Below are 57,671 nucleotides of genomic sequence, written 5' to 3' on the forward strand. Positions count from 1 at the left end.
GGAGTGTGCCAAAGCCGAGGGGATCGAGGTGAGCACGCTTCTGGTGGTTCGCCAGCCACTGGATTTTCGCGCGGCAGGGGCCTATTCCATCGAGGATCGTGACATCTGGGTCTGGTATTCCTCAGATATATCCGAGGAGCAGGCCTTGCGTACGCTCCTGCATGAACTGGCCCATGCTCAGTGTCCCCCCAAACTGCCCTATGCGTCCTTCGAAGAGGAATGGGCGGAAGAACGCGCAACCTGGCAACGCGCCATTGCCCTGGCGCACACGTGGGAGATGGCGCATCTCTTCTCGCAGGAGATTATTGCAGAGCTCCTGGAAGAGGTGGAGGCCTGTTTGCAACAGCGCCTCGCCACATCTGCCGTTCTTGGCAGTGCCGATATGGAGCGCACAGAACGCGCACTCAAACAACTCTGGCTCGAAGCCGATGCGCGTGGTTGGACGGGTGCGTTGCTCCATGACGTGCTCACAGGGGCCAACACTGATCCTGGTTTGCTCGGTGAGGTACTTACCTTTGATCGCTGTGTCCTGCATGCCTGCTGGGAAGTGGCGCATGAGCCAGAAGAAGACCCTGACCCGGGCATGCTCTTTGGTCCCCTCTCTCGTCTGGGAGAAGGGTCACTCCTGGTATACGCGGTCGGTCTGCTCCAACGTACCCTGGCCTCTTGTGCCCACCAGGAAAAGGCCCTGCGTACACGTCTCGCCACACAGCCCTGGCAGGTGGTAACGTCGGGAACGATGTCCTATGAGCGAAGCCGCCGGGTAGTACAGGATGAAACCTCGCTACAAGAGGCCATTGTTCTGGTCAACCAGCTTTGCTTTGAGGCCCATGGCTATGCACTGCGGATGAACTGGCAATGCTTTAATGAACTGTTCTCCCGGCAAGATCAGATGGCCTACCCGGCGCGTCTCTACTGTCTCCATCTCTTCTTCACTCCCTGGGCAGAGGTGCTGACTGATATCATCTCCTGGATAGACCCAGAGATGCTCCCTGCCTGCCAGAAACGCCTCCCAAAGGCCGTCTGGTTCCTGTTTCCCAGAGGCGAGGACACCACACTGCTTGAAGCCACGTGGCAACTCTTTCTGCTCTCCTGGACTAGGTGTGCTGAGATCAACTATGAAGGCTCCCTCTTCACTCCAGAGTCGCCACTGCAAAGCACAGGTGCATCTCAACAGGCACTCTCATCAGAAGGTACAGAAGGTGATGTGAACACGATGGGAGGGACAGCGTGATAATGTTAGATCAACGCCAATGTGATGCCCTCTCTACCTAGCTGCAGGAGCCCCAGCAGTGCCATGCCCAACCTAGCAAGAACGGGTGACGCTACAAGTGTAATCACACCTTTCAACATACAGCAGTCTGGCTTACTTACGCGTCAGGGTCTGGAGGTAGAAAGCCATCTGCGCAGCTCAGAGCGCGGGGGATTACCTGCGATTGTGGCAGCCTCTCAACACTCATTGACTGGCCCGCCCTCTAGCTAGCGTTCCTGCTTCATTTCATCTTCCTCTCCGCACGCCCCATGATGGTGTGCTGCTTTTATTCCAGTAAGAGCACACTGCTCCACGGTAAGCGGATCGCTTTCCTGTTGCATCTGAACCACACGTTCACAGGCAGGTAGGAGAGAAGATAGAGGAACAGCATCAAGACGACAAGCACATAGAGAAGACACGTCATCTCTGTGCTCTTGTCATGGAAAAGCATGCCTACTACCCGGCCATGATCACGGCTGGGCAGTAGGTATTGTTGTGCTCAAAAAAAGGAGATAGACATGTCAGAACGACAAGCGAAACGCCAACGTCGCGCCGAGAAAAGAGCGGCAGCTACCCACGAGGCAATAACAGCTCACCCTCCTCTGGATGCATCACCTCACCCTACAAGGCAACCTTCAGTCGCCTCCAGCCACCTTGCCATCGCGTTGAGTGCAGCCGTTCCTCTTCGCGTACTGGCACTTTATGAACGGCAGGGTCCCGATGAGAAGGATCTAGAGGCCGCCTGCAAGGTAGGAGCACTCCTGGCCTCAAAAGGAGATGTCCTCCTCTTTCGAAGCCAGGTAAAAGGAGAAACGGCTGCTGTCTTCAATCAGACAGCACAAGCACTTGCGGTGCTCTCATTTGCGCCAGATGGAGTCACCTGTTTTGGTCACCACTTTGACGCTCAAAATATCCTCTCTGGATTCTTTGGAGTAGAAGCTGCTAAGCGCTACTGTCAGCAGGTGACAGGAACTCCTCTTGCAGCACAGCAAGAGAAAAATACCACTCACGACGGAAATGAGCACTGAGCCAAACGCCACAAGAATTAGTTCGAAAGGCGACAGACGAAGCCCCAGTAAGGCTTCGTCTGTCGCCTTTCGAAAGAAAGAAACAGCGATGAAACGCAAAAAACAGCACCACACGCATGATCTTCTTAGCATCACCTGGACGCCGTTTGTCAGGTGTGAGAAAGATCCACGAGACCCTGAAAGTGAGATCTATCTCAACAGTCGCTATCAGGTCCATCTCAGACGCCTCAAAGCAAACGACGGCGGACCCGATCTGCTCCACCTCTCGTTTCGGCGCTTAGACAGGGAAATCTTTGTGCCGTATAGGGACAAAATGCGTATCAAAGACGAGTTAGTAGGACCGGAATGCGAAGGCGTCGAACTGTTTCCCGCTCGCTCAAGGGAAGTAGACTCATCCAATCAGTTCCACGCGTGGATTATTGATGATCCCACATTCCACTTCCCCTTTGGCTTCACCCAGCGCCTAGTCACCGAGGCAGCCCTTGATGGCGCGCGACAAGAGCCATGGCCCGCCAACGAACGTCCAGCGTATTGCCTTTCCGAAGAGGAAATGAGAGCCCTTCTCCAGCAAGAGAAACGGAAGCGTTCCTAATAATAGGCAATGAAAGACGCCTTCAAGTACTGCATCCTTTAACACGCAGTGCCTGAAGGCGTCTATAAGGTTGTAAAAATGTTCTTTTTTTTTGCACAAGCGATTCTATAAATAATCACATTACCAAAGTTTGGTAATCTTGGGTCTCCCAAGAGCGGAGAGCGTCTTTTCGTGGTTCTCGACCGCATGTACCAATTCTCGTTCTCTAAATTCCCTCTCTCTTCAATCGTTTCGGGACATCTTGCTCTCCTACCTCGCTAAGGCTATCGAAAAAGGATGAGAAAAGATCTGAGGGACATTTGCACACATTATCTCAGCTTCTCTGGATCGCCATACTGCTGGAGTGCCACATCCATCCGCTGTCGTTCCTCTTCAACCTGCTGGCCCAGTTCGTCAATTGAGGATCCAGTTGATGATACGCTATAAGCATAGCATCCTTTCGCTGTCGTATTTGCTCGGCACGACCAGCCACAAGCAGTTCTGGTCCTTCCACCTGCCGTAGAAATGCTAGGCTCGCATAGACTGTCTGCAAATTCGCTATGAGTTGCTCAATATCGTCCATATCCACCTCGTCCTTGTTCTTTGTATTGTCCCTGGCTATACTGGCATTCTACTACTCTTCCATCCCACCTTACCATAAATCCTTCTGGTTCTGTTGAAACAGCCAGCGACAGCAGCACCATATCCTCAGGCCGCAGTGCTTCATGCTACCTTTCGCGCCCATCACTCCCCAGTATTCACGTGTTGTGCCTGAGATTTTTGGGATCAGGTACAGATGCATATTGTTCACACTATGCTCGTTTCATCGTTTGAAGAAGTACGTTATAGTTCTTCCGTACCTCCATGGTGTAAGGATGCTGCTCCCCTAATCGCTGCTCATAGATGGCGAGAGCCCGCCGCATGAAGGCTTCCGCCTGCTCGTACTTGCCCTGATCCTGGTAGAGACGCGCGAGATTGGTTAGACTGGTTGCCGTTCTTGGATGCTGCAACCCCAACTGTTGCTCACGGATCGCGAGCGCTCGCAGATGCAGAGATTCCGCTTGCTCATACTTCCCCTGATCTCGGTAGAGTTCGGCCAGATAGTACAGGCTGATTGCGGTGTCAGGATGTTGCGGCCCCAACTGCTGCTCACGGATAGCAAGGGAGCGCTTGTACAAGGATTCCGCTTGCGCATGTTGTCCCTGGTTTCGATAGAGTCCCGCCAGTGAGCCAAGGGTTATCGCAGTATCGAGATGCTGTGGACCTAATTGCTGCTCGCGGATCGCGAGGGCTTGTTGTAACAAGGGTTCCGCCTGTTCATACATCCCTTGATCTCGATAGATAAGCCCGAGATTATTGAGACTTGTCGCAGTATCGAGATGCTGCGATCCCAATTCCTGCTCACGAATGGTGAGCGCTCGCTCGTACAGAGGTTCAGCCTGCTCATACTTCCCCTGATTCCGATAGAGTCCTGCCAGATAATAAAGACTTGCAGCAGTATGGAGATGCTCTTTCCCACGTATTTGTTCACTGATAGTGAGAGCAGATGTGAGCAGTGGCTCTGCCTCACTGTAACGTGCTCGCTCAGCGAGATACCAGCCCGTTTGTTGAAGCAGATGCGCAGCCTCAGGAAGATGGAGATGGTACGCTCTCACCCATCGTTCGCATACTAGCGCTTGCTCCACAATCTGTTCCCATACCGACCAGAACCTATGCTCGACTGGGGGACAAGCAGCCTCTACAGCGCGAATCACACGCTCTGCCCATACGCGTTGCATAGCGGGATCCATGCTCTCTCTGAGCACCTCCTGTACCAACCGATGCATACGAAGCGTGTGTCTCTGCCCATCGCGAAGAACCAAAGAGTACGCTTGGAGAAGCACCATCACATCATCGAAAATCAAGGGATCACTGAGAACATTGGCAAGTGTCGGTTCCAATACTGCGGCCCCTTTGGCTAGTATCTCTTCTGGGATCGCATCGGGTGCTAGAAATGCACACAGGTGGAGCATTTCTCTGGCCTCTGGCCGCGTATGATCAATCTTTTCGAAGGAGAGGAACCAGGTAGTCGTAACTGAATCAGGATGCTCGCCTGCAATCCCGCCACGTCGCTGCAAAAGCGTGAATTGACGATGCTGATAGAGGGCAAGATAGCGCGCAAGGCCGCAGGAGGTTTCTTCGATATAGGCACCCGCCTGATCGAGAGCGAGAGGGAAACTGCCCATCAAGCGAACTAATTCCTCGGCCTTGACTCGATCTTCGAAAGGAACCTGCTCAAGCGCCATACTTCTGGTGAGGAGTCCTGCCCGTCGCAACAAAAAGGTGATTCCCTCAGAGAGGGGTAACGCGTCTATCCAGAACCCCTGCATTTTCCCCACATGCTGATTCCGCGTGGTGAGTAACACATGACCAGTACTACCAGTAGGCAAGAGAGGCCACACCAGAGGCAGATCATCAGCGTTATCGACGATAAGGAGCCAGCCATCATGGGTGGCTAACCAGTGTCGTACCGCTGCAACAACCTGCGCTTCCTCTTGCTCTACGCGCTGAGGTAACTGTAAATGATGTGCAATAGAGAGAAAGTCAGCAGTCAGTGTTGACGGTGATGCCGCATTGATCCAGAGCACAAAGCGGTAGTCATCCCTGTGCTGGTAAGCATACTCCACGACAATCTGCGTCTTGCCAACACCTCCTAAGCCACTGATCGCCTGCCCCTGCGTGAGTACCGCTGCCCGATCAGTCAAAAAGCTGCTATGTAATTGTTGAAGAATGTGCTCACGACCTGTGAAATGGGGATTGCGGCGATAAGGAATCATCCACACATGCTCAGGCGGCTCAGAGGAAACCGGTGCTTGATGATAATGAACACTGGGATTGCCAAACACTGAGGTGGCATTGAACTCCCCAGAAATCTCTTGCCTCACTGAAGGTTGTTGCTCATCCACCATTACACATCCTTTGGAAGATGAACATTCACGCTGGGATTACCATAGACCGATGTAGCGTTGTAACTGCCACTAATAAACTGTTGGATAGAAGGATTTCCTTGGGCCTGCTCTCCAAGGAGCTTTTGCACACGCTCGGCCAACTGGCACAGTTCTGTATCCTGATCGGCATGCGCTTCAGCGATCTCTTCTACCAGCATTGCCTGCCGCCCCTGAGAGGCTGGCTTGGCTTCCACGGCCTCAATGGCATTCACGATGGAATGTTTGTGTCCAAAGCGCTGGGTAATCCTGGTTTTCAAGGCAGCATATGCATCGAGAAGGGCTGTCTTGCCTACTTCAGTCAGTCCTGTTGTGGCAACAGCTGCGCTGGTTGCAATCAAGGCAGTTGATACTGGGTCCATCTTCCTCACCTGCTTCCATACTGGTTTGGACTCTGTTTTCAAAGAGACATCCACTTGCCTACTATAGGGACGAATAAACCAAATGAATGTTGAGGGTGAGATTGAACCGCCGCAAAGTAGGTTCCGCACACAACAACTCACCTTTATGGAATCACTCCGCCTGGCACTTCAAACTCACATGGTACATGCAGCCGATAAAATGCCTCTGCTCCCCAAACACTTCTACATGTAAAACTTTTACTCAAGAAAATACAAAATTACATTTTGTAAGCCATGTAACACTTTTATTATAAATAACGTCACTAACAACTTATAAATCCCATGGTATACTTTCTAACGGCTTACGGTCTTGCTTTTATATACCATTTTTACATGCATGAGGGAGGCTTGAGGCATGAATCAGCGTATTGGAACGCAAATCGGTAACTACAATATTGTAGACGTTATTGCAAGGGGAGCATATGGAATAGTCTACCGTGCTGAACATATTTACCTTCACAATTCTGCCGCCATTAAATTTTTGCATGAGGACCTCAACACATCCAAGCAGCAAGCTTTCTTCCTTCAAGAAGCCCAAATGTTGGCAGATCTTAAGCATTCGAATATTGTGCGCATTCTCGATTCCGGTATAGACAACGATGTTCCCTATCTTATATCAGAATATGCTTCAGGTGGTTCATTACGCAACTATTTACGCAAGCAACAACCTAAACCTCTTTCTTTGCAAAATGCACTACTTATTCTGGCTCATATAGGTCGCGCCCTGACGTATATTCATTCGCAAGGGATTATTCACAGAGACCTCAAACCAGAGAACATTCTTTTTGGGAAAAATGGGCAAGCCTTGCTAGCAGACTTTGGGATCGCTCAAATGAAGCAAGCCACTGGCGCATCAAAATCACGAAGTTTGGCAGGATTGGGAACACCTGCATATATGGCTCCTGAGCAGTTTAAAGCCAAAGGGAAACCTTTACCAGAAAGCGATCAGTACGCTTTAGGATGCATTGCGTATGAGTTGTTGACCGGGCAATTACCATTCACACCCGAAGATGAACGTGCATATGAGTATCAGCATGTATATGAAATACCTGAGACTCCACGTTCCCTCAATCCAACACTTTCGCCACGCATCGAACAAGCCGTGCTTACAGCTCTCGCCAAAGAGCCAGAGGATCGCCACCCTAGCATAGAATTATTTCTATTAGCTCTTGGTATCCACAAACCTGCTGCAACGCAATTTAGCCTCTTCTCTGATGCAAGAGGGACACTTCTCAACGCTGAAATAGACGGAGCAGATAGTATCACACTGGTGAAACAACTAGAATACGAGGCTCCTCAAGGCGAAACGCTCAAGAGGCAAGGTCAGATGGCAACGGACCAGTTTGCGTCTACGTTCCTACGAGCAACCTCTCCTATAAGAGCAACTCCTCGCCCCGACAAAGCCCAATCTGTTCCATCTTCTTCACGAACAAAAAGGACTACTGAGCGTGCCGCCCCTGCACCACACTCAATGAAGCTATCCTCTCAGCCGAATGCTCTTTCGTTGTGGAGACGCGTACAACTACTGATTACAGAGACTCCTCCTTACACTCTCATCAAATGGGTCTTTCTTTTTGTGGCAACTTTTGACCTATTATTACTGCTCTGTGGTTTCTGGCTTGGCTTCACTCCTCTTGCTCTCACCGCCACAGTTCTCGCCATTGGTCTTTGTGTTTGTGGCATTGCCCTTAACTTCTTCACGGAGCCATGGGTCTGGCTCGTGGTGTTCCTCTTATTGAGTCCACTATCAGGAGCAATATATACGCTTGCAGTACATATTGTTTCTGTGGATGGAGGCATTATTAACTGGCACACATACTGTGCCTATCTTCTGTTCACGCCAGGAGCAGGCTTTTTGTATGGCTTGTTTGGTCCCGATAAACAGCGCAAGACAGCTATTGCGCCTGCCATGGTAAAGACATTGACGCTGACGATCTGGTTTCTAGGCGCGGGACTTTGTATAGTGGGTATCGCCGCACCACAAATCATTTATGTTGGTTTGGCATGGGCACTCGCTAGTGCGATTATTGCCATTGCACAACTTATTAGATGTAAACAAATGGAATGGTTGGGTGCTATGTTGCTTGCAGCTGCAATAACATTTGGCATTCCGATACTTTTTTTAGGCTTTATTTACGGAGCCTTTGGACCCAAAGAAGGAGAGAAACCAGAGAATGTATAGTATAAAAGTGAAGATCTGTCTTTCTCTGCTTTCGCAGCATGATCAAACAAGCAAGACTCATTGCTTGTAGGTAGTATGGCACATATCGGTTAACTATAATAGCTTAGATCCAAGAAGAAATGGATTACATCACCAGCGCTACTCTTGTTTAGAAGGTGGTACTCGGGCAGGGAAATCAAGAGTCATCATACGGAGTCTGTTCTCAACGATCGTATTCTGCTAGTACTTGGCTTAGACTGTACTCCCCAAATTGTAACATCCGATCGATGAGATCAAGACAACGTGTTTGGAGAGCCTTGACTTTCTGTTGGCTGTATACTCTCAGTAGGAGCTTCCCAACGGCATCTGTGTGGATAATTGACTGACCGTATACCCTGAGACCGCGCTCGGCCATCATCTCGAAAAATGTTTCGCATGCCAGGCAGGTGATCTCCGGGAGTTTCGCCGTCGTGTTTTCCAGAGCATGGATCAAATAGTAGGGATTGGTGGCAAAGGTTTGGCTCTGGACAAAGGCTTCGACTAGCCCACTGTACTCGCCAAGTTGCCCACCTTCAAACTCATTGAAGCAGGTCGCCACCTGATCACGCACCTTTTCTGATGGATCATTGAAGAGCTGTACTATTGCCTGCTCACAGAACATGCGGAAACTCGCCAGCCGAAGGTGGAGCGTCAATACCTCAGCCATCCCCATCCTCTGAGCTTCGGCCCCAGAGAGATAGCGTTCGACCAGCGAACGTGCCTGTTCTGTGACGAGCGACGCGACACAGATCAATCGCGCGCCCACTCTGGTCACATTCGGTATGCTGGATTGGAGCATCCGTTGGAGAATGGGTTCGACCGTTGTGAAGTGCGTGTGCAGGGCTTGTGCAATGAACTGTTCGATGGCGCTGGTCTGTAATAGGATGTCTTCCGTCTCGCACAACTGTGAGAACAACGAAAGAGCTGACTCTCGATCATATCTGAGAACCGCTCTCAACGCGAGAGCAACGCAGGAACGCACTGGAATCGAGGGGTCTTGTACCATACGTTCCAGGATCGGTAGGAAGAAGGGGATTCTCCCACCATCATGATAAATGAGATGGGCGATCACCTCCGCCGCATTTCCCCGCACCGACACTCTACCGGCAGCAGTAATGGGGTCGGTACGGCGATCCAGGCTCTCCTCAACTGAGGAGCGCCATTCCTCATACTCTGGTTGCGCTCCCTCCACTGCATACCAGGCGACCATGTCCAGTGCATCCTCTGTAAGAGGGAACTCCGCTTGCTTTGCAAGCACTGTGCAAATCCAGTAGCCGCATGGTTTGTCTGGCAGGATATGACACCGCCTGCAGACTGTGAGCACGGCCTGCACATCGATCTGTGCCTCGGCTATGCCACACAACACGGCATCAAAATATCCAGAGTGGGCATCATTAGGAAATGCTTGTACCAATGCGGCAAAACGACTAGGCTCCTCCTTCACCCTGCGCTCTAGCTGGGATGATACCCTGCTCACACCGCCCACAAGGGCACCATTGTGCTGTATCTGCACAATATCGTGGTGGTGGCGGGAAATAGCCCTCAGCCACTGTTTGTCCGTCATCTTCACCATTGCTGCATCTGGAATGGGAGACCCAACTAAGGAGGCTCCGATTATGCCCTGGTGCGATCGGCGAGGTTCTATTACCTCGTCAGGAAATTTTCGTCGCCATTCTGCGATGCGGCGCGTTATAGCCCTAGTGCGGCGGAAAGGGGCGATACCTTCGAGTAACTCCAGCTGGGCATACCCAAACAGTGTGGGTTGTCCGAAATACACGCGGTGCTTGTAGCTTCTGGCGCTGAGTTCGTATGCTGTGTAGTAGTGCAGGAGGCGCTGCTCTAGCAGCGCGAATGCCCGCTCAGAACAATGCAGAGTGATGGCTTCGATAAGATCCCGTGTAACTCGATGGGCATCACCACCATACCCGATCGCGAGGTCAACTGTACGGTTGCAGAGGTAGTTTGCAGCCGCATCCGCAAAGCGTGTACCATTGGCCGCATACCCACGTAGTAGCAGATAGTGAGCTGTCTCAAAATCGAGATATTGGAGCAGATCGGCAATTGGCTCAAAATCTTCTGGAGAATCTACTGCCAAATGAGAGAGCGCGCGCTCCATTGCACTCAACAGAGCATCATGTGCGCTGTCTCCCCCTCCATAATGGTGCGATATTCTTCCCCAGACAGTGTCCTGCCACGGTGGGCTCCCTTCTTTTTTTACGTTGAGGCCCATAACCATATACATAAAAGGAAATACCTGTCGGTAAAATGCAAGAGGAGCCCCAGTCGCACTCTCCATGAGAGCGTGGTTGCCGTGAAAGGTATAGGGCACAATACTCAAGCTGTGACTAAATGGGTGCGTCTCACCGAGATTCGTGCCCCGCTGTAAGCAGCGATCAAAGTAGCGGCCAATTGCCTCACAGGCCCATTCGGGTCGCTGGGTTGGGAGAGAAGCGAGCAGTGTCCAAAAGAGACTACGATGAGAGGCTAAGGCATCTTTGGTTTCATCTAACCACCCACACTCGATGCACCGCAAGAATAGCTCGAAGAAGTGGCGCCCTGCACCGAGATCAGCCCACTGGAAAATATAGACGAAGCGAGAGTGCCATTCTTCCTCCTCGATGTATGGTCCGACCAGCTCCGCTACACGATCGGGCAACTGCCTCTGAGCATGCGCGAGGAGAAGGATAGTTTGTTCGATGCACTCTTGATTCTGGCTCGCTAACCATCGTTCAATTATACCAAGTGCATCGAGCAAGCAAAACCAAGGGGTGGAGTACTGCAATTTGTGCCAGATCTCTTGTGAAAAGGGATCAGCGGTCTTCTCCAAGAGTGGCGCCAGGGCCATCCATTCTTCTTCCGTCGGATCAGTGAGACCCGCCAGGAGCGCGAGAACAATCTGCTTGAGATGGAAGCGAATAGCGGGAGAAGTGAGCAATGATCGCAGGTCATCAAGATAGTGATCGCGATCGATATCGCGCTCATGTAGGAGTATCTGACGTACTTGAGCACGTCGAAAAAGGTGCTGCTCGCTCTCGCACAAGAAAGGGACCAGCATGCGTCCCTGAGCGGCGAACCGGCGCGCAAAGACGTAATCGAAGAAACTCTCATGGAAGAAGGCGTACTGACCGCTATGCTGAACCAGGACGTGTTCAGAGACCATGGCCTTTATGGCTGGTCGGAACTGGTCTACAGTAGGCTCCGTCACAAACAAGCGCTGCTGCTCACTCATGGTACCGGCCAGAGTATCCATAATTTGTGACCATGGCACTGCATAGCCCAGGCGTTGCGAGACGGCCATTTCCTTGGTGTCCCAGAACTGGTAATACAAATCCTTCGCCGTCTGAAATGAGAAAGTATCTGTGGGAGAGGTTTGCGCACCTCCCGTGAGCAAGCTAAGGTGGAAGGGATTGGAAAGTAATGCGATCTGCTTCTGGGTCAGACGCTCTGTGGTCAACCCAAGTTCCTGTAAGACACGTCTTACCGTCCCTTCATCGAGGGAGCCAAGTGTGAGAGGAATGGCGATGCCATCCTTGCCTGCTAGCATGCGAAGTCGATAATCGTTCTCCAGATCGAACTTCCGACAGGCCAGTACGAGGTGCATACGCGGGTGCGTTTGCGCCTGCTGGATAAGTGTTTCGATACAGTCAAAAAACTGCGGATTGCGGCCAGACGTGGTACTGACAGCATCTATCTGGTCGAGCACTAAGGTACAATCACGTCCCTGGGCAAGTGCCGCCAGTACAGTGACGGGCGAACCTGGTAGTTTAAGCTGTCGACCAATATCCTCGGGGTCTAAGACTGGTTCGAGCCGATCCACCCGGAATGCGAGAACTGGCCACCCTCGCTCGCGAATCGCCTCCACCACCTGCAAAAGAACTCCACTTTTCCCGGCCCCCGCCTCGGCTGACAGTAGAATGCCTTGACGGTCCTTCGGGGAGAAGAGGGTCTGGAGAATCGTGTTCACCTCGCTTCGGGGAATCACTTTGCCAGCAATCAGAGTGGTGCGAAGCTGAGTGCGATAACGCTCAGTGACTCTCCCGGCGCTCGCCACGACACCAAGATCGTTTCCCCAATCGCGCCGACGATATCCTCGGTTTTCCAGGCGAAGCCAGATATCGTGTGCAGTCAACGTGTGATGAATGCTTTCCAGGGCGAATTGCGCCAGAATATCTCTGGCAGTAGCTGCATCACCTTCGCTTCTATAAGCCGGATCTCGCTCTACTAGGAGGTCTAAGTGGCTTTCGACAGTGCGATACAGGCGCTTTTCACTGATCGTTTCCACCTCAATACGCTGAAGCGCTTCGTATGCCTCTTGTTCAGAACACCTGTCCCAGTAGAAGCACAGGTTCTCGAAGTCTTTCGCCCACCCCTCCGCTTGCAAGCATGATTCACGGTATTCCCGCCATGATTTAGATCTTCTTGCCCGATCGGCCAGTTCGTCTAATTGGTAGGCGGCATGCATCGAAACAAATACGCAGGAAGCCGCACTGTCCCCACACAATTTCTTGCGGAAGTGAGGCAATACCATCTTGTTATTTAAGACAGATAATGTCCAGCGTCCGTCCTCGCTATGCTGTCGCTTGACCTGGTGGTACTCGCGGTTTTCATTTCTACGTTGAAGCCAAAACTCGACACCTTCTCCCTCTGGACCAAGGGGCTCAATACAGATGGAAAGTGCCCGTCCACTGATAATCTCAATCATGGAATTGACGGTCCAGAGCCCTTCATAGCTGTTACCAAACTTATCAGCGGGCCCACCAGGCAATGGCATCTTCTACCAGCTCTTCCTCTATTTTTCTTCGGTTCCTACGTATATAATAGTGAGGCGAAAGAGGGAATACCCCTGTTTGATTGCTGAGATGAACAATATCATATTGGAGGATCTTCGTCTTAATCTTCGGTACTATTGAACTTGTCCCACTATTGTTATTATTATTTGCGGATAAGGATAGTTAAGCAGAGGTGGTTCAATTTTTTTTGCATATGCCCGAAATGTCTTCCCAAATCGCATTTCTCTAGAGATAATTTTAGCTTTATCACGTGAAACATATCCTATATGTTTTTCTTCATACAGAATGCGAATCGCGGACGAATCGAATTGGTTCTCGGGTTCCGCTTGTAAAACCAGTTCATCTCCCACTTCGACTCTAAAAGCGACTTCTGCCCGATTCCCGTAAGGAATACCTTGAATAAAGCACTCTAATATGGTTTGTCTCTGCAGGATAAATTGCAACTGAGCATCGTCAGCAACGATCCTACTAATTTTTTGTATAAACCGTTTTTTTTCAGCAATTGATCCTTGAGGTAGATCTTGGAAAATGAATTCAGTTGGAAGATTCACAAGCCATTTGATAAAGCTCATAAAAGGGGCATCATTCGTAGGTTGATAGTGTCTTGCGACCTCCAGAGCTAACTGGCGTGAAGAAATCCCAAAACTACTTACCCAGCAGGCAAAAACGCTATTAACTCCAAACTTCATCATTGAAGGAAGATGCTGCCATGCTAATGGTAACTCATCATAATTTTTTTGAAGCTTGAAAGATAATATTCGCAAGAAACCATTGAACCCCCAAGGAAGCTTGTAAATCACTCTATCTGCAACATATTCTCCAAGCGCATCTTCTTTATCTGTAGCAGACCAATATTTGGAACGTATTTCACTAATGTGCTTGCCTTGCACCCAATCTTTCACAAGCTCTAGCTCATTTTCAGGTTTGTTTGCATTAACACTTTTTGCTAACATCATTTCCGGTATATTTTGACATGCTTGGAATGCAAATTCTAAGAGCCTTTCATCGAGGAAAAAGCTGTTTGCTTCTCCTTCAGATATCTCTTTACCAAGCACGTCAATAAAAGCGTCTACCCCTTTTTCCAGGATCTTACAACTATTTACACGCAAACCAGTTGACGCGAATACACTTCGTAAAGCTTGATCAGGCACATTCTCGTGTATTTTCATCGACGTATGGTTAATAGTAGAGGTTAGAGGTTTGAGGCTTAAATTATTTCTTTGAGCTTGCACTCCTACAAGGCTTGTTTGTAAAAAATTAGTAATCGCACTTTCATCTTGAGTATCTACCACTTCTTCCGCAAGGAGAGCCAATACATGAGGATCCAAATACTCTGCTAATTCTTCTTGAGTAATTCTTTTTTCTATTAAGGCTTCCAGCACTTGGTACAGTGGACTTTCGACAACTTCAATGTTTTGTTCGTTTCGATATTCCTTAAAAAGCTGTAAATCATTATTTGAGTTTGTGACAAAAACAATTTGCCCTTCTGTTTCCTTACCTGCTCTCCCTGCTCTCCCACAAATATTCCAGAAGTCACGTTTCTTTACTTTTTTAGTTTTCCGCTCTTCCTCCTCAACATATGTCCTCTCTAGGCTATAGATAATAGCAGTCTTAACCGGCATATTGACCCCTTGGCCTAGAGTGTTGGTCGAAACAAGAATAGAAATGTTACCGGCTCTAAAATCATCTTCTACAGCCTGACGGACAGGATCAGGTAATGGTCCATAATGTAATCCAACTCCATAGTGCAGTCCTCTTGTCAAAGGATGCTCATCACCTAACCACTCCATTGCAAGATCAAATGATTCAAACGCTGGCTTCGGCACAAACCGCAAATGCTCACTCGGTGATTTTTCGGATGATTCAAGATACTTTAGAGACTTGATAATATTATCCACAACATTTCTTACTTGAGATGGCATGGCACAAAAAACTAATACGGGGCCTGTTTTTGCAAACATAGCTGCAAGCATTGCTGTAGTTTGAACCTTATTAGCTGGATCAGGCCACGTAGTTGTTTGCCTTTTACCTGTTGGTGTGAAATGACCTGTGTAATAGCGTTCTTTTTGAAGAAAATAAGAAACATATGTAGGAGTTATATCGTCATGATAGTATTGAAGTTGGCCATTGTGGCCACTTTTAGTTTTCGACCATCTAAAGGTTGCAATAGTTTGTCGGGAAGGACGTTCTGCCTTATCTATTCTTAATGGCTCTTGTCCCTTCTTTGAAAGCCAGGCGACAAAATCTTGAACGTTGATCTCAGACATAACAGCTGACAGAAATAGGAAGCGGACTTGGGGAATCTTCTTTTTTAAACGTGTAATGAGCATTTCTAACGGAATACCACGTCCTAGAGTGCCACTTTTCTCAAGCTCTTCAGCAAGCCTTTTATCTTCTCCTACGTCTTCTACGGCAGGAATTCCTTCATCAAGCATATGTCCTTCATCAATAACAATGGTGGATATATTCTCAAAGTACTCAGGACGGGTTCTAAAAAGCAAATCTGCTTTTTCAGGGGTTGTTACTAAGACATGAGACTCTACTGCCAGAAAATTTTGAAAGTTATCAAACTCAAATCCTCCATTGAGAGTTGAGACACGATATCCCAGAGCACCAAGCATCTCAGCTAATTTATCTTCTATTTCATTTACTAGGGCACGATAAGGAGCTATATATAAGCAGCGTTTTTGCAGAGAGTTAGTGAGAGTAGCGAGTATAGACAACTCTGCAACAAAGGTTTTTCCAGCGCTTGTTGGCATTTGTATTACAAAACCATCTTCAGATGTTAAAAGCCCGCTACGGAGAGCTTTCAATTGAGATGCCCAAAATTCAACTACTGATTTTTCTAGAGTAAGGTTCCTTAAATAAGTGCTCCATATAGGGTTTTCAATTAGATTCTCTCCATACCATTGAATATTTGACCAAGTACTTCGATCCTCGAAAAGTTTTAAAAGGGTCCTTGATTCAGAAGCAATAACAGCTAATCTTGTGTCCCCTGTTTGTTGGAAGTAAGTATGGGCCTTCTCAATATTTTTCTGCGCTGCAATAAGCCTTTCAGCTCTTCCTTCTATGCAATACTGTGTGAAGTTCAAAAGAGACTTTTGAAAAAAGAGGTGACCATAAAGATTTTCCGTATTTAAAATCACATCATCTTCTTGTGAATCTGAAATAAGCCTCTCCTGGATCGACCTTACAAATGATAGTGCGCTTTGTGTTATACGTTGAAGTTTCACAATATCCCTTCGTAAGAAGGATACAAGAGCTTGACGGAAAAACTGAGTCAAATCAGTATCTAACTCAGTAAAAGCTTTTTGTTTTCCAGTACTCTCAACAAGATAATTTCGCTCTACAACCTTAGCTATACACTGTGCATTTGCATGGTAACCAGCGATATGATAACAAATTGCAGAATTGATTAATAAAATTTCTTTTTCTTCTTTATCCGAGAACTTAGACAAAAATTCAAAAGACTGAGCAGCAGATTTTAAAGAAGCGAGAACTTTTTGTCTTTTTTGCTCATCTTCCTGGATTTGAGCTCCCTCTCTCAACAGAAGCGAACTATTTGAAAAAATAAAATCACATGTTCGCCAGACATCACTAAGGTTGAAGGTGTATCGAATATCTGGCTGAATAGATGAAAGTTCCTCGTGAATCGAGCGTGCTTGTACTTGGGCAAGATTCTTTTGAAACTGCCTATCCTTCATTAGAGTCTCGAGGCTTAGATATGTATTATCAAGATATTGCTGCTTATCCATTGATTTGGTCAAAGCCTTGGTAATCGTCGTAGATCTGTCATAAATCGTATCAATCAAATTTCTTAACTGAGAAATCAAGACAACTTTAGTTGAAAAATCAACTAATCTTTGATCCAAAGGATGGCCTTCTAGACGTTCTAATATTTCGTCAGTCCACTTCTCTTTAGAATGTATGATAAAAAGGTCGTGTCTCTTATCATATTTAATTTTGCCTAACAGAATTTCAGAAATGAAAGCAGCTTCCTCAAATCTGAATGTTTCGTATAATATTGTCGAAATGAAATGCAATATTTCAGGGTCTGATAATGCATCTTTAGCCTCCCCTAAAACCAGACTATCATGACCTTTAATCGCTATATCTTTGTCACAATTACCAGATATAGTTTTGACTTCACCATAACAAACTAAAGGGCTCACATCTTTTAGACGTTTAATTAAACAAAGGTCGGTTAACCGCATTGCCCAATCTTTTTTTTCACGGTAGCGCAGCTTATAAATAGGGAACCAGAAATTTTCGAACTCTATCAGAAAGGTAGATGCTAATACTTCTCCAAAATTACCTACGCGAGTACTTATTCTTTTTGAATGTGGAAAAATGTGTTGTTCTAGATAGTTTTTCAAAATATCTAAGGAATTATCTTCAGCATCTTTTAAAAGAAGATTATACTGATCTCTTATTAAATATGGATTACCATGTGCTAATAACAAAGCAAGTGTAAGGTAGTTTATCACCTCATCATCAGGTAGAACAATCTCGGTTATATCCACAACCGGAAATTTATATGCAGACAGCATCTTTATTTGCTGTTGTAACCATTTATTTAGCATAATGTACTCCCCCAATTTTAAATAGATAAGGTTATGGCCTCTACCGCAAAGTAGACTTATTGCTGATTAGATACATAAAAGACGAGGTGGCTTAGATACTATCAGTAAACGTTACTTATAGTGATATTTTGCCTTCAAGTTAAGCATTACTAAACTATTATCCTTGAGCCTATTTTATGAATGAGTGAGCTCAAGGATGATAGTTACCAAATGTATTCAAAACAAATCAGCTTGAGGTCTTCACGCCGTATCCGCTCAGTTTTCTCCCGATCTTGTTCCTGAGTCGGGCTTTGTTCGCCAATACTGAGCACAGCTGAAAGTAAATTTGTCAGCTGCCCATCGCGTTTGAACGTATCATAGGCCTTACGCAACGTTCTCGTATAGACTCGTGGTTGTGGCACATTCACCCGTTGCAGTCCGGCAATAGCCTCCTGGCGCTGCACTCCAGGATGATTGAGATAACGCTTCAGTACGGCAGCCACCGTTTGCTGAATAGGATCCAGTACCCGCGGTGCTTCCTCACGAGCCACTTGCTCAGCCGAAGACTGCAAGATTGAAGCGATCACTTTCTCCTGTAACTCAAAGATGTTCACCTCTCCACGTACGGGAGCAATACGTGGGGTATCAGGCTGGCACTGAATAAGGTTGGTAATCAGATACCGGTTCTCTTCAATCTCGCCATAGTCAGCACTCCCATCAACCAGGTCAATGTAGCGCCAAAAGTGTTGCTTTTTCCCAGTCGTCGTTACTTGCCCTCGCTCAAAGTTCAGCGCAGCCCCAGACTGGCGACGCTTCTTCTCCTGTGCAGTAAAGTAGAAGAACACGCCTTTGGCCCCGCGGCGTCTCAACCCACTATGAATACCATCGGGCAAATCTGTCAGGCTTTGTAGAAGTCCCTGTCCCAGGAGATCTTTGAGGTGTTGTAACAAGAACTCGCTGCTAACCAGTTCCGCAAATTGTTCCTGCTCTTCAATGACGCTTCCATCCTCCTCAGCAATCCTTTTGAGCGTATTAAAGTTTTGAGGATGCACGACCTCCCCAAGGATGCTTGCATCAAGCAAACCGTTGCGATCAATCTCACTAATCTTGCGCGAGAGGCTCTCCACCAGGTTGAGCAGTTGCTCCAACCCATCATCAGGGAACATATTATGGACCCAGAGCGTCTCAAAGCTCGTCCCCAAGCGATCAATACGACCAGCCCGTTGAATCATACGTGTTGGGTTCCAGTGCAAATCATAGTTGATGAGTACACCGCAATCCTGCAAATTTTGCCCTTCAGAGAGCACATCCGTCGAGATCAAAATATCAATCTCATCGTCCGCCCCCATAATATCAGTCCGCTTATTTGCGATGGGAGCAAACTGTGCCACCAGGCGTGCCCGCTCTTTGGTATCGGCCCCACTGTCCATACGGCGAATATGCGGATTCCCCGCCTCACTGCGCCACTGCTCACTTGCTGCATCACTAGCACACAGCTCTCGATAGAGGTAGCGAGCGGTATCTTTATAGTAAGTAAAAATCAGGACCTTCTGCCCTTTAAGTTCCCCGGCCAGCAACTCCTTGAGGCGCGCTAACTTCGCATCATTCTGTGGGGTAATGAGATTGATACGCTGCCAAATAACACGCAAAGCATCGACATCTTTCCGAATATCCTTGTGCAATCGCTTGAGATCATACTGGGATGCCTCAAGTGTGGGCAGACCCTCCAGGAACTGGCGTGCCTCCACATTGGCATCCAGGTCATCTGCACGTGAGTTGGGCATAGCCGTAGCATCATCTTCCTCATCCTCACGCGAAAGGAACCGCATTGCCTTCTGGAAACTCGCACTATCAAGCACTTTGCCATCAAGGATATAGCTCTCAAAGGTTTCGAGGAACTCCAGCGCACGCCGCACGCTAATGCGGAAGGCCTCGATACTACTCTCAAAGCGCTTCAAATAGCGGCTCTTGAAAATGCCTACCAGAGCCTCTTCACGCCCCTCCTCAAACTGATCGCGCTCGACCCCTTTCTTCTTGTACGTCTCCAGGCGATAGGGCGCTAGGCGCAACGTCTCAATGCCATCTACAATCTGGCCATAGATGCCGCTATAAGCGTGCTCCAGGTGATAACGAATAGTTCGGAGTCGACGTTCCGGCCAGTGAATAGGTTGCCCATTAATCGTCGCATCAGGATACGCTTTCTTGATAAACGGGCGCGTACGACGAATCACCACTTCTTCAAGCAGGTTAAAAAGGGCAATGCTGCTCTCACGTTGGCGACTCATCTGCCGAGCGGCGGCAAAGTAGCGTTGTAGATCACCAATACCCGCTGCGGCAAAATAGCTGCGATCACCACCGGTAAAGAGGTTAATTTGATTATAGAGGTCAAAGACACCATTATTAATGGGGGTAGCAGTAAGCAAAATAATTTTCTTGCGCTCATGACTAATCCCACCGCGACGCTGGTTCGCGGCCAGTAACCGCTCCAGGTTCTCGTAACGCTGAGTAGCATGATTCCGAAAGTTATGACTTTCATCAATCAGGATCACATCCGCATCGGCAACATTGTTTAGGTCAAATTCCTCGCGCCCCAGCGCCTCCTGGGTCACGATCTGCGCGGCAATACTGGCATTGAGGAGCTCATCATGCCACATCTTTTGCAATGCCGCCGGACAAATCACCACCGCTTTATAGCGCAAGTGGTAGGCATAATCTTCAAGCAGTTTCTTCCCAATCCAAGTTTTCCCCAGCCCCACACTATCAGCCACCATCACCCCATCATAGCGTGCAAGAATCTTCCGGGCCTTTTTAACCGCATCCTCCTGAAACTCGCTCAATTCTACGGCAGAACGCGCGACAGGCTTGCCCTCTTGTTCCATCTCCAAGTCATCGCGGAAATACTCATAAATCGCCTTCATGTACACCTGATAGGGACTATATTCCTTCTGCCCAAACTTGGAGGCATTGAGCAGTTCTAAGAGCTCCGATTTAAAATCCTGGGAGACCTCCCAATGTTGCTCATACCATTGGGAGAGTTGGTTCATGGCAAGCAATCCTGGAACGTTACCAGCCAGGACACGCTGATCTTCGTCCATTTGCGTCAATTGCTTCCGCTCAGGTCGCTCCATAATGCCTTTGAGGCGCTCAGGATCTATTTCCCCAGGAAGTAAGGCGGCTCGATGCACCAGGTTCAACTCTTTACTCGCATAGAGACCCGCACGGGTAAAATTGGACGAGCCAACAATGGCCGTATGGGGAGAGAAACGCGCAAAATCGCTATCATTATAGAAGAGATAACATTTGGCATGGAGAAAGGAAGAGGTATATCGACGTACCTGTACAGAATCCTGGCGTAAAAAAGCGACCAGCGTCTCAACAAGACGAAGCATCTGTTCATTGAAGCTCACCTCAGACAGCTCCTGAATGAGCCTTTTCACAGGCCTGGCTCCAATCTCACGCAGACCAATGTCAGCACCAACCTCAGGCTCATCTCCAAGGAGTAGGCGGAAAGAAGCAAGAGCAGTGAGGCGTTCTTGCAGAAGACGCCATCCACCAATGTTGAAATAAGCCGTTGCAATATCGAGAGCGTGCCCCTGGTGATGTTCTAGTAAAGTATTGAGAACATCACTCATCATGTATTGTTGGTTATCGATTACAAAGGGAAGTTCATCGAGCGTTTTGGTTTGCACGCCATCTTCATCGAGTGGCAGGCTCAATTGTTTGTTAACAGGCTCAACAGACTCCACTACTGTACCTCACCTTCAACCACTTGGATCTCTTCGTCATTCAGGTCATAGAGGCGATAGACGACTTGGTCAACAAGGTAGACAGTGCGTTGTAGACGTTTCTTGAGTTGCAGCACTTCAGGCAGATTATTCTGGTAAGCCTTCTCAATATCCGCTAGTACACCTGCAGTCAAGGGCATTAAGTAACGTTTCTTATTGCTGCTCTCTAGAAGGATTCCCTTTAGCTGCTCGAAGGTGAGATGAGGCTCATTCTTTTGATAATCACCAGAGTAGTTAAGCAATTCTGCTTTATATTTCATAGCATCAATACCCACCTTACCATTCTTATCAGGTTGTGGCTGAATCCGAAGAATAGAGGTAAGATAATCAAGGAATTCACGCTGAATAGCATACTTTTCTTTATTGAAGCTTAGCATCACTTGAGCTAGATATGCTAGTAAATCGTGCACAATATCTGAAGCCTCTGGTTCACATTGCAAGCATTGATCAACAAAAGTTAATATTAATGTTGAATCAGCATCCCGAAGGAAACGCTCAAAAAGTTGCTTTACCTGTTTCAAGGCAGCATTTCGTTCCTCTTTAGGAGTTACAAATTGAATCCGACGAATAGGCAATTTTTCCAAGTCAACTAACTTTACCTCGGCAAAGACTCGACCCGCTTCACCAACTTGTGTTTGATGATAAAAAGTGGATAATTTGGCGTTAAGCAAAGAAAGCACATAATGATCATTAAGTTGAGGATGAACAACCTTTATATTATGTAGGTTGTTAAGCGTAATAAATTGCTCCTCATCACGAACCGCAATTATGGAGTCAGCTGTTTGCCTGACAAGAATTTTAGAAGGTTCGAAAAATGGTGCTGAATGACGTGGTTCAGCCAGCCAATCGCCGTAAGCAATCCACCTCTCTACCACCGCAGTTATTGCATATCTATTGATATCACGCCCCATAAGATATCGATGATATGTCTCATTTAATCTAGAAGTGGCATCAAAAACTCGATTTTGAACAGTAGCGGTTGTTTGTTTTGGAGTTCCTTTCCCTACTTGATATGGCTTAATACCTACCGTCATGACACATATCTCAGATAACTTCCAAGCTACTGATTGCAGATGTTTTATAAGTTGAGAGTTTTTAGTGTCTTGTAAAAAGGAAAAGTTATGCTTTTCTGACGCCAATATATCTTTAATATTAAAAATAACTGGAATTTTTGTACGAGACATAAACTCATCAGCTGATTCGTATACAAAAGCCTTGCCAGCAGCAAGTTCATCTTGTATTCCAGTAGCATTTTGTAAAATAATAATCGAAGACTCTACAGTTGCATCTTCAAACACAGAGAATTTTAACTTTATCAGCTCCTTTGGTAGACTATGAGTTAAAATAAAGTAACGAAGCTTTGAAAAGTAATGCATACTTACATATGTAGTTGGAACTATAAATCCCCAAAAACCTTGTTTATGGGCAAGATAGCAGCCCTGTTCCATAAATAAAACATAAGCATCTATTTGGTACTCTGCTGCCTCAAAGAGAGTTTGACAAAATTTCTTTAACAACTCCTGATTAATTAATCCATAAGGAGGATTACCAATTACAACATCAAAGCCTGGATTATCTTTCAAGCTAGCATGCTTTAGATCAATAAAGATCTCTGGGAACTCCAGTTCCCAATGAAAAAAGCGGTATTCTTTATCGTCGCGCTCAGCATTCTCTAGTATCTCAAGCTGCTCTTCATTGAATTGCTGCTGAGTACCATTTTCTACCCAGATCTGCGCTTCATCAGATCGTAAGAAATCGAGAGCCTTATCTTTGTTGACCTTATCACGTTTACTCGCCACAACTGAATTAGTAAACCAACGGCTCAAGTAGACATCTAATAGACGTTTGTAAGGAGCAATTGCAGCTTCAGAGCGCATATATTCGTCTTTGCTCTCATGTGCTTGTCCTGGTGTTACATCCGTAAGTTTACTTACACGAATCATGCCTTCTGTTGAAAGGAGCGCACCAGCCCAGATATTATTGCCAAAGAGTGAGAGTTGCCCCTCCTCAATGGCTTTGCGTACCTCGTTTATCCTTGTACCGATGAGTGAGTTTCCCGTCTTAAGGTGATGATCAAGAAAGGAAAGTGGAGCACCAAGAGTAAAACTATCTAGCCAAACGCTCACTTTTGCCAATTCGACAGCCATAGGATTGACATCTACGCCATAGATACAACGCTTGAGAACTTGTCGTTTGAGCAGATTGATTTCTGTCAACTTCGAGCGATCAATGACAATATGCTGTCGCTCCATCTCCTCAGCAATAGAGAGTTCAATTTTTTTCAGCTCATAGCGCACAGGATTTGTTGGTACCTGATCAAGAAACTTAAGCATGCGGCGCGTGATATAATCAACAGCTTCGACGAGAAAGTGTCCACTTCCCATGGCTGGATCAAGCACCTTTATGTCAAAGAATTCATCCACAAGATGCTGATAGCCTTTGTAAATATCGCTGAGATCTGTTGCGACCATATTGCGTAGCTGTAAAACCCGGCTCTCACGCTGGCGCTGCAAAATCTGTTGTTCAAATGAACGAAATTTTGGCAGCAACTGTGCTTCTTTCATATCCAGAGCTGGGCCAACGGTCTGCTCAATAATGTACTCAACAATATAATCGGGAGTATAATAGCTTCCAGTTACCTTGCGCTCCTGACGATCATTTTCGATATACAGCTCATTCGCCTGAATAACAGTTGTTCTCCCAGCAACATAACTTCCCCCACGAACCGCCTCACTCAAGGGAAGATACTTTTCCTTGATGACAACCATTTCTTCAAGAGCGATACGCAGTTTGAACTCGAGCAACCCTTCGTAGATACTCCCAAGTTGGCGCACCCCAAGACTCTTATAATCAATAGAGACTAATTCATGACGAGCTAGGTCTACCCCACGAGTCAGTTTGTCAAGGCCGAGCGATAGAGAAAGATCAGGCACACGAAAGGTTGCCAGAATGTAGGTCACAACCTCTTCCGGAGTTGATGAATCGATCAACTCCTTCCAACTTGCAGGTGTAACAGGTTGACACGTAATAGCACTTTGGGTCGCAAAAAGACCGCCATTATAGACCGGCACGTTCCAATCCTCACGACCTCGATCAATAGCTTCAAAAAGCGCCTGTAAACGAGTATAGAGGTCATACGTCTTATCACTATAGTGTTGTTGCAATTTCGCACGAACCTGAACTTCATTGCTCTCAGCGAGCCTAGCAATTTCAGCCTTAAGATTTGTCAAACTATAGGGGTAGAAACCACGTCGCTCATGTAGTGGCAACAGATATCGGCTCTCAGCATAGAGCAAAAAGAGTAACCGATAAAGCAAGGTCAGGGTAGCATTAAAGAAAGGCTTCAGTAGGCTATCCCGCTCCTCGAATGTCAATATCCCCATGTTCTCAGGGAGTGCTCCTTGGCGTTGGGCATCATGCACCAGTCCTCCAGCAAAATAGGTAAACACCTCTTCGAAGATATTCTTCTTCAGCGAATCACCAAGGGCCAGCGCATAACGCTCACACTCACGCAATAGCCAATCAAGAAACGAAAGGTCTTCTTCATAGCCATCATGCTTCTTTGGAAGAAAAGCATTAGCTCGAAAAAAGAACCAGAAATAGCGAAACGCTTCTTTCGCATCGGCATGATCGCGCGGCATTGCAAGTGTTTCATCGAGGTCTATTTCATAGTAATTAGTAGCCCGGCTATGAGTTTTGGCCGAATAAAGACGCCACGTGCGTCCATTTGTTAAGAAAGCCCAGTCAACCTTTTCCTGATCAAGTAAACTCACCACTACAGCGCCTGGATTTTCGCGATCAGTCGGGTCAAGAGATGTCACCCCCAGTACATCATCTACCTCTTCATAACCGTCTAAATTACGCCCCCACTTATAGGCCAAGCAAATTGCTACTTTTGATGTAGGCTGTCCCATATCATCTGGTACATAAAGTGTGTAGTCAGGGAGACGACGATGCTCATCATCAAGGGTATACGGCTGAGATGAGGTCTCTATTGCAAAGCCAAGGATCCTGAGCGCTGGTTCAATGAGCTGCTTCCTCATGGCTCCACTCGGCTGCTCAAAAAATGTATCGGCTGCATCATCGTAACGCCTACGTAACCCCTGGTAAGCTGCTGTTAAGTGATTTGCCTCACGCATGTTGTTTCGTGAGTCAAGCCATTCATCTTGTGCAGGAACATTTGTCGTCAGATAGTGATCTGAGAAAAGTGCACGGTTATTAAAATATTCCTCACTCCACTCGGCCACATCATATGCACTACTCAGAATTTCACATTGTGTAGCCACACTCCGGTTTGTGGGCCAGCGAAAACGATTCAAAACACGGCGAACCACATGGGAAGGGTTTGAACGCTTGATAGAAAGAAGGCGCATACGAGTGGAAACGGGATTTTGAAAAACAGGCTGTATTCCAGGAAGAGAGGGCTGCGTGACAAAATGTGTATTGGTTCCAAGAGTGCGATCAATATAAACGATATCAATTTCTTCAATTTTCTCGTCACAAACGACTACGAGATAATCGCCCTCGTGTTTGCTCAGATCACGAAATATTCTTTTTATTAGTGTCTGTGTAAGAGATGGGAGAACATACACATAAACATAAAATTTGGAAAAAGAAACATCGCTGCGAAAACCGATTTGACGCATCCAGCGTATTTTGTTACGCAATTCTTCATCGCTTGGATGTAAATTGTTTTTTAGGGCATCCGTGGACTGAGGAAAACCTTCAGGATTCGGGTTATAGCCAAGGGCAGCAAAGAATTCAGCGATACGCTCAATAGAAGAGAGATCTAAGATAACTTGCGACGGAATTTCATACTCATTGAGTAGCATAGTACCATCTCAAATTCTAGCAGAAGTGCAAGTCTAAACAACAAAAATACCAATACGTGTAAATAAGGCTATCATTTCTACTAAAGAGTTGTCAATAGACACTCGCGTGTTTACTACCTAAAAATAAATAAAAAGGATTTATAGCAAAACTAGTGATACCTTTTCTCAACGCGTAACTGCATGTTACCAGGACCACTGGCGATAACAGTGACACCAGCACGACGACAGACAGCCCAGAGAGCTTGATGGATTGAATCAGCTATATCAGAACCAGGTAACAAGTCAACTAACCGATGCACAGTCGCTTCATCATCGGCAAGCATTCCAATAACGTCCGCAATGACAGCACGCACCTCCCGAATAATGACACGCCTATGTAGTAGTTCCAGCAAAGGCGGAATAACAGTCTTCTCATCTCTCTTCCTAAGCTGGAGCACAAGATATATCCTCCACTCTAGAGGCAATGTAGTGCCTTCAAGAAGAGGTAATAGTTCTGCTATATCACTATGGAGAGCAAGACATCGAAGAGCTAACTGCCTCTGGTGCCGTTCAGCAAATCGCTTCTGCATACAGAGCTGTAACAGTACTTGAAATGCATGATGATCTCCCAACATCGCAAGGGCTAAAACGGCTTCGTTATGCACCTCTTCTGGTTGCTTCTCTGAGGTCAATTTTTGCAGGAGAGGAAGATACGCAATATTCCCCTGTAGTCCGTATCCTCGTATAATGGCGCAGCGAATGGAAATATTTGTTGTCTCATCACGCAATAGGTGCATTAAGTCTTCTTCAAAGGTAGGACCGCCTCGGCGAACAAGCAGAGCGGCAATACGAGCGCGCAAACCAGCTCCAAGAAAGCTATCATGAAGGAGCGATACCAGATACGCGAGGACACTCTCCTCATATAACACATCAACTAAACGTGAGATTTCTATTCGAACCTCCTCAGACAGGAACGGATCTGAGAGGAGTTGAACCACATCAGCAACAATAGAGCGATCTCTTATTCGTACTAATGCTGTAATGCTTGTAGAAAGTAACGTCTTCGAAGTACGAGGATCTGCAAGAAAAGCAAGCAGAACTGGCACGACGGAAACATCCTTGAGCACCGCCAGAGACTTAATACACGCTACTTGAAGCAATTCATCCTGTTGCGTATCGCGAAGTAGACGATGTAATGTGGGCACAATACTACGATCACCTATCACCCCAAGCAGGGAAATCACATCCATACGAAACCAACTATCAGCCTGAGTATCCTCAAGAAGAGGTAACAGATGAGATGCCATGTCAGCCGTGCCATATCGGCTAAAAATATCTAGAAAAAATGGATAGGCAGTCAGTGTACGCTGTTCGAGTGAAAGATGAAGCAGGCGAGAGGCCAATTGCTCTGACCCAAAGGAGCTCAATGCCTCAAATAACACATCCAGCGGTAGAAGAGAGCCATCTTCTGAAGTTGTCTGTGCATATGACAACAATCTCCCCGCTATACCGCCATCAGGATCAGTGCGTGCGATCTCAGTCAACACTTCCGCAGCATGTTGTCGTAGAAGCGCATAAGGAGCCTCTTCAAGGAGTTGAAAAAGGCGTTGCGGAATCGTATCACGTAACGACCTGTTAGTGCTCAGGCGTGGGCGCGCAGCAAGGCAGCGTCCAGCCAGAATTAACTTCGTTGAGAATATATCTTCGGGAACTTCATCAACTCCACGATAAGTTACCAAGTGGGTAAGCAAAGCGCTGGCATCGCGTACCTGCCCGGCAAAAAGTAATACAATCTCTTCCCACCAAGGAGACCCCAAGTAAGGCAATAAAAGATTCATATCTTCATTCGCAAATACAGCAACAAAGTATTCTTGTATGGTCAGATGAAGAAAGCCATAGACCTCATCGGCCTGCTCACGTAACAGGCCTTCTTCACCCGCAATTTCTTGCAGAACAGCTTCCATTAACGTTGGGGATTTTCCCAAACTTTCCAGAAAATCCCCCACAAGGGGGCGAAGATCCCTCTTACTAAAGTAGCGCAAGCCTTGTTGATGAAAATGCCAGGCCACTTGTTGAAGCAGTTGCTTGCGATCCTCGCGGTTCAAGATATGGTGCCGAGAAATAAAGCGATCAGCGTCCCAGCGAGAAAGCAGAGTATCAACACAACGTTTGTAAAGATCTGCGCGACTCTCAGGCAATGTTGGATCATCATGCTCATAGGTAATCGCTAAAAGGGAGAGCAATAGAGGATTGGCAATCAGGGTAGCAATCCGTGGACTATTTTTGAGTGCAGCAGTCAAACGTGGACCAAGGGCTTGACGCTCTTCGCTGCCATGACTAAACCACTTGCCTATAAACTCTTCAATATCCTTAGGTAAAAAATCCAGAATCTCTAATTCAGTAAAACCTGGAAGCTGTCCACGTTGAAAGTAGCCAGCTTTACGCGCAGTTACCACAACAGGAGCACGATGAAATCGCCGTTTCATATTGAGGATCGCCTCATGAACCTGTCGGTACGACTCTTCGGCAGCCTGACTTGTCTCACCAACCACCGTCTCATCCAGCGCATCGAGCAGCAATAAAACATCGCCTGCCTCCATACGTTCCTCAAGCAGCGGTGTAACCTGTGTAGACGAAAAACCATATGCAACTAATACGTCTACAGACGCAGTGAAGAGATCAAACTGCTGCTTCCTGGCAACTTTGTGGAGCTTGATATAGATTGGCAAAACAGGCATATCTTCCAATGCCCCATCGATTACTGACAGTGCCAGGCGCTTAAGTAACGTCGTTTTTCCAGCGCCAGGATCTCCCACAATGACACAACTACGATGCCTTTTTACAGCCTCGGCAGGATCCATTGAGGAGGAGGAGCGGCGCTCAACCCATGCCTGTCTTTGCTGCAAAGCCATCAATGGATCACGCAATTGCTGCTGCTCATGATCTAGACGTGAATGGGGGCGTGGATCATCATGCAGGCGTACTCTTACATAGAGATCAGACACGGAAAGTGGTTCTCGCATCCCTAGAATTTGAAGCTTCGCGATCTCTGGGTCATCATGCAATTTTTCACGATACACAGCAAGAAAATCATCTAGTTGCAGTGGTGGCTCAGAGGCCACTGGAGTGGCAGGGGTTGTATTGTAGAACGATATTGTAACAGTATTATGTTCGCCAATTACTGTTCCTTGAGGATGATCGAGCGTAACAGGAAACGATGGATTCATCAACGGCTGATCAAAGAGGCCTGGCTGGCGTATATTTTGCTGCTTGCGTGGATGAACATTCGCCTTTTGTTCAGAAGCAATCTCTTCTGCATGAGAAAGTTGCTTCCCATGCTGTTCATCTGAAACAAACGCTGCCGTATAAATGGTCTGTGCTACCTGAGCCCACCACTCTTCGCGCCGCTGAGGGGCCGTAACCCATAACGGACGAGAACTATCATGAGCAGGATAATAACGAGCAATCTCTGGATAGAGTTCAAGTTGACAAGGACCAACAATCACAGGAAAAATACGAAGCGTCCCTTGTTCGACAGCCTTAAACAACAACGGCAGTGCTTGATCAAGGAGAAAGGAAGATGCAAAAAAATCGGCATCAAGCAATAACACAGCGGCCCTTGTCCTCTGAAGCTGTTGCTCAAAATAGGCAAGGGTATCTACCCCTACAGGTGTCATGGAGATATCCCATATCACATCTTCAGGCCTTTGTGTTCGCGCAAAAGGAGCGAGGTGTGTTCTTAGGCGTTGCACATACCCTGCATTCTTCTCATTGATAGCGTAGAGGGCAAGAATAGACTGATCTTGCCTGGATACAAAAGAAGCGTCCATGCTCCCATGTAATCCTTTCATTTTATATTACTTAGAGTTCCTTTTATAGAATAACGCCTCTTCAACGATTTTTGACCATATGGATTTTTACATAGGCTCTGTCATCATACGAACTGTTTCCGGATACCATACCCTTTGTGGAGAGGCATTTGCGAAAGAGGAGAGGATCTTCAACCAACAGTTCTTGCAATGCTTGCTCAGAAGATACCAGTGTCTCTTTCAATACTGGATATCCATCTGAAGCCAGAACGATAGTTGTAATATCTTCAGGCAAAGGAAGAACCCGGATACCCTCATCGGGGACATGAAAACCATCAAGTACGGGGAACCAGTATTGACCGGCTGAAGGATTGTTCTGGAAGATCATTTGCCGCTCCAGCAAGGGAAAAATAAATGCGCGACCCGTATCCTCCTGACGTAACTGGTCAAGAGATTTCCCCTGAGCAATCTCAGCCTCTAAAAACATCGAACGAGCCAGGGATGTAATGCGGTCCACTTCCTTTGTATTCACAATATGTTCCTGATTGAGCAAGCACTGGCAATCACCAACAAGCCATACCTCTTTCCGAAAGAAGCTTACCGCGATGAATGAAGCGACCGCACGCTGCACTGGATCAGATTGCATAATATCGACGACCTTATGCTGTTCATATAACTGCTGGAGTGCCATCGTCAATTGATCAACAGCCTGGCGTGCAGTGGCATCAGGTGGAAGCGTTCCAAATGCATCTCGTAACACCGTCGCACCAATACGGCCCCCTGTTTGACCATCCCACCTTCTTGATGTTTTCGAGGTCGCCCCATCAATCACCGCGATAAAATGAGGGCCAACATAAATGGCATCCTCACAATCCACCTCAACGCCTGTTTTTGCTGCGAGAAACTGCTCTTCCACAGTGTATTGAAACGAAGTAGCATCAGATGATGCTTGACTTAAAGCATTGTTCTCTACCATGCGTAACTTCTCTCAACTTTCATGCGAGTGGGATATCCTTCAACAACTTGCGTACTCACGAGTATCACAAAATTTTTTCGCCCATCTTTTGTGAGTTTACGCAACAGACCTTGCATATTCTCCGTAAAAAATTTTGCTGCTGCTACCGTACCATACGTATGCGAGCCTGAAAAGAGGATCGCAGTTCGTTTTCGTAAGGTAAAAGGGTTATATGCTCGTATAATGAGGCCGTAGTCATTCACAACCTGGCGCTTCATAGCACTTCCCTCATATTCAACAGCTCCTTGATCAACCCACTGCCCTCCTGCCTTATGAATACGCCAGATGATGAGGCTATCAATGACTTTGGCCGGTTGTTCATCCTCCAACAATTCCAGGAAGCGTGCCGTCACAGCGTTGGTTTTGGAGCTCCCAAGAATAAGGAGATCGTTCTCAATACGTTCTTGCAGGTGATCCGTCGAAAGCAAAATATTTCGAATGTCGAGATGCTTGTGATAGGCGTGATGGAGTGACCGAAGAGCAAGGGCCAATGCCCGCACCTGTCCAATCCCTGTTGCAGGGCGATTGTACACGCCAGTATTCGTCGTGGTGGAACTAGAGGCACAAACAACCAGATTTGCGGGATCTTTGACCTGCCAAAGTGCTCTGTGGGGAAGACGAACACTGAAGAAAAAGCCGATGTAGGCGAGAAGGGCTCCGATTGGCAACCAAACAATATTAGAAAGGACATTAATGAGGATTGAATGGATGTCTTCCATGTTTCACATTTTCCTTCATACATTCACGTGTTTTACTTCTCACGCCTATGAAGGAAATATACATGGAATTTTGGCTTTCATCTACCAAAAAGATACTTTTCCTACTCCGATGGGGATCTCAATTTTTGACGAACTCTTTATTACTATGAAGCAATTAAGCATAGAAAAGTAAGGGTTAATAAGCTCTAAAGGCTGTTCGATGTTTCATGAGAAACCATTCCCCAAGCCTTTACACACTGTCTCTAGGTATGAATTAATACAGTGCCATTAATATACTGAGCAGTATTCCAATCCAACACCTCTCCAAGTTCTACTTTAAAGCCTGCCAATTCCTGTTCTTGTATCTCTTGAGTAGGCATATCAGTCTGCTTCCATACAAATTGAATGGTTACCGATAGAGGAGAGGTTTCATCAAGACTAATGTAACGAACAACTGTACCAGGAAAGAGAAAGCGTTCATCCTGTCTAAACGTACTCAGTATTTGCTTCAATAACTCCTGCTTGTTCTCTTTTACATTAACTCGTATGTATGTAACGAGGAAAGCATTTGCATCTGGAGAGGTATGCCAAAGTGCGTTTCGCTTGCGAGGGCGACCAGTGATTGTGGGCTTAAATTGTTCAAGCGACTTTGCTTCAATCATAATATTCCTGCCAGCTTGGAAAGCAGAGAGACGCCCTGACTGAACATAGCGATAGATGCTACTTTCAGCCACGCCTAGAATACGGGCAGCTTCTTTTATATCAACATAACCAGGGAGATCAGGAAGCGGAAACACATCTTTCATGCGACCAGTGTATTTTCTTATCATGTTTATTAAAATGAAATTTTATTATCATGTTTAAAAACATGATAAAATGTGCTATACTTTACCTATCGACAAAAGCAACAGCTAATAAAGCCTCTTCGGGACTATATAGTCCACGAAAAAGTAGCAGGTAAAACAATGCATGAAAGAAAGAAAAAACCAACGTTAGAGCAAATACGAACCCTCTTCCCTTTCGACGTACCTGATCTGGCACGAACCGCAAGAGTAGAAACCAGCGCTGTCTATCAGGCGCTACTTAAGCGCCCCATTCATCGTCAGAATGCAGAAAACATCCTTCAGGCGCTCTCTACCCACACAAACCTCACCCTGACCATGGAGAACGTCGACATCATGCTCTGGGAAGAATATTTGACCCTCTGGCTCCTTCGGGTCACCTCCGCAGAGGAACAACGGGAAGAAAGAAGCTCAGACATGTACCATTTCGTCTATGCCCGTGACGAACTGGAGGCAAAGTTTCGTGCTCAAGCCTGGCTTGCCCAGCATCCCCATCTTCCCCATCACACCTTCACCCCATGCCCAAATGGCTTTCAGATTGGGCCTGTACGTGTACCAGGTATTTGCTCCGATGAACTGGTGGGCACAGAAACGCTCCCATACCCATTTTGACCAAAGTGACAACCATCGATACAGAAAGGATGATCACCTCTCACCATGAACACCATCCAACCGCCCAACATAGCGCGCCCTTTGCTACTTGACAACCAGCAAACCACGCTCAACGAGACCCTACATCACCTCCTGGCTCACCACGCTGGTCGAGCCCTTGATCTCTGTACGACACGTCTCACCCTGCAAGGGTGGGCACTTGTGCGTGACGGGCTCCAACAGCTCGGAAACCTTCGCCTCCTGCTCCCTCCCACAGCCCTCGCCACCACTGAGGATGAGCCGCTAGACGACACACACGTTACACTCACTCCCCATCCATCAGGCGCCGAGCATCCCCAAGCCTCCCAGGAGGGACCACTCGTGCAGATCGAAGCCCTGATTGCCTTCTTGCAGCAGGATCACGTGGAGGTTCGCTTTGTTGAGCACACCCCCTTTCATGCCCGCTGCTTTCTCTTCTACGCCGACCGCGATAGCGTACGCATCGCACCACAGACTGCCATCGTCGGCTCATCCGATCTGACCCGAGCAGGGCTCCTCACTAACGCCGAACTCAACATCATACATCACGCCCATCTCACCCACGAGGACATCGCACTTAAGCATCTCCGAGGGCTCTTAGAGCGAGAGGAACGTACTCTCTTGCTAGAATGCACTCAGGAACAGCGTCTGCTTGCCGCCAGGCTCCCTACTCTCTTGCTCCTGGAGCACCTCACCACCTGGTTTGCCCACCACTGGGAGCACGCCACCGACGGCAAACACCGCCTTATCACCCACCTGCAAACCCACAAAGCACACTACTATGGTGCGCCTCTCACACAGCACAGTCAGCCTAGTGGAGCACCAGAAGAAGGGCAACCACTGCACAGGAAGCATGGATCAGCGCCCCTCTCAGGCACCCACGAGGGAACGTGGGCAGAGCATGACTATACGCAGCGCCAATGAGATTGATGCAAAGAGAGAGATACGCTTGTCATTTTGTCAGGTTGAGAGTAGAAAGAAGAAGGGAAAGATGTTTCACGCCTCCCATCGTATTTATGCCGAAAGCAGCACGCATGGCTCCCTGCTGCTTGATCCACTGGCCTCCGCTGAGCAAGCACGCGTCATTGCGCAATATCACATGCTCACCTCAGTCATCAAAGAACCCTTGCCCGAACTGGAAGAGTTGACCTTCACGACGTCCACCGCACCGCACCTCATCCTGGATCTGGGGTGTGGGCCAGGAGGGACCTGGGCCTGTGATGTGGCCTTTGACGATCCCTTCTGTCTGGTCTTTGGGGTCTCGGCCCTTGCCCCCTACGTCCGGCAAGCCCAGACCTTTTGTCAGATGCAAGCCCAGACCCGTCTCCAATTTCTCCAGATGGACTTTGCCAGGGAGTTATGTTGCCCTGCCAACTTCTTCACGCTCATCAATGGTCGCTTCTTACGCACCTTTCTCACAGACGCGGGCTGGCCCCGGCTGCTCCGGGAGTGCTTTCGTGTACTACGACCTGGAGGACTGCTTCGCCTCACGGAATGTATCGCTGCCTTCTCCAATAGCCCGGCCTGTGAAACGCTGACCCACTACTATGAGCAGGCCCTTGCCGTACGGACCCAGACCCTCCTCTCTCAGCACAAAGAAAGCCAGGAGGGCTCAGGCCTTGCCAATATACTGTTGCAACACACGTCCCTCTTCGAGCTCCTGCACGACGTTGGTTACTGTGCCATGGAAGAACAACGGATCATCCTCGACTTCTCAGCGGGCACCCTCTATCAAGCCAGTATGCGCACCAATGCCGAATCCTTCTTTTACCAGCTTGCCCCGCTCTTTTATCAGACCACCGACCTCACCCCGGCGCGGTTTGAAGACCTCTTTGAACAGATGCGAGCAGAGATGAGTGCCCCCACCTTCAAGGGGTTCTGGACCCTCTCCCGTATGCATGCCTACAAACCAGCAGGAGGAGCGCAATGACAGCACCACTCTTACGTAAGCAGTCGGGACAAGTCCTACACTACCTGGACAGGAACGAGTCCCTAACTCCCTCCAAGGTATCCCGCCTCCTCGTCCCGCTGTTCCATGAGGACATGGGCTATCCATCCCCTCTGGCACCAGAGGGCACACTCTACCCCTTCTATACTCCCTCCGACCCCTTGGTGGTTGACGAAGAGGTGTTGGTATCGCCAGTGCATCCTCTTGAATGGCGGAGGCACACACAGCAGGCTCGCATGCTCTTGCAGCATTTTCACACACCACTTCCCGAACAACACGAAAGTATCCCTCTGGCGCGGGTCCTGGAACTCAGCATTGACCCTCATGGTGAGTGGCTACGACAGGTTGCGTCCTTGCAGCCACATACAGAGATCATTGGCATCACGTCACAGGAGCTCTATGCCAGGCAAGCCACTTTCTTTGCCGCCGTCCAGAGATGCCGCAACATCCATATCCAGGTGTGCCCGCTCTCCCAGCCTCTTCCCTTCCCGGCGGGGAGTCTAGATCTCATCTGTGGCACTTTCCTCCATGCGAGCCTTCCTGAGCATCTCTGGCCGCTTCTTCTTGAAGAGTGCTTTCGGCTCCTTCGACCAGGAGGGGTCCTCCACCTGCTTGAATGTGGACGAGGAGAAAGTACCAGCGCTGCCGCAGGCTCCCTATGCGCCGCCTACAGACACTCCCTGGAAATGCGACGCAACGCGTCACGTCCGTCTATCCCAGGAGCACGGACCGTACGCGCCTTTCAGCCTGAACACCTCCCTACAAGGCTTGCAAAGACAGGCTTTGTCGCTGTTGAACAGCAGGAGAGCCTGCTCGACTTTTCTGCCGGGATGCCCTTTCATGGCACCCTCCGCGACCAGGCCGATGACTTTTTTCAGCTTGTGGCGCCGATCTGCACGCACCACGATGCGCCTCTTTCTCTTGAGGACTACCAGCAAGCCTATCACGAGATGCAATTGGAACTGCTTGAGCCGACCTTTCGTGGGTATTGGCACCTCTACACTATCCAGGGCTACAAGCCATTGGGACGCGTCCTGCGACCGATCGCAAGCATGCATGCAGGACAACTATCCTCGCACACACGCTTGCAGCCATGCTCTCTTCTTGCTATGCAGGAAGAAGCCTTGCAGCGCGAACAAGAGTCAAGCGAAGAAGCCAACAACAGAGAAGACTGATCAACACAAAGAACAAGTCATATCACAAGGAGATCATATATATGCAGCACATCTATCCAACACAGACAGCACACGTCTTTCACCTGCCTCTCGTTGCCTTATATGAGCAGATGCACACAACGCAAGCAAGTCTCTCACTCTCTGCCATCGTTCCGCCTTCAGCGCCTGTTGCCAACCTTTCAGAAGGACAGAACATGGTCGCTGAGCTGTCCTTTGAACAGGGAAGGATCACACGCTGCCAGCTTTCTCTCCAGACAAGTGAGCGAGTGCTCCTGCAACAGGGTAAAGCCTGGCAGGTTCTGAACGGAGTCGGCGCTCTTCCCTGGCATATTCACGCACACCAGCACGACCATGAGGCAGAAACAGCGCCCGTCTCGGCGATCACCGCCACGAGCAGCAACACGGAAGCGCCTGTCCATGTTCCTCTTCAGGCCGTTCCTGTTGAGCAAGCGCCTCTGGCTGCGCTGCCACTGCGCGTACGCCACGTCTTTTTGCTCAGTAATGGGCAGCGTACTCCCCAGGACCTTGCGAGCGTGTTGCGGTTGCCGCTCGATGAGGTCGAGCGCTTCATCCAGATCCTCCAGAAGCGCAACCTGATGACCTGGCAGTTGAGAGCATTCTGAGCGTACCGCCCTATGGTCTTCACATCATGTATACAGACGTTTTCTCATCTCAATCCCGATAGACTGCCTCATTGAACAAAGGAGAGAAACAAGAAGCTATGAACGCAGCATACACCAGAGGGAGCGTGCCGTTGCACCCTCCTCACATCCTCCTCCTCGGGACTCGGGATGAAGCGCGCATACTTCGGGCACGACTGCGAGGAGGCCAGTTCAAGGTCACGCATCTGGTGCATCTGGGAAGTAGTGCCTCCGCCATGACGGTGCGGCTGATGCAATACGATGTCTGGCTTGCCTGCTGTACATGCTCACGTGAGGTCCAACAGATTCGTCAGATCACACCTCACACACCACTGATGATCTGTTCCGAGCAAGAGGAGGAAGCGCATATTGTCAGCATGCTTGATGCTGGCGCCGACGATTATGTCTTCTTTTCCTGTGGCAAACAGGAACTGCATGCCCGCTTACACGGGCATGCCAGGCGTTATCGAGCGTCTCTGGCATCCTCGTGTAATGTCTCAAGACAGGCTGGCTCGTGTTCTGTGCTTGAAAGTGAGGATCAGCAGATTCGCTTACTGTGCAAAGAGCGATGTGCCGTCGTACGTGGGCAGATGCTGCGTTTGACGCCTATAGAGTGTACGCTGTTGTTCACACTTATGCGCGAAGGGGGGAAGGTACTTTCTCATCAATCGTTGTTACACGCCGTCTGGGGCACAGAGTATCACGAGGAAGTCGATTATATTCGTGTCTATCTGCATACCCTGCGTCACAAACTGGAAGATGATCCGAGACATCCCACCTATCTTGAGACCATTGCAGGAGTGGGATATCGGTTCCGCCAGCCATGCTGGTCGAAAACCATTCTTGAAGAGGCATCGCCATGAGGCACGATACAACACATCCAAATCACATCGTTGTTTCACCCATATAAAGGCAGAATTTCTGCAGTATGTCCCTATTCATTCCCACACACATGCACCGCTGAAGGGCAAATAGACAGTGCATTGGGCTAGAGCCTCTTTCTATTGCTTTGTAACGGGCGTGATCTATGGCACTCCCTATAGCCTGAGTTGTAAGCTATGTGACGTATCAATGATCATTGTAAACACGACAGTATCGATGGTAAGCACTTTTACCCGATGAAAAGCAAACCAAAGGAGAGCCTACATTCCCTACTGTTTTTTGACCAGAATATGGGTCCTGCGTGAGAATGAAAGCCTAAGAAATAACGAACGAAAGGTTGCACCAAATGGGTTACCATACCGAGTTACAGGGACACTTTTCGCTTAACAGATTTTTAAGGCCTGAACACAAAGCATATCTACGACGATTTTCTGAGATCCTACATCTTGAGCTTGACGAAGAAAAACTGAAGGGTTACCCAGATCCACTTCGTGAAGCTGTAGGGTTACCCATTGGTAAGAATGGGATGTATTTCACCGGTCTCATCGATCCAGATGACATCGGAGATGATCTCTTGTTAGCTTACTCTTACCACTCCGATAGAATGAATACGCTCTCCACACTAGGGATACAAACTGAAGAAGCTTGTACCCCTTCTAACTTTTGCCAGTGGGCACCAACCCATGATGGAAGAGGAATACAAGCAGAAGGGGAGAAATTTTATTGGTATATCAAATGGCTTCATTTCCTCCAGGAGCACTTTCTGCATCCCTGGGGATATGAGCTTTCCGGCGAGGTTTCCTATGAAGGAGAACAAGGGGAGCACGGAAGAATTATTGTCGCACATGGTGAAATCACTACTGAGGTTGATGGAGATTCTTTGCTTCCCCGCTCAAAAGAAAGCTCCGAAATTGATGAGGTGAGAAAAATTCACTGGATGACCGTTGGCTCTCTTTCGGATGCTGCTCGGCAAGCGCTCCTCGATGCTGGTGGAGTCGTGATGGATGTACACAATGAACCACCGATCGTGCTGATAGGTATTTCTTACGACTGCAACTACTACAAGAGATTCAGCCATGATGATCTCGCCATTTTTCGACTGGAGGGAATAGAGCTTCATTCGAAAAATCTTCGTTTAGCATGGAGCAATAATAATTTTCCAGGGAAACGCTGGGGAGGAGTTCCAAGAAAGAGGCTTATCCTTCCTGGCGAACCATATGAACGCTTTCTTCCTGACAGAGGAGAATTCTGATTGTATTTGTTTCTCTGCTAGAAGCTCTGAAGTGAGTAATAATGAAAGAGAGAAACATGGAACCAACAAACCAGCACCACCATCAACCAGAGCGCTCCCAGAGAGAGGTCGTCAGCGGGACGACTCGCTCTCTGATCCCCACACAGAAGAGGATCATCGTCGTGACTGGCATCCAAGCTGCCGGAAAATCGACTGTCTCAAACTTACTTGCCCAGCGCTTTGTACGAGGCGTGCATGTCGAAGCCGATATTTTGCAGCACATGATTGTCTCAGGAAGCCAGGGAGCACAAGAACCAGGCCCGCTCACGGGAGAAGAAGCGCGACAGTATCGGCTGCGCCTCAAACACATGTGTCTCCTTGGAAAATCGTTCTTGGAGGCAGGCTTCACCGTGGTGCTCGATGATATTATCACCGGTGAAGATTGGCCTGAGGTGCAGACGCATTTACAAGGAACCACTTACTCCTTGATTGTCCTGGCTCCGCGCGTCGAGGTGGTTGCGCAGATTCGCGACAAGAGCCGTGCCAAGCGTCCCCTTGGCGAAGCGTGGGCTCTCTATCTCGATCAGGTTCTCAGGACGACGATGGAGGGCGTCGGTCACTGGATTGATACATCCGAGCAAACACCTGATGAAACAGTTGATCAGATTCTCCGTCAAATCTGGCTAGAACAGGAAATCTAACCAAACCTCTTAAGCACTAAAGGCATGCCTCAACTCATTATGGATGAGCACATTGAGAGCAGGCACAGAAAGCTCATCGATCAACAGCATCATATACATTTCTCTTGGAGAGGGGCATATGGCTTGTCATACCTCTCTCCAAGGTCAGTTTTTATCGCAAAGGATACTTACAATATATATCAATCCTCATGCAAGCCAGTATCCCCGATCATCTCTCTTGAGTTTGCACTAACGGGAAAAATAGAGCGAACACCCTGATATATCCGACTTCGCCCAAAACTGGGAATGACTTCGCCCACTATTGGGTGGTTTTCCTCTTCCCATTCACCACCCTCTTTGAGTACACTTACCCCTGACACAGATAGATCAACAACGAAGAAGGAGCCACTCGATGTCTCACCTGTTTACTCACACATTGCTTTCACTCATGACAAGAAGACCGTACGTCATGCTCACACGCTGGGGAGGTATTGTTCTACTCGTGATGGTAGGGATGCTGCTCACTACACATCCACCTGCTCCCTATGGCGCATCTCCCGCCGTTCAGGGGATCTCGCTTTCTGCTCCTCCCGTCACCCAGGCAGGTGGAAGCGAATACGCACGCATGCCTTTCAGCCCTTCCTCTCAGCAACAAACCTTTGCCTGTGGCATTGGAGATGTTACCTGCTACAGCAATGAGTTTCTGGCCAACCTGACCGAGCAAATCTGGAATGTCGTGCGCCCCATCATCGAGCTCTTTCTGCAGAACCCCTTCAATTTTCTGTCCCAGACTCCGGCGCTCGCCACCTATGACAACAGTCAAATTCAGCAGATGGTGAGCTGGGAGCTGGGCTTTCTGGATACCGCTGTGGTGGTCCTGATTGGTTTTCTGGCCTATAACGTGCTCATTGGAAGAAGTATCGGCGTGCCCATGCCCTCCTTGCACGAAGCCCTCCCACGGCTCTGCGTGGCCTTTCTTGCTGCCCACATCAGCCTGTACATCTGTCGACTCATCATCGATTTCAACAATGCCCTTTGCCTGGGTGTCGACGAGTTATTTCTGCACTCTTTTCTCAAAGACACCCTCTCCCTGATGATCAACTTTGTGGGGCAAACACCCGACCAGGTCGCGCTTGGCTTCCTCTTGCGCGTCTGGTTTGTGGTCTTTCTCTTCTGGCACATGCTCTGGCTCGCCTGGCAGATGCTGGTCCGTCTTGCCGTGGTCGCCCTGCTCACTGCCCTCTCCCCACTGGGTCTGCTCTGCCTGGCCCTCCCACAAACGCAGCGCTGGGGCCAGATCTGGCTCTCCGCCTTTGTCTCCACCGTCATGATCCAGTTCATTCAGGTCACCGCGCTGAGCATGGGAGGGCTCCTGGTGAGTTATAGCACCAGCATCCAGATCAGCACAGGCCCCGTCGCGGGGCTCGACACCATCATCCAGCAGATGGTGGCGCTTCTTCTGAGTGGGGCCATGTTCTACCTGGTCCCACGCCTGCCCTCCATGATCCAGAACTATGCCCTGCGCCCGATCTTGCAGGCGCAACAGCAAGCCGACTCCGCCCAATCGCAAGTCACGACCCAGGTCGAGTCGATGGCCATTCGAGCCATCGCAGCCCTCTAAGCGCAGGGAAGAAAGGTAGGTGAGAAAGGATGCTCAAGTTCCTTCTTCTTGGTGGCATGATCCTTATCGTGCTTGGGATGTTTGGCACAAGCATGACCGTGGCGATGGATGCACAGGCCCAGGGAGTACCTCAGTCAGCGTATTCCGGGCTTCAGACCATCAATACCTCGGGCTCGGGCAAACGTGGCGAAGTAGTGCAGTGGGCACTCAAGATGGCAGCCCACCTCCATTGCACGCCTGCTCGCCTTGCCACCGATTGCCAGGGCAGTGGCGCTGATCACTACTATGACGCGGGCTTCCCGCCTGAGATCATCGCGTGGGCGAACACTCACTGCCCTGGATGTGCTTCCTGGCAACCAGATACCTTTCAGTGCGTGGTGTTCGTCATCGCCGCCTATGCCTATGTCCAGCCACTTCCCGTCCAGGGCCAGAATGCCAACCAGTATTGGGACCACTTCGCCAGTGAGCCTGGCTGGCAACGTCTGCCTGTCCAAGGGAATACGCCCCAACCCGGCGATATCATGGCCTGGAATGGAGGAGCCTACGGGCATGTGAGTATTGTCCTTGGTATTGACCCTCACCACCGCGCCATTACCTTTGCCCAGGCCAATGGCGAGTTCCCGATTCAAACCCTTCCTCTCAATTCTGATGGATCCGTCAATACCCACAACGGGTACTGGAATGCCTTTGAGGTGGTGGGCTATCTCCATCCCCTCACCCTTTCCTAACAAAGAACGAAAAGGAGAATGACGATGATACCCATGATTTACTGGCACCCAATACTGGCTGCCGCCGTGCTGCGGGTCCTAAGAGGACTGCCCGCGCTTCACCTTGTGGGCTGGCTGGCAGACGCTCCCATTCCCAATCCGCTTTTTCCACTCGCAATCGTAGTCGCCGGGGGAGGTGGAGATGCCACCACCATCACCCAGTTTTTCAAAAATCTCTATGACAACGGCATCAAACCCGTGGCCTATGCGGTTGCCCTCTTCTTCTTTGCGTGGGGTGCGATCGGCCTCATGTTTCCTCATGAGCGATCTCAGGATCACGCGAAGGCCGCGCTCTACCGCGCCCTGGGAGGGCTGGCCCTCGTGTTGCTCGCAACGGCCATCTCGTCCATTATCAATAACGCCGCCCCCTGATGGAATGCGTGAGAGACGTCCAGCCACATCCATCTTCCAGCAACGAAAGGAATGTTTTGCTATGACCCACCCGACAGATACATCCACAAGACGGCAGACCTATACCGTGCCCACGCATATCAATGAGCCTGATAAGCTGCTCTTTGGGCTGACAGCTCGTCAGCTCCTGGTTCTGATCACCGGTGCAAGTGTGACCTATGCTTTCTTTCTCCAGGTCCTGACCTGGACTATGGCCTGGGGAGGAGGGCTCCTCTGGAGTCGAGGCCTCGCCTTGCTGGTCGTGCTTCCACTCATTCTGGTGACGCTCGCCTTCACCTTTCTCCAGATTGCAGATCGCTCGCTTGAACTCTGGGTCGTAGTTTGGATACGTGCACGTCTGGCCCCGGTGACCTACGTGTGGCGGAGCGCCAAATGGGACGCAGCTGAGCAACGTCGCCTTCACATACGAAAAAGAGCCCACTCACGACAGGAGGAACACAGCCAGAGTGAGCATGAACAGGAGGGGTGGTCATGACCGTGAAGGATGAGCAGATTGCCAACGAACCAGCGCTCCTCACAGTGCGACAGGAGCGTTCGCAAGTGGAAAAGATTCGTTCAGAGCGTGCACGCCCACGGCGTCCATCTCGTGCTCATCGCAAGCATCGACGGAGCCGAAAACATGGGAGCGTACAGCGCCAGTTTGTCTTTCTCGATCACATTGTCCAGGATGTGCTGGTCAATCGTGCGCCTCTGACAGAGGGACCGCAAGAACGTGACTATCTGGCAGTTCTTGAAATTCGGGCGACCAACTACACGCTCAAATCTCAAGAGGAGCGCTCGACGATGATGCTGGCCTTTCGCGCCCTGCTGCGTTCGCTGCGTTTTCCCATCCAGATGCTCATTCGTTCGAAGCGTATGGATCTCTCCTCTTATGTGGAACAACTCCATACTCACGAGGCCCTCTGGCAAGGAAAAGCCTTCGATATTGCCACCTCGCATGAACGCGCCATACGTCTCCTTGGAGCCCAGCGCACGCTCATCGATCGTCGCTTTTACCTTCTGCTCACCGCTGATCAAGAAAACACACAGAGCACCTGGAACAGCTCCCTCAGGCGCCTGTTCAGTCGTCGAGCCAGAACGCGTGCGCGAGAGAAGCGCCTGGACGAGGCCCAACAGATCCTTGCTACCCGCGTTCAGGCCATACAACATCAACTGGCCGCGATGGGGCTCCTGGGCCACCGCCTGGCAGGCAAAGAACTGGCCGATCTGACGCATGGTGCACTCCAGGGAGAGCAAGCTCTGCGCTTTCCCCTGCCTGAGAGCATCTTCGCGCTCTCGGATAAACCATTCGCGCGTCCAGCCCTTGATGTGCTTTCTCCCTCGTCCCAGGAGGAAGAGACCTCGTTCGACCCGTACAGTGTGCAGATAGAGGAGGCCCTGCTCTTACCCTCGGCCCGCGACCGTTTGCTGGCCCCTGCTGACCTGATGGCCCTCAAAGACCTGCTGGCCCCGGAAAGCATTCACGTCACTCCACGCTACGTACAGGTTGGTGAGGAATACGTACGTGGACTCGCCGTCGTTGGGTTTCCACGCGAGATTGTGGAGGGGTGTCTCTCGCCGCTGCTTGCCTGTGATGAGATCTTTGACCTGTGTTTTCATTTCTCGCCGCAAAGCAGTGCTGAGTTCGTCAAACGGCTGCTCTTCCGCAAAGAGCAGTACGCCTCCACCCAGCGGATGAACCTGCATCGAGGCCGACAGCAGGACCCGACGCTCCAGGTCGCTGAAGCCGATGTGACGGCACTCATTGGGCCACTGGCTGCTGGGGAAGAGAGCATGCTGGAGATGGGCTTCTACCTCCTGGTTCGCGCGCCCGACCTCACCATCCTCAACGAGCGCACTGACCGCCTGCGCCAGATCCTGCACCAGCATCTCTTTGTGGCCCATCCAACCACCCTGGAACATGCCGAGGCCTTCCGCGCCTGCCAACCCCTCTGTACGGATACGCTGGGGCGTACCTTCACCACAACCAGTACGGTCGCCGCCTGCACCTTCCCTTTCATGAGTGAGTCCTTCGCCATGCAGGACGGCACCTTTGTGGGCGTGACCACCAGTGGTGAACCTGTCCTGCTCAATCCCTGGGCGCTGGAAAGTCCGCATGAGTTCTGGGGAGGAGTCACCGGAAGTGGAAAATCCTATGCCGTCAAGCTGTGGCTGCTACATCAACGCTTCCGCCACCCCGATACCCAGGTGCTCATTCTTGACCCATCACGCGAATACGAGCGCCTGGTCGACGTGTTTGGGGGAACGGTCCTTCGCCTCTCACCAGGCTCAGAGCACGCCATCAATCCCTTTGATGTGCTCCCCCGGGGCGTGGACATGGACTGGTATGTCACCACGCAACGGCGAGGGGACCGCCTCGCGGAAAAGATGACGCAGTTGCACGCTTTCCTGGACCTACTGCTTGCTGAGTACATTCCCTATCCCACCACGCTCTCTGCGCGGGAGAAGGCCTTCCTGGATCGGGCCTTCTACGAGTGCTACCGGCGGGTTGGCATCACGACCGACCCACGCACCCATGACCGACAGGCGCCCTTCTTGCGCGACCTCTACGATGTGCTCAAAAGTGGGGTCGTCGGTCAGGATGACTATGGCCTCGCTGATCGACTGGAGCGCTACGTCCATGGCAGCCTCTCTGGCCTCTTTAACCGCCAGACCAGTGTCACCCTTGAGACCTCGCTCATCAGCTTCGATGTGAGCGAGTTACGTGGCAGTCGAGAACTGCGTCCCATAGGCATGTTTTTGATCGCGGAACTGATCTGGTCGCAGGCCCTCTTTCATCCACGTCCCAGACGTTGCTACATTGATGAGGCCTGGTCGCTCATCGCCCATGAGGAAGGCGGGCGCTTTCTGGAACGATTAGCACGTGAGGCACGCAAGCACTACCTGAGTCTGGTCACCATCACCCAGAACCCGGAACAATTCATTCTCAACCCCTACGGCAACATCATCGCGCAAAACGCACTCATCAAAGTCTTAAAACGGCTGGATAGTGTTGGCGCTCAGGCCGCGCGTGAGGCCTTTGGCTTGACACAGGAAGAAGAGCAGTTGCTGCTCTCCATACAGCAAAACCGGGCCTTGCTCTCCGTTGGCTCCAAACGCATGCTGGTTGAAATGAATGCCTCACCTGAAGAACATGCTCTGATCACCACTGACCCGCAAGAACTGGCAGTTCAACGCCAGCAGACCCATGAGAAAGGAGGCAAAAAATGATATCCATCTGGCCGTTTTCACAAGCAACAAACACACCCTCTCTCGCACGCATCGTCCCTGCTCGTGGGATGACGCCTATTGAACGCAATGCGCTGGAGGGCACCATGCAGTCACTGGTGCTGCAAGGGAGCGCACTCGCTCTGGAAATCGCAAGCACGTCAACAGATATGCACCAGACACGAAGTGTGCAGTTTTTCCTGCGTGCCCCATCTGAAGACGCTTTACGTGCCGCCACGCGGCAGATCCAGGTACGCTATCCCCAGGCCATCGTGCACCATGTTCCCCCTGAAGAAGACCCATTACACGTACAAGAACATGAACTGGTAAGTGCGATGGAGCTACAAGCCGGAGGCAAAGCGTACGAGACACTGCGATCCTGGTCCTCAGGATCGCCCCATGAACAAGGGATCGATCCGTTACTCGGGGTGCTCACCACGCTTGAGCATCTTCCCGCCGGGATACGCGCAGTCACCCAACTGGCACTCGCTCCGCTGCCGCCGACCTGGGCGCGCAAGTATCAACGCCTTTCCGTCGAGCACCCACTTGAAGAAGAGCGAGAGCAACGTCGAGAGGCACAATCACGCCTGCGCCGGGGCGCACCAGGCTGGGAACAACTCGTGCTCCTGGGCAGCGTGGTAGGACTCCTGATGCTTTGGAATTATGGTCAGGCGCATCATCTCGTCCCCTCGTGGTTTCAAGAGGATGTGCGCAGTCTCTTGCATGGCTCCCTCCCGCATCTCTCCTCTTCTCAGCAAGCCATCCTTGGGGTAGGGCTGGTGGTGGCAGTCACACTCATCGCAGGAACCATCAGAGGGATACGTTGGCTGGGAGAGCATGTGTTTGGGGGGACGCGCTACTACGACATGAAACGGGTGGCCGAGAAGATTGGCAAGAGTGCCTACCGGGCGCGTCTGCGTGTCTACCTCATCGAAGAGACGGACCAGATGCAACCGCTCGTACAGACAAAACAGGCGCACCTCACCATCAGAGCACGGCTCGCGTCCATCTGGCAAGCGTTGCAGCGCAAGCGAACACAGCAACGACGCCACCAACAGATGCATGCCACCCTCTTTGCCGCCTACAAGCACTGCCACACCTCAACGGCCTACTTTACCTCCCACAGGCTCTCCACACATTATGCGCAGCGCCTGACCCAGGAAAGCACCTGGTGGCGGGGTCTCACACAGGGTTCGCTCTTTCTCACCGGGGAAGAAGTGGCAACCCTCTGGCATCTACCACCTGGAGACCACTTGAGTGAAGGGACGAATGTGGAACAACGGCAAGAACGCTCGCTCCTCGCTCCCCATGTGCTCACGACCGGGAACGGGTGGCAGCTTGGCACCTCTACCCATGCTGGGCGAAGGGTGCCGGTGCGCTTTCCTCCCTCGGAACTCCTCAAGCATAAATTCGTGATTGGGCGTACCGGAAAAGGCAAGAGCACCCTCTTTCATCACCTGGCGCTGGCACATCTCTCTACCTGCCTCCAGCCACACCCTGGCCTCTGCGTGATCGAGCCGCACGGTGATTTAATTGGGGATCTTCTCGGGTTGCTGCCACCAGAACGAGAAGAGGAAGTCATCCTTCTTGATCTGCATCAGCAGGGATTACCTCCCGGGATTAACCCCCTTGATGCCACACAGGTCGCGTCCCTGGAAGAGGCAGACCTCATTGTCAGTCATCTTTTGACGACCTTCAAAGGCATCTGGAGCACGGCCTGGGGACCGCGCGTGGAAAATGTCATGCGCTTTTCGTTGAAGACGCTCTTAGAGGCCAACCGGACACTCGTACATACGGACCCCCACCAGGGTCCGGAGCAACAATACACCCTGCTTGATCTCACCGTCTTACTCAACAAACAGAGTTTCCGGGCGCGAGTGCTCGACCTGGTGGAAGATATGCATGTGCTTGACTGGTGGCACCAGTACTACGAACGCCTTGATGCCAGAATGCAGGATGAGATCACCACGCCCGTGCTCACCAAAATCTCGGCCTATGCCAGTGCGCCGATCTCACGGCGCCTGCTTGGGCAACCCACGTCCACCATTGATTTTCGTCGCGTTGTGGAGCAGAGCCAGATTCTCCTCGTCAATACGGCAAGTGGACATGTCGGCCAGGATGTCTCTTCCCTCATCGGCGCATCCATCCTGGGGCTCTTTTCCGCAGCGCTCTCCCGGCAACTCTCTCTGCCACCGTCAGAGCGCAACGTCTTTTTACTCCTGGTCGACGAGTTCAAGAACTACCCGGTCAATTACGGCTCCATCCTGAGTGAACTGCGCAAAGCGGGCACCTTCCTGGTCCTGGCCACCCAATCCCTGGCCCAACTCGATGTGGTGGACCGGGCCTTGCGGCCAACGGTGTTTGCTAATGCAGACCATCTCTTTGTCTTTACGCTCGCCGGAGAAGATGCCTACTTGCTCCGGCATGAACTGGGGCATCTCCTGAGTCCCGAAGATGTGACCAACCTCCCCGACTACACCTGCTACGCGCGCTGGTCGCTCAACGGGCAACGACTTCCGTTCTTTTCCCTCATGCTTGATCTGCCGCCATCTGGAAATATGCAGGTGGCAGAGCACCTGCGCGAGCAATGCACGTTGCGATACGGTCGCCCAGTCGATGAGGTCGATGCCCTGCTTGATGTGCTCAATGCGCGCCATGGAACGCGTCCACGCAAGAAAGAGAGTGTCCATGAACCGACAGCTTTTCTATTCCCACACCTGGAGTCTGTCTCCCCTGTTCAAGAAGCAGACAACCAACGTATGGCATTCTCCTCCTCACCTGCCACCACCTCCCTCTCCACGCTCTCCCGGCTGGAGGCAAAAGAGGACCCCCCAAAAACACAAGAGGCACAAACGCTCATTGTTCAAGACGAACAAGCACAGCCATCGAGCGAGAAACGGGTCCGTATTCGCCGCCCCAAGGCATCGGTAACACAGGCCTCAACAGAGCGTGATGAAGGCCCTCCCCAGGAAGCGTCCGTTACGCTACCCGAACACCAGGCCATCTCTCAGCCTGTTCCATCCCAGGCAATCCCAGAGAAACAAGAGTAGAAAGGAAAGACATCTATGCATCTGTTTCATGCCCCCCATACACCTCACACACCTCTCGATCAGGAACATGCAGAAGCACTACTTCTTGAACAACATGCCGAACGCCAGGCGCTCTCGGCAGTACGCGGTGCCAACTTTACGCAGTGCTTGAACCTGCATCACCTCGCGGCGGACCTGGAACTGGTCGATCCACGAGGAAGACCGCATCTCATGCACGGCAAAGATCTCTTTGATGAGCGCACCTGGAACAAGTTTCTGGCCTCCCTTCAACACGCAATCAACATCCTCTCGCTAACGCAGAGCGCCGAACCGCTGGTCAAGCTCTATCGCACCTGGCTGCTTACCAAATATACGCAACGATACCGTTGGCTCAGCACGCCCGCGCAGATTCAGTGGTTTGAGCAGGTAACAGCCCTGGTGATCCTCCGCAAAGTGATGGAGGCCAAACATCATGCCTGGACCTATCAGCAAGACGAGCATGCCTTTGCGGATAGCTGGTGCGCGATGGAGATGAGGAACCTCATGACACTCAACAGTATGACGACAGAAATTGCCAAAGCCATTCATCACATCGTCAGACAACCTGAGCAGGCAAAAGAGATGATTGAACACCTTTTTGAGATCCAGGCAACACGCCTGTTGGATCGCCTGGTCCCTATTCGCCACCCACTGCCCTCACTCCCTCCATTGCCTGAGGGAGTCGCCTTACCGCAGGCCATTCTGCCTCCCATTGCGCCCCCTACAGGCCAGGCAGAGGTAGCATCCCAGAATACCACAAAGGAGTAACGACGAGTATGCAGACACCCCAGCACACTTCACAGCAACCTTCTCAGCATCTCGGGTTCGACTATACCGTTCTCGATGAAGAGACCCGTCACTTCGTCTACCAGAAAACGGTTGAAACACAAGGCTATCTCAAACGTACTGCCGAAGATGTGATCCAGATTGGACGCAATCTGCATGCCGTGAAAGAGCGCCTGCCTTACGGGCAATTTATGGCCTGGGTCAAAGGGGAACTGGGACTGACGCGACAAAGTTGTCAGAATTTCATGCGGGTGGCAGAGCGCTTTGGAGAGAACGTGCATCTGTTTGGTGCCATCCCCATCTCGGTCCTCTACGAACTGCTCAACGCACCCGAGGACGTGCTCAAGCAGATCGAAGAGCAGGAGATTGCGCCCACGCTCCCTGCGGTGCGTGCGGCCAAAGAGCAAGCGCGTCAGGAAACCATCACAGAGGGACACGTCATGATGGCTTCAACACCCGAACAAGCACCAGATCATGACGAATTGCTCCAGCTTCGTCGACAGATCGAAACGTTGGAACAAGAACGCTTCCAACTCCGTCAGGACATTGCCTCTCACCAACAAAAGGAACAGGAGGCGCCTTTTCTTCCGGCACACGTCCAACAACATATACAGACGCTGGAGCAGCACGTCAAAGAGTTGAGCACTCAGCGCGACATGCTTTCACGCCATCTTGCCAGCGTGAGCGAGCAAGCACGAGAGAGCGTGCTGGAACGCAATGCCTTGAGTCACGAGCAGCAGACGCGTCTGCGTTGGCGAGAAATCGCCACGGAATTTCTCCGTAGTGGAGGAATGTTGCTCTCAAGCATGCCTTCTCCCATGATGCTAGACACCTTCGAGGCGGAAGATTGGACCAGACTGGAACAGATCGAGCAGGTCCTGACGCCGTTACTCCAGGCAGTCAACCAGATCCACTCTCATTCTTCCTCTACTATTGAGGCTGGGTGAGAAGCGCTCGTGTCTTCCTACACACGCTGACGTATCGAGAGGCTCCGCTTGCCTCAATACACTGTCCCACACACAAACACGAGTTGACCAACAAAGTATATTGGTCAACTCGTGTTTTCTTTCCTGTTCATGTTTTCCACATCAAAAAAGAGCAAATGTGGAAAACATGTGGAAAACATGAACAGCAGAGAGACGCACAAACGCTTTTCACTGCTTATCCATCTGATATTGGCGAGGGCAAAGGATAACGAGCAGACTCTGAGCGCTGGCGTACAGGCGCTTTTTCTCCTGATGGGACCAGAGAGGTGAACAGCCAGGTAAGTGGACCGGCCAGAGGCACACAACAACAGGTGAGCAGGACATTAAATCCGAGGTGCGCCATGGCAACTTGTATGGTAGGGTTCGGGCAGTACACAACGAGCAAGGCGGCAAGAGGATGCAACAATAAGAAGAGAAGACAGACGCCCAGACACTTCATTCCTGTATGGACGAGTGCCAGGCGCTGCTCCATAGAGGTATTACACGATACCGCCGCGAGCAGCGCAGGGAGGGTCGTCCCAATATTTGCCCCCAGCATGGCTGCCAGCGCCGGTACCAGGGGCAACGTGTGACGCGATGCCAGGACGAGCACCAACCCAATGGTCGCCGTACTCGAATTAAGAAACATGGCCAGGACGATTCCCAGAAGAAGGGGCAAGAGAGGTGAACTGGCACCTATCTGGAGGATCTCTCCTGCCCATGCACTGCTTGCCAGAAGCTCGCTTGCCTGAGAGAGGGCGAAGAGTCCGAGCAGCATCAGACCACAAGGAAACATGATTTGTCCGACACGTCGCCAGTGGGTGCGTGCGGTCATAAGCGCAAGCAATGCAAAGAGGGCAACGATGTTGAGCGCATAATCCGTCACGTGAAAGGACAGCAACTGCACTGCAAGGGTCGAGCCAACATTGGCTCCAAGGAGCATCACAATTGCCGTTGAGAACGGCACAAGAACCGTGCTGACCAGTTCAATCAGGAGAGAAGACATCGCGCTGGAACTTTGCAAGCAGGCCGTCATGATGAGACTCACGAGATAGGCAATCACAGGAAAACGCGCCGCGTGGAGAAACAGGCGACGAACATGACCACTCGGTATATGCTCAACCATTTCGGTAAACGAGCGGATACCATACAGCAAAAGACCCATGCCCGTGAGAAGTGCAAAGAATATTTGTATCAAGAGTACATAATCAAACATGTGTTTTCCACCTCCCTCTCTTGCACAGGTGCGTGAGAAAGAACGCATGACTCGCCCGTTCCGTATTTCAGCAGATGCCTTGGGAGCACATAATGTGAAACCAGATGAGCAAACCTACAAAAAGAAAATGTACATATGTTGTCTGGACCTATCAAGAACGCGTGCGAAAGCGAGCACGAAACTGCGTCAGGTAAGCAGATGCGGAGGCCTGCATACCCAGATAAGGAGCCGTTCCCCGGAATCCTGCTCGTCTGAGCGCAAAGTAGTGACCTTGTGCCGTCCTGGTGTCGACCTGTCCAAGCGTTGGGGGAACCTCAAGTGTTGCGACTGCAAGTCCTGCAAGCAGGCTACTATGTATCTGATACGGCGTGAGCACGCCGCACCCTTCCCCCGTTTGTAGAAGCAGGTCAAGCATGGACCCTTTCTCAAAGGCTCGGAGTTCTTGCATCGGCATCGGAGAGGTCAGTTCATCTGCCTGTGGAGCAAGGATGTCTTTCTGTATGCACATCCGCGCCAGGAATGGCTCTGACATCAGCGGCGAGAGACCTGCAAGCATGAACAGAAGTGCCCCGGCACGAAGGCGCGTCATATCGAGTCCTTCAAGCAAAATGGGTGTCCCAAAGAACAGGGTTGCCTCATACATCACATCTGGAACCCCCTCTCCTCCTTGCATCTCACAGAGCACTGTCTCCCCCTCAAAACCTGAAGCTTGAAGTTCTGTCACCAGATCCTCAACTGGAGTATCCTGATCTGGAAACACACAGAGGGTGAGAGATGCAGGATGTGGCAAGGTCGCGAGCAGGAGGCGAAGACAGACGCTGGCGAGAGGATCAGGTCCTACCATCACGGCCACACGTTCCCGGCAAAGATCACGGGCAACGCGAGCCAGGACCCACTCCAGGGTCAGCAGGAACGCGGCACTGGTGGTTGCGTCTGTGGTCGTGAGCCGTGGACGATGATCAGCACGCACGTACTGGCTCTCTTGAATCAACAGTCCTCCATTGATCTGTGATGCAAGACGCGCGGAGAGGGCCACACTTCGTGCACCGCAAGCTCGGGCAAGGGCTACCGCCTGGCAGGCCTGCTGGACTACCTTATCCTGCTGTTGTTCTTCTCCAAGGGGAAGCAGAATCGTCCCCACTCGTCCAAGTTGCGTTGTCACAATGGTGGTCAGCGCGGGACGCCCTTGGTGCCATGATTGTAAGAGGGAGGCTTCTTCCTCTTGAAGGGATGGAGGACACTGCAACACCACGGCATCGAGAGGCGCCTCTTTTTTAGTACGTATGCTCTCAAGAAGCACATGAGGGGGCAGTTCTTTCTGCTGCTCACCTTGCATGTGTGAGGATGGTACTTGTGCATGCATTGTTTGGGAAGACGGATGAAGCATAACCATATTCTTTCTGTTTTCTAGGCAACATGTCATCTTGTCGTTACTCGCAGTCAAGAGCTACAGGAAAACAGCCAACTTTTGATTGGGAGAAGCTGTCAGCAACACCTTAACCAGATGTCTCGGGAAGCGAGAACGGCGCGGTCAACGCTATCAGATCCTGCTCTTGAGAGCTGACAGGACGCTCATCGCTTTGCGTCACCAGGCACGAGAGATCCTTGAGGGTTTGAAGAATCATGAGCGGTTTTCCCCACCGCATGTACTCGGTCTCCATATATTCCACGAGGTGGCAGAGTTCAGCACTCGCTTGCGGAGGAACCAGCCGAACCTGCGACAAAAGTTCTCCAGATGCCCGCTCTGGAGCACATTCCTGCGGAAAGAGTGGTAGGAAGAGTGAGGTCAGTTCCTGAGCTGCCCCATAGGACACCTCGACATCAGAAGAGGCCAGGCGTGTCAGGAGAGAAAAAGGATAGGAATGTGGGAAGGGAAGAATGGTGAATGCACGAAGGCGCTCTGCCAGGGCGACGTGCCACTGAAGCGCATCAAGCACGCACATGCCAAATCGGCCTACAGCAACCACATGCATGCCATCCAGATCAAGCGTCGAACAGCACAGGCTCGCCAGGTCTTCAACCCAGGCAGCAATGGTATAGGCAGATCGTTCTGCGGGTTTGGAGGAAAACCCATGCCCAAGTAGGTCAGGGGCGACGACATAGTAGTGGCGTGAAAGAAGTTCGAAGTAGGGCGCAAACACGGCGCTACTTTGCCACTCACCATGAAGCAGGAGTAGTGGTGCCTTGTCGGGCGTTCCTGCGAATCGGCACCAGATTCGTCGCCCAGTTGGATGAACGGGAACATGCTGATCAGTGCAAGGTGAAATGGATGTTGCCATCACGAAAGATCCTCCAATTTTACCAAAATTTTGTAATTTGGCCAGACATACTGTTGTTCTGTAGACATGTCATAATACCCTCGACCACTACCATAAAGGCAATATATAGTGAAGCAGCCCTTGATACGTTTCTGTCACTCAAGTATCATCACCGTTACCAATGCAGATCCAGGGATGCTCCTGTGGCAATCGTGAGGTACGTGACTAAGTGTACCTGGCACAGAGGAGATAAGGGAAGATGAAAACCACCCAATATCGGGCGAAGTACTTCGCAATACTGAGCGAAGTACCACACATAGTGTAAAACAATGAAGCACATGCTCATCCAGACACCAGATTGCTTTCTGCCTTGTGCTCATCCTGGCGATGGCGAAGCACATATCCATGTCCTTTGACTACAACCAATTTCAGAAACGGTGGGAGTTTCTGCTTGATTTTGGACACATGTTTTTGTAGCGCTACAACATCTTGTGCATCATAGTGAGCGGCATTAAGGCGAAAAGCACAGGCAGCCAGTTCATGAAAAGAAAGTACATGCTCAGGATGAGACAAGAATGCCACCATCAGACGACATTGCACTGGAGTACAATACAGTTGAAAGCCCTCGGTCAACTGTTTCCGCTGAAAAATGTAAATAAAACGCTCGTGAAAAATGAGCGCTTTATAGGACCAGAATGAAATGAGGACCGGAGCGTGATCTGAAGGTCCATCCTGCTCCTGTGGCAAAGATGGTAGCCTTGTAGACAACATATCATCCTTAAGAAAGATCATTGCCTTCCTCTCTGTCTATTCCTGGTCTTTTCCACAAGCTATCCCTATCATGTGTCTCCAAATGTGGATAGCTTGTAGAAAACGTTCCGTCCGTTGCGCGAAGATACATTGGTTTCTCCCTTTTGCTAAATTATGATGCTGAAATAGTATATACAAACTGTTGTCTGCCCGTCTCTACGTATGCCATGCTGTCCTGAAGAACAGCATGGCGCGGGAGAGAATGCAAAGTGCGAAGAGCCTTAGTCGCGAGGAACCGGCTTGTAGGCGACCTGGCCGCCGCGAAGGTATGGATCCCAAGCGCGGGGAGCAGCCTTGTAGGCACTCTGATGAGATGGCTGGTAGTGGGGAACGTACGCGGTCGCATGGCTAGCATTCCAGAAAGCGTTTCCCCCAACAAAGCTGCCTGCAGCGAGCGCGAGGGCAAGGGCAACTGTCACAAATCCGCGAGAAAGTAGGCCTTTCATAGGAAATTACCTCACTCATCTTTCCGTTGTCCTTGAAGGACAACACAAAAAACAACAGTTAGAAGGGGTTGCGACATGACGCAATAGGCTTCCTTTGATCCCCCATATCTCCAGCATCTCAAGGAGGCCTCCCTTCGTATTGCGTTCTCCCGATCCCCCTCTCTTTTATCGTAGGCTGTAAACAAGTGTACAAAAAAGCAGAGAAAACAACCATGCCGAGGACACCCAATTTCGCTCAGAACATCACGGATTTTCCCGAGAAACATACCAACAAATTAAGGAGAGAGCTACCGATCATTGACATGAAAAATGCAAAGCAGAGGTGTTAATAAAATAGCTATCAATACATAAAGCCACAAGAACAGGCAGTGCCCTCTCAATGATTGCAGATGGATGATCGAGAGGGCACTGCCTGTTCTTGTGGCTTAAACAAAATGGATTCAAGCAATAGGGATTTCTCGCTTCCTTGTCTGTACGCGCCTCTGGCAAGCAGCCTTCGGAAGGATCGTTGGTTGAAGGCGATAACCCACCCGTCGCAAAGACACAATGGTGAGACCCAACTGACGGCAGGCTGCCATCGTATCTGTCATAATCCTACGCAGGTGACGCAGGTGTTGTTCCCGCTGAGAACCTGACGCGGCCAGTTCAAGCAGTTCGTTCATCCGTTCCACTTCATCAAAGAACGGCTGTACGAGCGCGCTCGACTGAGATTCTGTTATTAAGGTGAGCAAAGTCTGCTCAGGCACTCTGAGCGCTGCTAACAAAAACGAGTACGGGCAACTTTCGGGAAAAAGAAGCAATGGTATGAGCAATCGCAACGCATTAGGCGGGAGCAATTGATGACGACAGATACGAGCCAACTGGCCCGACAGGAAAAGAGAAACAATTGATTGTGACATATCTACTGCCAGCCACGTTTGGGAGCATGCATCAGGAAAGAGCGCCTCCAAAGAAACATGAACTGGCTCGCTTTCTCTTATTGTGTGCGTATCATGATAAGCAATCGAAATCATATGCCTTTTTCCTACCATCTCAAAGAATTGCTGCTCAGAAACAAAGGCAGCCTACAGTTCTACGATACATTCATTGCATTTGTTAGCACGTCCATTTAGTTTCATCTCTTCCGCATATAAATCCCAACATTAAACTGGCTCTTTTACAACAAGTATCCTGGTGGGCAAACTATTCAGGAACCGCTTGTTCGCCAGGATAATGTTGGGATTTACAACGAGCATATAGCCGTGGCCCCGTATTCTGAAGATGTTTAGATCGTTTCCCCGGAGTTTGCTTCTTAGGTTGACGATGTGTCTCTCTAGGCTCTCTTTTACTGCTGTGGTAAATGGGCCGTGGTTTCCGGCGCAGGTTGCAAGTGTTTCGTCTTTAACCGTTGGATTGTTGAGAAGACAACAGATGATCTGGTATTCGGTGGGTATGAGTTTGATGATATCACCGTTTATAGAGAGAACTCTGCCTGCATGGTGGATGTAAACCTCCTGGCACTCTGAAGTATGACTCTCTAAAGTATGGGTGGTAATGAATGCTGAAGTCATGTTTTCCCTCAATTCTTCTGAATGAGGCGGTTGGCCCCTTGTTAGTCGTTGGTTTCGGTGTCGCTGTTATTACTATGCATCTTAGATACTTGTTTGAGAAGTTACACAACCGTCACAAAAGCGTGACTTTACCGTTACAGGGGGATTTTGGGGGAATGTTGGTATTTTTCGGAACAGCTTATGGTTTATCTGTGTTATGCTTAACAAGCAACTGATGTTATTATAGTCCCTTGCGGCATATCTATAAATATTAATGAACCACTAGATGGAAGGACCCATATGTCATTTAGAGATACTATCCAGAAAGAGAGGCTGAAGCGGGGGTGGTCGCAGGCGTATATGGGGGAGTCGCTGAAAGTCTCTGAGGCAACGGTGAGAGCTTGGGAGGCGGGGCGGAGGTCCCCAGGGATGGAGTCGCAGCGTCGTCTAATGGAGCTGCTTGGTCTGACAGCCAAGGAACTGGCTTTTGATGAAATCCCGATTGGCCTGACAGCCGAGGAAAAAGAGAATGAGGGCGTTGCTCCTCCAGGGGGAGTTTCTTCTGTTTTGTCGGTCGTTCAGGAGAAGGTTGCTTTTGCTAGCAGAGATAGATCCCGCCAGCGGATGCTAAGCCTCGTCTGGTCCCGTTGGG

39 protein-coding genes (2 of these 39 cut by a window edge) are annotated in these 57,671 nt (G+C 50.0%); 21 read left to right on the top strand and 18 right to left on the bottom strand.

Annotation, left to right across the window (positions count from 1 at the left end; all coding sequences use genetic code 11):
* From JMJ16_RS54535 to JMJ16_RS21085, 3 genes are all read left to right on the top strand, one after another.
* Positions 1-1,234, top strand: partial view of a hypothetical protein gene (locus tag JMJ16_RS54535; protein WP_236601646.1) — the 3' portion only. Its footprint begins 1,046 nt before the window's first position; 1,234 of the gene's 2,280 nt are visible here — the last part of the coding sequence; its start codon lies off the left edge, out of view; the stop codon is at positions 1,232-1,234.
* A 536-nt stretch (positions 1,235-1,770) separates the two neighbouring features.
* Entirely contained in the window at positions 1,771-2,280 is a 510-nt protein-coding gene (locus tag JMJ16_RS21080) for a hypothetical protein (RefSeq protein ID WP_201384720.1), read from the top strand.
* An 88-nt stretch (positions 2,281-2,368) separates the two neighbouring features.
* A complete protein-coding gene (locus tag JMJ16_RS21085) occupies positions 2,369-2,872 on the top strand; it encodes a hypothetical protein (protein ID WP_201384722.1) in 504 nt (167 codons plus the stop codon).
* Between the two features lie 313 nt (positions 2,873-3,185).
* On the opposite strand, the gene JMJ16_RS21090 is transcribed toward JMJ16_RS21085, so the two are convergent.
* From JMJ16_RS21090 to JMJ16_RS21100, 3 genes are all read right to left on the bottom strand, one after another.
* The gene (locus JMJ16_RS21090; RefSeq protein WP_201384724.1) at positions 3,186-3,434 is read right to left on the bottom strand and encodes a hypothetical protein; all 249 of its coding nucleotides are present in this window, start codon (positions 3,432-3,434) and stop codon (positions 3,186-3,188) included.
* Between the two features lie 229 nt (positions 3,435-3,663).
* The gene (locus JMJ16_RS21095) at positions 3,664-5,799 is read right to left on the bottom strand and encodes a tetratricopeptide repeat protein (RefSeq protein ID WP_201384726.1); all 2,136 of its coding nucleotides are present in this window, start codon (positions 5,797-5,799) and stop codon (positions 3,664-3,666) included.
* Positions 5,799-6,197: a hypothetical protein gene (locus JMJ16_RS21100; RefSeq protein ID WP_201384728.1), complete on the bottom strand. Its 399-nt coding sequence runs from the start codon at positions 6,195-6,197 to the stop codon at positions 5,799-5,801. The genes JMJ16_RS21095 and JMJ16_RS21100 overlap by 1 nt, the downstream gene beginning before the upstream one ends.
* A gap of 394 nt (positions 6,198-6,591) precedes the next feature.
* Here JMJ16_RS21100 and JMJ16_RS21105 point away from each other — a divergent pair, with 394 nt between their 5' ends.
* Positions 6,592-8,418, top strand: a complete 1,827-nt coding sequence (locus JMJ16_RS21105; protein ID WP_201384730.1) for a serine/threonine-protein kinase — start codon at positions 6,592-6,594, stop codon at positions 8,416-8,418.
* Between the two features lie 202 nt (positions 8,419-8,620).
* Here the strand turns inward: JMJ16_RS21105 and JMJ16_RS21110 are convergent, their stop codons facing one another.
* The 8 genes from JMJ16_RS21110 to JMJ16_RS21145 all read right to left on the bottom strand — a co-directional run bounded on the left by JMJ16_RS21110 (position 8,621) and on the right by JMJ16_RS21145 (position 32,712).
* Positions 8,621-13,207: an NACHT domain-containing NTPase gene (locus JMJ16_RS21110; protein WP_201384732.1), complete on the bottom strand. Its 4,587-nt coding sequence runs from the start codon at positions 13,205-13,207 to the stop codon at positions 8,621-8,623.
* Positions 13,208-13,339: 132 nt separating this feature from the next.
* Entirely contained in the window at positions 13,340-17,809 is a 4,470-nt protein-coding gene (locus JMJ16_RS21115) for a DEAD/DEAH box helicase (RefSeq protein WP_201384734.1), read from the bottom strand.
* Between the two features lie 203 nt (positions 17,810-18,012).
* Positions 18,013-21,534, bottom strand: a complete 3,522-nt coding sequence (locus JMJ16_RS21120) for a helicase-related protein (protein WP_201384736.1) — start codon at positions 21,532-21,534, stop codon at positions 18,013-18,015.
* Entirely contained in the window at positions 21,534-26,405 is a 4,872-nt protein-coding gene (locus JMJ16_RS21125) for an Eco57I restriction-modification methylase domain-containing protein (RefSeq protein WP_201384738.1), read from the bottom strand. Before JMJ16_RS21125 ends, JMJ16_RS21120 begins: the two co-directional genes overlap by 1 nt.
* Positions 26,406-26,554: 149 nt before the next feature.
* Complete coding sequence (locus tag JMJ16_RS21130) at positions 26,555-29,995, bottom strand: HEAT repeat domain-containing protein (RefSeq protein WP_201384740.1); 3,441 nt, start codon at positions 29,993-29,995, stop codon at positions 26,555-26,557.
* A 280-nt stretch (positions 29,996-30,275) separates the two neighbouring features.
* Positions 30,276-31,169 (bottom strand): hypothetical protein, encoded by an 894-nt coding sequence (locus JMJ16_RS21135; protein ID WP_201384742.1) that lies wholly within the window; start codon positions 31,167-31,169, stop codon positions 30,276-30,278.
* Positions 31,163-31,927, bottom strand: coding sequence for a hypothetical protein (locus tag JMJ16_RS21140; RefSeq protein WP_201384120.1), 765 nt, complete (start codon positions 31,925-31,927; stop codon positions 31,163-31,165). Before JMJ16_RS21140 ends, JMJ16_RS21135 begins: the two co-directional genes overlap by 7 nt.
* A 242-nt stretch (positions 31,928-32,169) precedes the next feature.
* A complete protein-coding gene (locus JMJ16_RS21145) occupies positions 32,170-32,712 on the bottom strand; it encodes a helix-turn-helix domain-containing protein (protein WP_201384744.1) in 543 nt (180 codons plus the stop codon).
* A gap of 159 nt (positions 32,713-32,871) precedes the next feature.
* Here JMJ16_RS21145 and JMJ16_RS21150 point away from each other — a divergent pair, with 159 nt between their 5' ends.
* From JMJ16_RS21150 to JMJ16_RS21225, 16 genes are all read left to right on the top strand, one after another.
* The gene (locus tag JMJ16_RS21150) at positions 32,872-33,360 is read left to right on the top strand and encodes a hypothetical protein (protein ID WP_201384746.1); all 489 of its coding nucleotides are present in this window, start codon (positions 32,872-32,874) and stop codon (positions 33,358-33,360) included.
* A 45-nt stretch (positions 33,361-33,405) separates the two neighbouring features.
* Positions 33,406-34,302 carry a phospholipase D-like domain-containing protein gene (locus JMJ16_RS21155; protein ID WP_201384749.1) on the top strand — a complete coding sequence of 299 codons (897 nt, stop codon included), beginning with the start codon at positions 33,406-33,408 and terminating at the stop codon, positions 34,300-34,302.
* A 67-nt stretch (positions 34,303-34,369) separates the two neighbouring features.
* Complete coding sequence (locus JMJ16_RS21160) at positions 34,370-35,308, top strand: class I SAM-dependent methyltransferase (RefSeq protein WP_201384751.1); 939 nt, start codon at positions 34,370-34,372, stop codon at positions 35,306-35,308.
* Positions 35,305-36,501 (top strand): class I SAM-dependent methyltransferase, encoded by a 1,197-nt coding sequence (locus JMJ16_RS21165; protein WP_201384753.1) that lies wholly within the window; start codon positions 35,305-35,307, stop codon positions 36,499-36,501. Before JMJ16_RS21160 ends, JMJ16_RS21165 begins: the two co-directional genes overlap by 4 nt.
* 41 nt (positions 36,502-36,542) lie before the next feature.
* Positions 36,543-37,124 carry a hypothetical protein gene (locus JMJ16_RS21170; RefSeq protein ID WP_201384755.1) on the top strand — a complete coding sequence of 194 codons (582 nt, stop codon included), beginning with the start codon at positions 36,543-36,545 and terminating at the stop codon, positions 37,122-37,124.
* A gap of 98 nt (positions 37,125-37,222) precedes the next feature.
* Complete coding sequence (locus tag JMJ16_RS21175) at positions 37,223-38,005, top strand: response regulator transcription factor (RefSeq protein WP_201384757.1); 783 nt, start codon at positions 37,223-37,225, stop codon at positions 38,003-38,005.
* A gap of 365 nt (positions 38,006-38,370) precedes the next feature.
* Complete coding sequence (locus tag JMJ16_RS21180; RefSeq protein WP_201384759.1) at positions 38,371-39,276, top strand: hypothetical protein; 906 nt, start codon at positions 38,371-38,373, stop codon at positions 39,274-39,276.
* Positions 39,277-39,332: 56 nt separating this feature from the next.
* Positions 39,333-39,956, top strand: coding sequence for a hypothetical protein (locus JMJ16_RS21185; protein ID WP_201384761.1), 624 nt, complete (start codon positions 39,333-39,335; stop codon positions 39,954-39,956).
* A 391-nt stretch (positions 39,957-40,347) separates the two neighbouring features.
* Complete coding sequence (locus JMJ16_RS21190; protein ID WP_236601647.1) at positions 40,348-41,556, top strand: type IV secretion system protein; 1,209 nt, start codon at positions 40,348-40,350, stop codon at positions 41,554-41,556.
* 29 nt (positions 41,557-41,585) lie between these two features.
* On the top strand, positions 41,586-42,284 hold the full coding sequence (locus JMJ16_RS21195) for a CHAP domain-containing protein (RefSeq protein ID WP_201384763.1): 699 nt from the start codon (positions 41,586-41,588) through the stop codon (positions 42,282-42,284).
* A 24-nt stretch (positions 42,285-42,308) separates the two neighbouring features.
* Complete coding sequence (locus JMJ16_RS21200; RefSeq protein WP_201384765.1) at positions 42,309-42,695, top strand: hypothetical protein; 387 nt, start codon at positions 42,309-42,311, stop codon at positions 42,693-42,695.
* Positions 42,696-42,756: 61 nt separating this feature from the next.
* Positions 42,757-43,209: a PrgI family protein gene (locus tag JMJ16_RS21205; RefSeq protein ID WP_201384767.1), complete on the top strand. Its 453-nt coding sequence runs from the start codon at positions 42,757-42,759 to the stop codon at positions 43,207-43,209.
* Positions 43,206-45,944, top strand: a complete 2,739-nt coding sequence (locus JMJ16_RS21210; RefSeq protein WP_201384769.1) for a VirB4 family type IV secretion system protein — start codon at positions 43,206-43,208, stop codon at positions 45,942-45,944. The genes JMJ16_RS21205 and JMJ16_RS21210 overlap by 4 nt, the downstream gene beginning before the upstream one ends.
* Positions 45,941-48,991, top strand: coding sequence for a type IV secretory system conjugative DNA transfer family protein (locus tag JMJ16_RS21215; protein WP_236601648.1), 3,051 nt, complete (start codon positions 45,941-45,943; stop codon positions 48,989-48,991). The genes JMJ16_RS21210 and JMJ16_RS21215 overlap by 4 nt, the downstream gene beginning before the upstream one ends.
* A gap of 15 nt (positions 48,992-49,006) precedes the next feature.
* Positions 49,007-49,777 carry a hypothetical protein gene (locus tag JMJ16_RS21220; protein WP_201384771.1) on the top strand — a complete coding sequence of 257 codons (771 nt, stop codon included), beginning with the start codon at positions 49,007-49,009 and terminating at the stop codon, positions 49,775-49,777.
* Positions 49,778-49,785: 8 nt separating this feature from the next.
* Positions 49,786-50,742, top strand: coding sequence for a DUF3102 domain-containing protein (locus tag JMJ16_RS21225; protein WP_201384773.1), 957 nt, complete (start codon positions 49,786-49,788; stop codon positions 50,740-50,742).
* Between the two features lie 214 nt (positions 50,743-50,956).
* Here JMJ16_RS21225 and JMJ16_RS21230 read toward each other — a convergent pair whose 3' ends face one another.
* The 7 genes from JMJ16_RS21230 to JMJ16_RS21260 form a co-directional block, all read right to left on the bottom strand.
* Entirely contained in the window at positions 50,957-51,976 is a 1,020-nt protein-coding gene (locus JMJ16_RS21230) for a Na/Pi cotransporter family protein (protein ID WP_201384775.1), read from the bottom strand.
* Positions 51,977-52,127: 151 nt separating this feature from the next.
* Positions 52,128-53,363 carry a thioester reductase gene (locus JMJ16_RS21235; RefSeq protein WP_201384777.1) on the bottom strand — a complete coding sequence of 412 codons (1,236 nt, stop codon included), beginning with the start codon at positions 53,361-53,363 and terminating at the stop codon, positions 52,128-52,130.
* 109 nt (positions 53,364-53,472) lie between these two features.
* The gene (locus tag JMJ16_RS21240; protein ID WP_201384779.1) at positions 53,473-54,255 is read right to left on the bottom strand and encodes an alpha/beta fold hydrolase; all 783 of its coding nucleotides are present in this window, start codon (positions 54,253-54,255) and stop codon (positions 53,473-53,475) included.
* Positions 54,256-54,576: 321 nt separating this feature from the next.
* Complete coding sequence (locus JMJ16_RS21245) at positions 54,577-55,005, bottom strand: helix-turn-helix domain-containing protein (protein WP_236601649.1); 429 nt, start codon at positions 55,003-55,005, stop codon at positions 54,577-54,579.
* A gap of 260 nt (positions 55,006-55,265) precedes the next feature.
* Positions 55,266-55,490, bottom strand: a complete 225-nt coding sequence (locus JMJ16_RS21250; RefSeq protein ID WP_201384783.1) for a hypothetical protein — start codon at positions 55,488-55,490, stop codon at positions 55,266-55,268.
* A gap of 440 nt (positions 55,491-55,930) precedes the next feature.
* Positions 55,931-56,236, bottom strand: a complete 306-nt coding sequence (locus JMJ16_RS21255; protein WP_201384785.1) for a hypothetical protein — start codon at positions 56,234-56,236, stop codon at positions 55,931-55,933.
* Between the two features lie 396 nt (positions 56,237-56,632).
* Positions 56,633-57,040 carry a winged helix-turn-helix domain-containing protein gene (locus JMJ16_RS21260; protein WP_201384787.1) on the bottom strand — a complete coding sequence of 136 codons (408 nt, stop codon included), beginning with the start codon at positions 57,038-57,040 and terminating at the stop codon, positions 56,633-56,635.
* A gap of 279 nt (positions 57,041-57,319) precedes the next feature.
* Between JMJ16_RS21260 and JMJ16_RS21265 the strand changes: the two genes are divergently transcribed.
* Positions 57,320-57,671, top strand: the start of a protein-coding gene (locus JMJ16_RS21265) for a helix-turn-helix domain-containing protein (RefSeq protein ID WP_201384789.1). Its footprint extends 1,811 nt past the window's final position; the window shows 352 of its 2,163 coding nt (coding positions 1-352); the start codon lies at positions 57,320-57,322; its stop codon lies beyond the right edge, outside the window.

Source organism: Ktedonobacter sp. SOSP1-52 (assembly GCF_016587395.1).

Excerpts from the sequence above, each read along its gene's own strand:
- JMJ16_RS21080 (WP_201384720.1), top strand. The coding sequence starts at position 1,771 with ATGTCAGAACGACAAGCGAAACGCCAACGTCGCGCCGAGAAAAGAGCG.
- JMJ16_RS21085 (WP_201384722.1), top strand. The coding sequence starts at position 2,369 with ATGAAACGCAAAAAACAGCACCACACGCATGATCTTCTTAGCATCACC.
- JMJ16_RS21090 (WP_201384724.1), bottom strand. The coding sequence starts at position 3,434 with ATGGACGATATTGAGCAACTCATAGCGAATTTGCAGACAGTCTATGCG.
- JMJ16_RS21095 (WP_201384726.1), bottom strand. The coding sequence starts at position 5,799 with ATGGTGGATGAGCAACAACCTTCAGTGAGGCAAGAGATTTCTGGGGAG.
- JMJ16_RS21100 (WP_201384728.1), bottom strand. The coding sequence starts at position 6,197 with ATGGACCCAGTATCAACTGCCTTGATTGCAACCAGCGCAGCTGTTGCC.
- JMJ16_RS21105 (WP_201384730.1), top strand. The coding sequence starts at position 6,592 with ATGAATCAGCGTATTGGAACGCAAATCGGTAACTACAATATTGTAGAC.
- JMJ16_RS21110 (WP_201384732.1), bottom strand. The coding sequence starts at position 13,207 with ATGCCATTGCCTGGTGGGCCCGCTGATAAGTTTGGTAACAGCTATGAA.
- JMJ16_RS21115 (WP_201384734.1), bottom strand. The coding sequence starts at position 17,809 with ATGCTAAATAAATGGTTACAACAGCAAATAAAGATGCTGTCTGCATAT.
- JMJ16_RS21125 (WP_201384738.1), bottom strand. The coding sequence starts at position 26,405 with ATGCTACTCAATGAGTATGAAATTCCGTCGCAAGTTATCTTAGATCTC.
- JMJ16_RS21135 (WP_201384742.1), bottom strand. The coding sequence starts at position 31,169 with ATGGTAGAGAACAATGCTTTAAGTCAAGCATCATCTGATGCTACTTCG.
- JMJ16_RS21140 (WP_201384120.1), bottom strand. The coding sequence starts at position 31,927 with ATGGAAGACATCCATTCAATCCTCATTAATGTCCTTTCTAATATTGTT.
- JMJ16_RS21145 (WP_201384744.1), bottom strand. The coding sequence starts at position 32,712 with ATGAAAGATGTGTTTCCGCTTCCTGATCTCCCTGGTTATGTTGATATA.
- JMJ16_RS21150 (WP_201384746.1), top strand. The coding sequence starts at position 32,872 with ATGCATGAAAGAAAGAAAAAACCAACGTTAGAGCAAATACGAACCCTC.
- JMJ16_RS21155 (WP_201384749.1), top strand. The coding sequence starts at position 33,406 with ATGAACACCATCCAACCGCCCAACATAGCGCGCCCTTTGCTACTTGAC.
- JMJ16_RS21160 (WP_201384751.1), top strand. The coding sequence starts at position 34,370 with ATGTTTCACGCCTCCCATCGTATTTATGCCGAAAGCAGCACGCATGGC.
- JMJ16_RS21165 (WP_201384753.1), top strand. The coding sequence starts at position 35,305 with ATGACAGCACCACTCTTACGTAAGCAGTCGGGACAAGTCCTACACTAC.
- JMJ16_RS21170 (WP_201384755.1), top strand. The coding sequence starts at position 36,543 with ATGCAGCACATCTATCCAACACAGACAGCACACGTCTTTCACCTGCCT.
- JMJ16_RS21175 (WP_201384757.1), top strand. The coding sequence starts at position 37,223 with ATGAACGCAGCATACACCAGAGGGAGCGTGCCGTTGCACCCTCCTCAC.
- JMJ16_RS21180 (WP_201384759.1), top strand. The coding sequence starts at position 38,371 with ATGGGTTACCATACCGAGTTACAGGGACACTTTTCGCTTAACAGATTT.
- JMJ16_RS21185 (WP_201384761.1), top strand. The coding sequence starts at position 39,333 with ATGGAACCAACAAACCAGCACCACCATCAACCAGAGCGCTCCCAGAGA.
- JMJ16_RS21190 (WP_236601647.1), top strand. The coding sequence starts at position 40,348 with ATGTCTCACCTGTTTACTCACACATTGCTTTCACTCATGACAAGAAGA.
- JMJ16_RS21195 (WP_201384763.1), top strand. The coding sequence starts at position 41,586 with ATGCTCAAGTTCCTTCTTCTTGGTGGCATGATCCTTATCGTGCTTGGG.
- JMJ16_RS21200 (WP_201384765.1), top strand. The coding sequence starts at position 42,309 with ATGATACCCATGATTTACTGGCACCCAATACTGGCTGCCGCCGTGCTG.
- JMJ16_RS21205 (WP_201384767.1), top strand. The coding sequence starts at position 42,757 with ATGACCCACCCGACAGATACATCCACAAGACGGCAGACCTATACCGTG.
- JMJ16_RS21210 (WP_201384769.1), top strand. The coding sequence starts at position 43,206 with ATGACCGTGAAGGATGAGCAGATTGCCAACGAACCAGCGCTCCTCACA.
- JMJ16_RS21215 (WP_236601648.1), top strand. The coding sequence starts at position 45,941 with ATGATATCCATCTGGCCGTTTTCACAAGCAACAAACACACCCTCTCTC.
- JMJ16_RS21220 (WP_201384771.1), top strand. The coding sequence starts at position 49,007 with ATGCATCTGTTTCATGCCCCCCATACACCTCACACACCTCTCGATCAG.
- JMJ16_RS21225 (WP_201384773.1), top strand. The coding sequence starts at position 49,786 with ATGCAGACACCCCAGCACACTTCACAGCAACCTTCTCAGCATCTCGGG.
- JMJ16_RS21230 (WP_201384775.1), bottom strand. The coding sequence starts at position 51,976 with ATGTTTGATTATGTACTCTTGATACAAATATTCTTTGCACTTCTCACG.
- JMJ16_RS21235 (WP_201384777.1), bottom strand. The coding sequence starts at position 53,363 with ATGCTTCATCCGTCTTCCCAAACAATGCATGCACAAGTACCATCCTCA.
- JMJ16_RS21240 (WP_201384779.1), bottom strand. The coding sequence starts at position 54,255 with ATGGCAACATCCATTTCACCTTGCACTGATCAGCATGTTCCCGTTCAT.
- JMJ16_RS21245 (WP_236601649.1), bottom strand. The coding sequence starts at position 55,005 with ATGTTGTCTACAAGGCTACCATCTTTGCCACAGGAGCAGGATGGACCT.
- JMJ16_RS21250 (WP_201384783.1), bottom strand. The coding sequence starts at position 55,490 with ATGAAAGGCCTACTTTCTCGCGGATTTGTGACAGTTGCCCTTGCCCTC.
- JMJ16_RS21260 (WP_201384787.1), bottom strand. The coding sequence starts at position 57,040 with ATGACTTCAGCATTCATTACCACCCATACTTTAGAGAGTCATACTTCA.